The sequence below is a fragment of the Mesorhizobium sp. M0664 genome, assembly GCF_040320565.1.
Taxonomy (GTDB): Bacteria; Pseudomonadota; Alphaproteobacteria; order Rhizobiales; family Rhizobiaceae; genus Mesorhizobium.
Window position 1 is genome coordinate 569,589 of sequence record NZ_JAMYPW010000001.1, and the last position, 47,276, is coordinate 616,864.

Here is a 47,276-nt window from a genome sequence, read left to right on the forward strand (position 1 = left end):
CGACGGCCAGGATCTGCGCGGCATTCCGCCCTACCGGCGGCCGGTCAACATGATGTTCCAGTCCTACGCCTTGTTTCCGCACATGACGGTCGAGAACAATATCGCCTTCGGCCTCAAGCAGGAAGGCATGGCCAAGGCCGACATCGACAAGCGCGTCGCCGAGATGCTGAAGCTGGTCAAGCTCGAGCAGTTCGCCAAGCGCAAACCGCACCAATTGTCGGGCGGCCAGCGCCAGCGCGTCGCACTCGCGCGCTCGGTGGCAAAGCGGCCGAAAGTCCTGCTGCTCGACGAGCCGCTTGGCGCGCTGGACAAGAAGCTGCGCGAGGAGACCCAGTTCGAGCTGATGGACCTGCAGCAGAACCTCGGCCTCACCTTCGTCGTCGTCACCCATGATCAGGAAGAGGCGATGACGATGGCCGACCGCATCGCCATCATCGACAAGGGCGAGGTGATGCAGGTGGCGACGCCGGCCGAGGTCTACGAAGCGCCGGGTTCCCGCTTCGTCGCCGGCTTCGTCGGCAATGTGAATATGTTCGACGGCAAGATCGCGGCTGGCGAGGCCGGCAGCGCGAGCATCGATGCCGGCAACGGCATCACCATCCGGACCGAAAATGCCGGCAGTGCCGCCGCCGGAACATCCGTCACCTTCGCCATCAGGCCGGAGAAGATCAAGGTGTCCTCCACGAAGCCGGCCGGTGCCGTCAACGCCATCGAAGGCGAGGTCTACGACATAGCCTATCTCGGCGACATGACCGTCTATCACGTCAGGCTGGACGACGGTCAGGTGGTGCGGGCGAGCACCATGAACGCGGCACGCCTCACCGAGGACCCATTGACCTGGAACGACCGCGCCTGGGTTTCTTTCCGCCCCGACGCCGGCGTCGTCCTGACACGGTAGGGACTGATCATGTCCGCTGTCACCGCCGCAACAAGCTCTCCGGCAAGCGCTGCCGGCAAATCCGCCTTGGTCAGGCTGGGAGCCGCCTTCGTTAGCCAGCTCGTCATCATCATCCCCTACCTCTGGCTGCTGTTCTTCTTTCTCGTGCCTTTCATCATCGTCTTCAAGATTTCGCTGTCGCAGACTGCGATCGCCATGCCGCCCTACACGCCGGTGCTCGATTTCCGCAGCGGCATTTCCGGGTTTATCTCGGAATTCGGCGCGCTCAATTTCGACAACTATACCTGGCTGACGCAGGATGCGCTTTACTTCAATGCCTATGTGACGAGCGTCATCGTCGCCGCCATCTCGACGGTCCTGACATTGCTGGTCGGCTATCCCATAGCCTATGGCATGGCGCGCGCCCCAGCGACGATTCGCCCGACCTTGCTGATGCTGGTGATCCTGCCGTTCTGGACCTCGTTCCTGATCCGTGTCTACGCCTGGATCGGCATCCTTAAGCCCGAGGGCCTGCTCAACCAGCTGCTGCTCGCCACCGGCATCATCAGCCAACCGCTGATCATCCTCAACACCTATACGGCGATCTTCATCGGCATCGTCTACTCCTATCTGCCGTTCATGGTGCTGCCGCTCTATTCGTCCTTGGAGAAGATGGACCATTCTCTGATCGAGGCCGCCAAGGATCTCGGCTGTCCGCCGACCAGCGCCTTTTGGAAGATCACCTTCCCCCTGTCGCTGCCCGGCGTCATCGCTGGCTGCCTGCTGGTGTTCATTCCCGCCGTCGGCGAGTTCGTCATTCCCGACCTGCTCGGCGGCTCGCAGACGCTGATGATCGGCAGAACGCTGTGGAACGAGTTCTTCGCCAACCGTGACTGGCCGGTGTCGTCCGCGGTTGCCGTCATCTTGCTGCTGCTGCTGATCGTGCCGATCATGCTCTTCCAGCGAGCCCAGGCGCGCGCCCAGGAGCAGGACCAATGAACGCGACCTGGAGCCGCTTTAATATTACCTCGATCGTGCTCGGCTTTGCCTTTCTTTACCTGCCGATCGTCCTGCTCGTCGTGTTCTCGTTCAACGAATCGAAGCTGGTCACCGTCTGGGGTGGCTTCTCGACGAAATGGTACGTGTCGCTGTTCCACAACCGGGGTCTGATGGACGCCACCTGGGTGACGGCCCGCGTCGGCGTCATCTCGGCAAGCGTGGCGACCGTGCTCGGCACGCTGGCGGCGCTCACCTTGACACGCTACACGCGCTTTCGCGGCCGGCTTCTGTTTTCCGGCATGGTGTTTGCGCCGCTGGTCATGCCGGAAGTCATCACCGGCCTGTCGCTGCTGCTGCTCTTCGTCGCCGTCGGCCTCGACCGCGGCTTTCTGACGGTGACGCTTGCCCACACCACGCTGACCATGTGCTTCGTCGCGGTGGTGGTTCAGTCGCGCCTGATCACTTTCGATCGTTCGCTGGAAGAGGCCGCGATGGACCTCGGTGCGCCACCGGTGAAGACCTTCTTCCAGATCACGCTGCCGGTCATCATGCCGGCTATCGTCTCCGGCTGGATGCTGGCCTTCACGCTGTCGCTCGACGATTTGGTTATTGCCAGCTTCACCTCGGGACCCGGCGCCACGACGCTGCCGATGAAGATCTACAGCCAGGTCCGCCTTGGCGTGACGCCGGAAATCAACGCAGCCTGCACCATCTTGATCGCGGTCGTCGCAGTTGGCGTGATCATCGCTTCGCTCGCAAACAAACGCCGCGAGGTGCAGCGCCAGCGCGACGAGCAGGCCGCGCAGCGCGGTTGAAGCTGCTGCTGCTGCTTACTCTCCCGAAACGCCGCGGCTTATCGGCGAGATGAACGGCGTGCTCCACGTTCCGCCGACGAAGAAGGACGACTGATTGGGTCCCTGGCCGTTCGTCTGCGTGGCAGCCTGGCTCGGCTGGACGATGCCGCCGGACAGCGCCAGCCCGCGTCCGGCATAGGATGCGATGCCGGAAAGCCAGATCTTGTATTGCGCGGAATTCACCTCGGCCTTGTCGATGCGCGCCACGCCGTTCGAAATGCTCGCCTTGAGCTCGGCCCCGTCGATCGGCAGCGTTCCGTCCGAGACGTCGTCCAGCGCGAAGAATCCGCCCTGTTCGGTGTGCTTGAGGAACGCCGGCAGGTTAAGCCGGCTCAGCGCACCCGCGCCGAACGTCGCCGACAGCGAGCCATTGGCGTTTTCAAAAATCGAGTCCCAGGTTCTGCCAGGCCCCTTGAGGATGACCGAAACGGTTCCAGTGCCGATCGGCACCAGCCGTGTCATCCCGGCCGCGGTGCCGAAAGCGCCGCCGTCGATATCGGAAGCAAGCAGCCGGATCTCGACTTCCGTGCCGGCGGGCTTGCGGTCGAAACGGACGCTGCTCTGGACGTTGCCGCCAAAGGCGGATGCATCCGAGATGTCGAAGACGGCAAGGCCGTTCTTGACCTGGGCAGTGGCAGCGACGTCGGCAAGCTGGATGGCGCCGGCGGTGGCATGCGCCGCCGACAGCCTGAGATCGAGATTGATCCGGTCGGCGAAGCTCGTATCGATTTCGCCCGGGCCGGTGCCGCCGGCGGATGGTACCGGCGTAAAGGCGGAGAGAAATGATCTGAGGTCGAGCGTATCGAAGGCAAGTGTGCCGGAGATCACCGGCAGTGCCTCACCATAGGTGAAGTCCAGCGCACCCATTCCCGGGTTGTTGTCGAGGGTCAGGGCCGTGTTTTCAAATTTGACGCGCCCGGCCGTTGCCGTGATCTTGCTTGAAACCGAGATCGAGCCGATTGCGGCACCGGGCGCGATGCCGGCCTGCGACCATTCGAGCACGCGTCGGAGCGAAGGTGCGGCGAATTTCGCCTGGCCGTCGAAATAGCCGTTCTCCGACATGCTGGCGCGGCCGTCGAACGAAAAACTGGCCGGTGCCGCCTTGAAGGAAAATGTGGCCGGTGCTGTGCCGCCACCAAACAGCACGAGCGGGTTCGGCGATGCGGCGTCGATGGCAACGCTTTCGCCGCGCCATATCCCGGTCGCCGACAGCGTCGCATTGCTGTTCATCGCGGCCCAGTTCGCCTGGCCGCTCAGGCTGCTCAATATCTCCTGGTCCTTGCCGCCGATGGCAGCCACTACGCGGCCGTCCCTGAACTCGACTGTGCCGAACGGATCTGTCGGCAGCTTGCCGAGATCCGGCTTGGCGGGATTTGTGTTGATCACCGCGCGGGCAGCATCGATCGAACGCGTAATGCGCCCGCCGCTAGGAATCGCAGGTAGGAAAAACCCGCTCGCGGTACGCTGAACCCGGATCGTCGGTCGTACCAGCCGCGCCGTCGAAAACACCACATCGCCACGCAGCGCCGCCATCGCTGAGAGGTCGACCTCGACCCGTTCGGCCTCGACCACGGGCGGCGCATCCGTCTCTGTCCATTGCGACAGCGTCACGTCGCTCAGGATCGCCCGGAAATTCGGCCAGACCTCGATGCGCGGCGCGCCGTCGATGGTGACCCGGAAACCGCTCCAGGCGCTCATTTCCCACGCGATACGGTCGCGTACGATGCGGGTCGAGGCGATCAACGGCAAGGCTGCGACAACCAGCGCGATGACGATGACGGCTGCGCCGATCGCCCATATTCCGCGTCGGATCAAAGGTGATGGCATATCGCCCCGTATGCTTCCATTCCGACAAAATCGCCCGACGGGTGTAACCGACGGCTGACGCATTTCAAGTCTTTATGGCCCGGCGATGGCATTTGCGCACACCCTGACCGGCGCGGTCCAACAAAATCTTGCTCTGCTGCATCGCGATATGCATAAGCGATGCAGCCTACGGAGAAACAATGATGGCTGACGACGCACCGCTCTGGATCCCGACGCAAGAGCAGATCGACGCGGCGCCGATGACCGCCTTCATGAACGCCGCGGCGAACATGGCCGGCAAGGTTTTCTCCTCCTATGCCGACCTGCATCGCTGGTCGATCGATGATCGCGAGACCTTCTGGAGCCTGGTCTGGGACTTTTGTGGCATCGTCGGCGACAAGGGCGAACGCGTGCTGGTCGATGGCGACAAGATGCCCGGCGCGACCTTCTTCCCTGATGCGAAGCTGAACTTCGCCGAGAATCTCCTGAAGAAAACCGGGCTTGGCGACGCAATCGTCTTTCGCGGCGAGGACAAGGTCGAGCGGCGGCTGTCCTGGAACGAGCTGCATGCGCTGACCTCGCGCCTGCAGCAGCTTTTCCTGTCGCTCAAGGTGAAGAAGGGCGACCGCATCGCCGCGATGATGCCCAACATGCCGGAGACGGTTGCTGCAATGCTGGCGGCCGCCTCGATCGGCGCGGTCTGGTCGTCCTGCTCCCCAGATTTCGGCGAGCAGGGGGTTCTCGACCGGTTCGGCCAGATCGAGCCTGTCGTGTTCATCGCGCCGGACGGCTACTGGTACAATGGCAAGGCGATCGAAGTCGCCGACAAGATCGCGGCCGTGGCGGGCAAGCTCGCCACCGTCCGCAAAGTCCTCATTGTCGACTATCTCGGTACCTCGCTCGACGTCGCCGCGACCATCGGCAAGGCGGCTGCGCTGGAAGAGGCGCTGTCACCCTTTGGCGCAAGGCCTGTCGCCTACGAAAGGCTGCCGTTTTCGCATCCGCTGTACATCCTGTTTTCATCGGGCACGACCGGCATTCCCAAATGCATTGTCCATTCGGCCGGCGGAACGCTGATCCAGCACGTCAAGGAAGAACGGCTGCATGCCGGCCTGCTCGACGGCGACCGCTTCTTCTACTTCACCACCTGCGGCTGGATGATGTGGAACTGGCTGGTGTCGGGCCTGGCATCGGGCGCCACCTTGCTGCTCTACGACGGCTCGCCGTTCTACCCGGACGGCAATGCGCTGTTCGACTTCGCCGATGCCGAAAAGATGACCTATTTCGGCACCTCGGCCAAATTCATCGATTCCGTGCGCAAGGCCGGCCTGAAGCCGATCGGCACGCATGATCTTTCCAGCGTGCGCACCATCTCATCGACCGGCTCGCCGTTGTCGCCGGAAGATTTCCGCTTCGTCTATGAAGGCATCAAGAAGGACGTGCATCTGGCTTCGATTTCCGGCGGCACCGATATCGTCTCCTGCTTCGTGCTCGGCGTGCCGATCGAACCGGTATGGACCGGCGAGATCCAAGGGCCCGGGCTCGGCCTTGCCGTCGATGTCTGGGACGATGACGGCCGCCCGCTCCGTCAGGAGAAGGGCGAGCTCGTCTGCACCAAGGCGTTTCCGGCGATGCCGATCGGCTTCTGGAACGACCCTGACGGCAGGAAATACAAAGCCGCCTATTTCGAACGTTTCGACGATGTCTGGTGCCACGGCGATTTCGCCGAATGGACCGTCCATGGCGGCCTGATCATCCATGGCCGTTCCGACGCCACGCTCAATCCGGGCGGTGTCAGGATCGGCACGGCGGAGATCTACAATCAGGTCGAGCAGATGCCGGAAATCCTCGAAGCGCTGTGCATCGGCCAGGATTTCGACAATGACGTGCGTGTCGTGCTGTTCGTGCGGCTGGCGGCCGGCGTTGAGCTCGATGCCGAGCTGGAAAAACGCATCCGCGCGAAAATCCGCAGCGGGGCGAGCCCGCGCCACGTGCCGGCCAAGATCGTCGCCGTCAGCGATATTCCGCGCACCAAATCGGGCAAGATCACCGAGCTCGCGGTACGCGACATGGTGCATGGCCGCGCCATCAAGAACAAGGAAGCGCTCGCCAATCCCGAAGCGCTCGAGCTGTTCCGCAACCTGCCGCAGCTTGCCGACTGACCCCGGGATCCAAGGTAGGAGCTGTTTTGAGGTCTCCGGTATCGTTAACAAATTATCTCTTCGGAATTTACCTAGATTTCATGAGTGGTACACATTGGTAAATTTTCCGGCGTGCCGGTAAGGATTTGTTAAGGCCCGGCATCAATAGTCGTGCGTAACTTGAGGGAGAAATCCCGTTCCTCTTAGCCCCGAGAGGATCTGATTCGCTCAAGCCCCGTTGTGACAGCAATCCTATCATTCAAGGCGTCCTGTTGGACGCCTTTTTTCTTTGCGCAACCATAGCTAACCGGCGAGCACGCGGGTCGAGGGAAAGGCGACTTCGACCAAGGTTCCCTCGCCGGGCGTCGAGTTGATGGTGAACCGGGCCCGGTTCGCTTCGACCATCGCCTTGGTCAGCGGCAGCCCAAGACCCGTGCCGTCGCCACGGCCGCGCTTCAGCGCATTGATCTGCTTGAACGGCTTCAGCGCCTGCTCGATCTCGGACTGGCTCATGCCGATGCCGGTATCGCGCACGCGCATGACGACATCGCCGGAGATCTCGTAAGCCGTCGACACGATCACCTGGCCGCCAGCCTGCGTGTAGCGGACGGCGTTCGACAGGATGTTGAGCGCGATCTGCCGCACGCTGCGCAGATCGGCCACCACTTCCGGCAGCCGCGAGGCGAAGCTGGAGCGGATGATGACGCGTTCCCGGTTGGCCTGCGGCTGCATCATCGCCACGGTTTCGGCCAGCGTGTCGTTAAGCGACACCGCCTCATAGGCCATCTCCTGCTGGCCGGCCTCGATTTTCGAAATGTCGAGCAGGTCGTTGACCAGATCGAGCACGTGGTTGCCCGAACGGTTGATGTCGCGCAGATAGTCGCGATAGCGGTCATTGGCCACCGGCCCGAATTTCTCGTCGACCATCAGCTCGGAAAAGCCGATTATGGCGTTGAGCGGCGTGCGGATCTCGTGGCTGATGCGGGCCAGAAAATCGGTCTTCTGCGACGAGGCGCGTTCGGCGACCGCGCGCGCCTGGGTCAAGTCCTCTTCGGCCCGCTTCCACTGGGTGATATCGCGCACCACCGCACAGAAGCCGCTGTCGTTGGGCAGCCTGCCGATGGTCATGAACAGCGGAATGAAACGCCCCTGCGCCTCGCGCCCGATCACCTCGCGGCCATCGTTCATCACGCTTGCAACGCCGGGCTCCGACAACCCCTCGAGATAGTCACGCGCCGCGCGCTGGCTTTCGATCGCAAACAGCGAGACGAACGGTTTGCCGGTCACCTCGTCGCTGTCGAAGCCGAACAGCGCTTCCGCCGGACGGCTAATTGAACGGATCGTTCCGTTACGGCCGATCAGCACGACGCCGTCGGTGGCGGTGTCGATGATAGTGCGCATTTCGGCAATGCGTGCCTTGAGCTCGGAAACATCCGGCTGCGTTTGGTCTTCGGCGGCGCCATGTGGAATGGCTGCTGCCTCGTCGTCGCCGGAACGACGTACGACCAGCATCAGCGCCTTGCCGTTTCCCCAGGGCACGGAGCGTAAAATCGCATCGATCGGAAACTCCTGACCTTCGCGCGTTTTCAGCCGCAGAGCGCGGTCGCCGCCATCCGAACTGCCGTCGTCGGCATAAGGGTCGGCAAACAGCGCGCCGAGCCCGCCAGCCTCGTCCAGGGCATTGAGCGTCGCATAGCCGGTCAATCCGAGGAATTCGTCGTTCGCGTAATGCAGCTGGTCGCCGGAATGGATAAGCACCGGCACTGGCAGCTTGCCGAGGATCGAGGTATCCGGCCCCGTGTTGTCCTCTCCGGCAAACGCCGACGGCACGAAGCCGTCGAGTTTGAGCGGTGGTGCCTGCGGCCGCTCGACGGGCGGCACATGGCCGGCAGCGTCGGCTGCGGCTGCGCTGTCCTCGGACCAATCCTCGCTGTCCTCGGCGTCACGGAAGTCTTCGGCCGTCATGCTGTCGTCGTCGCCATCCCGCGGCGCTTCGGCGACGATCGTTCGACGGTTCGTGCTGGGCTCAACGCCTTCCTGCGCCTCATCTCTGGGTTCGCGGTCGGCATAGTCGAGCAGCGATCCGGAAACAGGGCGTGTGACGGGTTCGCCGGCTTGCGCCTCTGCTACCGCCTCATCCGGCTGCTCGCCGTCAAGTCGGGCGAGGTCCTTCTGGTCCTCGGCATCGGCCTCGGGCGGTTCGGCGGCAGCCGCCTCGCTTTCCGGACCTTGCGCCGGCATCTCACCCTTGTCCGTCGGGCCGGCTTCTTTCAGCTTTGGCTCGTCGGCCTTGCCGGCTGCCTCGACTTTCTCAACCGGCTTCTGCTTTCCGGCGCTGGGCTGTTCTTCGGCCGGGGTGCTGTCCTTCTTGAGACGCTCGCCAATCTCGCGAAACGCGCTGCGTTCCAGCGTCGACAGGCCCTTGTCGTTGGCCGGCTGCCGGTGCTCGGCCAGCCGGATCACCTTGTCGGCAAAGCGCCGCTCGGGTTTTGGCACGATGGTCAATGCCGGCACTTCGCCCCTGAACGGATCGGCGGGTTTAGGTATCTCGGAGAGAGGTTCGACGGCTTTCGGCCCGATGGTCGCGGCAGGTTTCTCCTCGGCGACAAGGGCCATGCCGACGGCATCCGGATCGACCACCGCATCGCCGCTCCTGGCCACGCCGAAACCGCGAAAACCTTCGAAAACGCGGCTGCGGCTGTAAACCGGGAGCGCCGCCAGATCGACGGGTATCTTCAGATCGGTGCCGGCGACCGGCCACAGCACGGAGCGGCCGGACCAGGTGTCGCGCCGTTCGAGCAGGCCGGCGATCTCGCCAGAAGCATCGAGGCCATAGGCGGCCGAAACATCCTCGAAGCGGCGGCCGATCACGTCGGCGGCAGGCTTGCCGACGAGTTCGGCAAATTCCGGCGACAGGGCGCTGAAATGGCCCTCCGCGTCGGTACGCCAGACGAAACGCATGGGCGCGGCGGTGCGATCGATCGCCGAAGCGCGGTGTTCGGCCGGCGAGGCGGCTTTGGTGGCTTTTGCGGCGCTTTCCGGCGAAGTATCCGGGCTGGCCTGCGAAGCGTCCGGGCTGGTCTCGACTTCGCTGGACGCAGCTGCGCCGGGCGGGACCTGCGCGTCGTCGCCGGCATTGAAGTACCAATGGTCATGCTGCGTCGGCGCGTTGCCAACCGTGCGGTGATCGTCGGCCGCGTCGGCAGGTTCGTGCTCCGCCGATGCCGAGGTGCCTTCCATCGCTGCAAGGTCGATCTCCGCCGCGCCGCTGCTGGCGATCGGCTGCTCGTTGTCCTGGTCCGTTGGTTGGGGAAGATCGCCACCGCTCGGTGCCGCTGCCGCCTCGGTTTCCCCGCCGGCGCGTTCGCCATCGGGAGCCTCGCCGTCAAGCCGGTCCTCGTCGATCACCACCAGCAGGTGCCGCTCTTCCGTCAGCCGGGCAAGGCCCGCGGGATAGGAGCTGGACCCACCCGGAACCAGGCGCTTGACGATGCGGTCGCTCTCGTTCGCCACGTCGGCGACAAGCGCGGCCAGCGTCTCAGGCCGGATGCCGAGCGCCGAAAAGCCGTCCGATGCGGCGTCGATATTGCCCTTGGCATCGACAAAGGCGATGTAGTGGCCGTCTTCCGTAAAGCCACCGATGGCGCGGTCGGCGATCTCGGCGGCGCTGCGCGAGCCGGTCTGCGCCGCCGGCAGCGCCAGCATGATTGCTTCCTCGCCATCGGGCATGGTCACCGCGCTGGCCAGGAAACCGACGGCGCGGCTGGTCAGGCCGGTCGCCAGCCGGACCGTGATGGCACGGTCGCGGCCGATCTGCGGAAAACCGCTGGTTGCCATGATCTGGCGCCGGGCGATCAGCGGCAACCCTGCCGAGGCGCCGATGATAGCGCCGATGTCCGGATAGCCGAATACCGCCGCGCCGGGCCCGTTGGCCCAGATCACCTGCTCGAGATCTGCCGACAGAATGGCGATCGCGTCGCCTGCGGCGAAGCGCAGGCGGACGGCGTCGAGCACGGCGACGTCAAGGAAGGAGTAGTTTTCAGCCGGCATGCGCTTGACGACCCTCACAGAGCGGGCAATTTGCGGTTAACGCTTTGTTAATAAAAGCCGACGGCGCGAAGGTCCACAAGTCATAGCGTGCAACCAGCGGAATCTCTAGGCGCGTGGTTAACGCCGCGAACCAAATATTTTATGGTGCGATGCAACAAACATGTTGCAATGCACAAAATTTGCCTTTATATTGCCATGATAGATGAACGAGACGGCATTTTGTCAAAGCCGCTGCCGCTGAAAAGGATGGAAAATGTCCAGGACCAAGACCGCTGAAACGATCGAAAACGTTGAATTCCCGAGCTTCGACGCTTCGAAGGCCACCGACCAGATCCGTGCCTTCGCCGAAAAGGGCGTTGAGCAGTCGAAAGAGGCCTACGCCAAGCTGAAGACCGGCGCCGAGGAGACCCAGAAGGCTCTGGAGTCGACCTACGAGACCGCCAAGTCCGTTTCCAGCGACCTGTCGCTCAAGACCATCGCCGCCCTGCGCGCCAATGCCGAAGCCGGCTTCTCGCATTTCGAAGCGCTGATCGGCGCCAAGTCGCTGTCGGAAGTCGTCGAGTTGCAGACCGCTTTCCTGCGCAAGCGCGTCGAAATGACCGTCGAGCAGGCTAAGGACTTCCAGGCGGTTGCTGCCAAGGCGGCCGAGGACGTCTCCAAGCCGATCAAGACCGCCTTCGAGAAGGCCGTGAAAGAAATCAAGATCGCCTAATATTTGCGCACAGTTTGACGATGCATCAAAAGGTCGCATTTCGTCAGACAAATAGATGTGCGATATAGTGGTTTAAGTGAATACCCGGCGGGTGGAACCTCCTCCCTCTGCCCACCGGGGTGACCAGCCAGCACCTCCTCCCGCTGGCTCGTAACAGGAAAAGGCCGGCACCTCCTCCCGCCGGCCTTTTCTTTTGTCCGGCGGAAAATGACTCGATGCCGGAGCGAGCTTTTGCCTTGCCAAAAGCCTTGAATTAAACTCCGATAGCCCGTATGGACGCATCGCCGAACGACAGAGCGGGTCCCGAACGTTTCATCTCGATCCCGCTCAGGCAAACGTGCCGTTGTAGCTCAGATGGTTAGAGCGCCGGATTGTGGATCCGGAGGTCGCTGGTTCGATCCCAGCCAACGGTACCATTCAGCTTTCAGCCAGGCTTCTGACCAATAGCGCAAGCGATCTCTACGATCCGGTTGCGGTTACCTGCGATCCCGCGCCTGGCGCGTGGCGCGCAGGTGGTCCACGAGGGCTCTCAGCTTCGGCGCGATATTTCGTCGGCTTGGGAAATAGAGATAGAAACCCGCAAACGGCGGAAGATAGCTGTCGAGGATTGGCACGAGCTCGCCGCGGTCGAGCCAGGGGCGGAATGTATCGGCCATGCCGAACGTGATTCCGGCGCCTGCAACGGCCAGCCGGATCATCAGCCACATGTCGTTGGTAGTGATCTCGGGCGCAACCGCCACGTCGAACTCGCGCCCGTCCTCGCCGAACTCCCAGCGATAGGGCGAAACTCCCGGCGCCGGCCGCCAGCCGATGCATCGATGTGCCACAAGCTCGCGCGGATGGGCGGGTGCTCCGAACTTTTCGAGATAGCGCGGAGCGCAGACGGCCATCTGTCGCTGATCGCCCGATACCGGCACGGCAATCATGTCCTGCTCGATCACTTCGCCGAGCCTCACTCCCGCATCATAGCCTTCGGCAACGATGTCGAATTCCTCGTCGGTGACCACAATATCCAGATGCACCTCGGGAAACTTTTCTGCAAAGGACGCCAGCAACGGTCCTGACAGAAAGGCCTCTGCGATAGACGAAACCGCGATCCGCAGGCGGCCGCGCGGGCGGTCCAGCAACTCCGTGGTGGCTTCGATTGCCGCGTTCACGTCGGCGATCGCCGGTGCGACGCTCGCCAGCAGGCGCTCGCCCGCTTCGGTCAGGTTGACGCTGCGTGTCGTGCGCTGCAGCAATGCGATGCCAAGGCGCTGTTCAAGCCTGAGGATGCTCTGGCTGACCGCTGAGCGCGTCACGCCTAGCCGGCCTGCCGCAGCACGAAAATTGCGTTCCTCGGCCACCGCGACGAAGACGGCAATTGCATTGAGATCGATATCCATTGGTTAGTCAAACTTACCATCGAGGTTAACGGCAGGCGGGTTATCGCGACAATGCCATGGCTCTATCTCTGTCGCAACGGCAAGAAGGCTTGATCCTCCCGATCCAAGCCGAAGCCGACCGACAAGGAGATATCCCATGACATCACTCCCTTCCTCCTGGGACCTGGATGGAAAAGTCGCCCTCGTGACCGGCGCGGCACGCGGAATCGGTCGTTGCACGGCGGAGCTGCTGCGTGCCCGCGGGGCCCGGATCGTGGCAAGCGATCTCAGCGACAGCGTACGCGAATTGGAAACCGAGGATGTGGCAACGCTGGTCGGCGATGTCGCCGACGAGGACCTGGCCAGACGCTCGGTCGAACTCGCCGCGAAGCGCTTCGGACGACTGGACATCGTCGTGAACAATGCCGGTCGCACGCTCAACAAACGACTGACTGAGACCTCGGTCGACGACTATGACCGCATCCTGCAGATCAACGCGCGCGGCAGCTTCGTCACTGCCCGTGCCGCTGTGGAACTGATGGCCGCCGGCGGTGGCGGCGCGATCGTCAATGTCTCATCGATCTCGGCGGTTGCGGCCTTCGAGACGCAGGCGGCCTATGCCTCGTCCAAGGCGGCTGTCGCACAGCTGACCAAGGTGATCGCGATCGAATACGGGCGCATGGGCATTCGCTGCAACGCCGTTGCCCCTGGCGTGATCGAAACCGACATCATGGAAGGCGTGGTGGAGAATGGCCGGGAGATGCTGCGCAGCTTCGGCGGCGCGCATCCAATCGGCCGGATCGGCCAGCCGCAAGAAGTTGCCGAGGCCATCGCCTTTCTTGCCTCGCCGGCATCCAGTTTCATCACCGGGGCCTTGTTTCTGGTCGATGGCGGCTACACCGCCCAGTGAGCCCCCAATAGGGCCGGCGCGCAGCGGGAGCTCACCCGCACCAAATCCCTTCACATCGTGAAAATAATCACAGACCAAAAGGATCGATGACCATGAACAGAGTTGTTCTGATCACCGGTGCCTCCAGCGGCATCGGCGCTGGCATTGCCCGCGAGCTTGGCGCGGCAGGTGCGAAGCTGATGCTCGGCGCACGCCGCACCGACCCCCTTGAAGCGCTTGCGGCCGAAATCGAGGCATCTGGTGGAACGGTTCGCGTGCGAGCGCTCGACGTCACCAGGAGGGCGGATGTCGCAGCATTCGCCGAGGCAGCCCGGGCCGAATGGGGCCAGGTCGATGTCATCGTCAACAATGCGGGCGTCATGCCGCTGTCGGCCATGGCAGCCATGAAGGTCGACGAGTGGGAGCTGATGGTGGACGTCAACATCAAGGGTGTTCTGTACGGCGTCGCGGCGGTTCTGCCCGAGATGACGGCACGCGGCTCCGGTCACATCATCAATATCGGTTCCATTGGCGCACTGGCCGTCTCGCCCACGGCTGCCGTCTATTGCGCAACGAAATACGCTGTCCGCGCGATTTCCGATGGGCTCCGCCAGGAGAGTGACGATATCCGCGTAACCTGCATTCATCCTGGCGTGGTGGAAAGCGAGCTGGCGAACACGATCTCCGACGAAGCCGCTGCCGCCGCCATGAAAAGCTGGCGTGCTATTGCACTGAAACCCGATGCCGTCGCCAGGGCAGTGCGCTATGCAATCGAACAGCCCGACGATGTCGACGTCAACGAGATAGTCGTGCGTCCGACGAAGGCGGCGCATTGATGCGATCCACTTTGGCCGCAGTGCTTACGGGTATTGCCGTTGCTGTAGCTCCAACCGGCCTGACCCTTCCTGCAACTCCAATCCTTGCGGAGGAACCAATGACGCACCAAGATCATCCCTATGTCGGAATGTGGGTCACCGAGGATCGCCATATCAGGCACGAACTCCTGCCGAACGGCCGTTATGACGAAGCGCGCGGTGACCGCGAAAGCGCCTACCGGGGACGCTATGACGTGCACGGCAACCACATAGAATACTGGGACGATGCGGGCTTCACCGCGGATGGTGAGTTCGTCGAAGGCGTCCTCTATCATGCCGGCATGATCCTTTACCGCCAGCGGTAGAGAGCCACCCTAGGCAAGCACTTCAGGGTTCCACAAGACGCTATTGCACGCCTTGCATGAGGCGCTCGGCAGCTTGCACGGCAAGGCCCGTCACACCACATATCTCCCAGCAAGCGCGGCGGAAAGAAGCAGGACCGCAAGCAGAGTCGACATTGCAAATGGTTATCACTATATAGCGGCGGCTTTGACGGCTCGCCTCTTACATGGTGCCGGCGAGAGCGCGGTAAATGTGCTAGTCATTGCGACATCTATTGTGATCTAAAACGGCTTGAAAACCGACAAAAAGCAAATAGAAACAATAGCGCGGGTCGAACGAGTTTCCTCGAGAGAATCAGTCCTCAAGAACTAGAACGTGCTCCTTGAACCCTCCATTCCCTTCGGCTCTGTGGACCTCGGACAAGTTCGGCTTGCCGGGCGAAGCCGACTCGGCTCGAATGGCAGCACGCATCTTTTCGAAGATGCCGACGTTTATGATTACCAACCGGCATAGCCGCTAGGGAAACAGCAGTATGAGTGAACACGCAATCGAGTTCTTGCGCGGGTGGATTGGCGAAAAAGTCCACTGCCAGCCCTCGCCAGCCAGGATCGAGAAGCAGGCCGAGACCCTCGCCAGGGAATGTGCGGCCAAGGCGGCCGAAGCCGGCATACCCCTGGAGGATATCCAGGAAGAGGTCGGCGACATTCAGGAGCTCATTGCTTCGAGGCTCGAAGAGGCGGCCGAGGCCGATCAGGACGAGCGGAATTCCAACAAGCCTGCCGGCTGACGGGACCGCCCCCCGGCAAAACCTGCCGGGCGAACATTGCCTGTCTGATGCAGTTGCGCGGTCTTATCGCCGCGCAGCTTTGCCAAATCTCTCCTCGAGCCATGCTTCCGGCAACGCCGGCACGAAATTGTCGTCGCGCCCGGTCATGTCTTCATTGGCGACCAGAGCATTGAGGATTGCCTCTTCCACGCTCTGAACGACGGCGTCGAAGAACGGGTTGATGTCGGCATCCGGTATATAGCCGGCGCTGACCAGCTTGCCGGCCGCGCCGCGCGCCGCGTCGGGATTGGCCGTGCTGAAGGCCAGAAAGATATCGCCGGACGAATTGTATCCATAGCCGCCGGTTAGCGCCACGCCGAGCGGCACGCGTTTCGCCAGCCGTTTCAACTGGTGCGGCATGAATGGCGCATCGGTGGCGACGATCGCGATGATGGAGCTCTTTTCCGCTCGCGGCGTGTTGTCCCGGGTCGCCGGTTCGGCGAGTTCCGCTCCGGCTCTGATGCCACGGATCACGAGGTTCCGCCGTGCACCGAAATTCGACTGGACGAAGCAGCCGATCGTGAAACGCTCTCCATTCCAGTCGACGCGGCGCGAGGATGTGCCGGACCCTGCCTTGAAGCCGAAGGTGATCATGCCTGCGCCGCCGCCGACGCTGCCCTCTTCGATCGGCCCGCTTTCAGCCGTTTCGAGCGCGGAAAACACGTGCTCGAAGCTGACATGGTGGCCGTTGATATCGTTCAGGAAGCCGTCGTAAGTCTCGCCCGCCACCGGCAGCGCCCAGGCGCTGTCGAGCGATTGCGGCAGCACCGCCTGCATCCAGCGCAACGTTGCGTCGCGGCTGACGCCGCAGGAATGCGTGTTGGTGATGGTGATGGGAAGATTGAACGCTCCAAGTTCCTCTATCAGATGCGAGCCGGTCAGTTCGCCATTGCCATTGGCGCTGAACATCCCGGCGAACGCCGGGACGGCCAACTCGCCTCTGGGCCGTGGCAGGATCGCGGTCACGCCGGTGCGTACCGGACCCTTGCCGACGAGGAGCGGCCCATCCCCTGAGATCAGCGTCGTATAGCCCACCGTCACGCCAGGCACATCGGTGATGGCGTTGAAGCGGCCCGGCGTTCCATCGAATGGGATCGCGAAGGCGCGGGCGCGCAGTTTGCCCGAGGGCGTCGCAAGGTGCGGGTCGGTCATTTCACCCTCAAAGAAGTCTTGGTCACCCTCAGAAAAGCGAACCTTGGCCGCCCGGCGCCTTGAGCTTGGCCGCGGGCTTGGCAACCGTCTTCGGCCGCGCCGTGCCACTGATGGCGACTGCATCGGCGGTGCCGTCGGCGAACTCCAGCGAAAGCGCCATCCCCGACACAACTTCTGCCGCGTGCTTGACCACGGCGCCGTCCACATCCTTGATCAGCGCAAAGCCTCGCGCCAGCACGGCCTTGTGCGAGAGCGTCGCCAGCAGCCGGTCGGCCTGCGTCAGTTTTCCACGCAGGCGGTCCAGCCGTCTTGAAATCGCCTGGTCCTGCCGCCGTGTCAGTGCCAGCAGTGCATCGCCTTGCAGTTTCTGCCGTCTGGCGATCGGCGCCGGTGACAGTCTGGTCGCCGTGCGTGAAAACCGCGCCCGACGCTCGCGCACGATGGCGAAGAACGCCGCTTGCGCTCGGGCGAGGTCGCGGCGGGTCAGAGTGCGGGCTTCGTTCATGCGCCGCGACAAGGTCGCTGGCGTCAGCCGCTGCCCCAGAAGCCTGGCTCGCTTGCGCTCGACGCTGACCGACAGCGCCCGGCCGAGCCGGCTCGTCGCCTCGTCGAAGCGCCGCCGCGGCAGCGCCAGCAACTGGTCGGGCGAGGGCAGCGCCCGGGCGGCCGCGCGTGCCGCCTGCCGCTTGCGTTCGAAATTGCGCGACAGTGCGGTCTTCAACCGCGCGCCAAGGCCGGCAAGCGTCGCTTCGAGGTCGACCTTGACCGGCACGGCGATCTCGGCGGCGCCTGTCGGCGTCGGCGCCCGCACATCCGCAGCCAGATCGATCAATGTCCAGTCGGTCTCGTGGCCGACCGCGGAAATCACCGGAATACCCGAAGCGGCGACGGCCCGGGCGAGCGCTTCGTCGTTGAAGCCCCACAGATCCTCCAGGCTGCCGCCGCCGCGTGCCACGATCAACAGATCGGGCCGCGCGATGGCGCCGTCCCATGGCAGTGCGTTGAAGCCGTTGACGGCAGCCGTCACTTCCGCACCCGCCGTCTCGCCCTGCACCCGCACCGGCCAGACGAGCACGTGCAGTGGAAACCGATCCTTGATGCGGTGGATGATGTCGCGGATGACGGCGCCTGTCGGCGAGGTGACGACGCCGATGACGCAGGGCATGAACGGCAGACGCCGCTTGCGCGACGCCTCGAACAGGCCTTCGGCCTGCAGCCGGCGCTTGCGCTCGTCCAGCAGCGCCATCAGCGCACCGGCACCGGCCGGCTCGAGATTGTCGATAACGATCTGGTAGTTCGACTTTCCGGGATAGGTGGTGAGCCGGCCGGTGGCGATCACCTCCATGCCTTCCTCCGGACGGAATTTCAGCCGGCTCATTGTGGTCTTCCACACCACGGCGTCGAGCCGCGCGCGATCGTCCTTCAGGCAGAAATAGGCATGGCCGGAGGAATGCGGTCCGCGATAGCCGGAAATCTCGCCGCGCACCCGTACATTGCCGAAGACGTCCTCGACCGTACGCTTCAGCGCGCCGGAAATCTCGCTCACCGTATATTCGGTAGCGTTGGTGCGTGATTCGGATGCTGCGTCGCTCATCGGCCGATTGGGGGACGGTTGCTGGCCGGCGTCAAGGCGGCCGTGTTCGATGTCCGCCCCAATCGCGCGATCACCAGCCCGGCAGGATTTGGTTCGGCTTGGTCCGCTTCATCTTGGCGAAGGCGAGGGCGGCGAAGTCGAACGTGCCGGTCTCCTCGCCGAGTGGCACGGAAATATTGTCGAGGCTCTCCGAAATGTGGCGCGCAAGCGCGTCGACGATCTCCGGCCGCGAGGTCTGACCGCGCATGATGCCGATGCGGCAATCGGGCAGGGCGCCGAAACCATCGGCCTCGCCCAGCACCCGCATGCCGGGCCGCAGGGCGCATTCCGGCAGCACCGAGATCGCCAGGCCGGAGAGCACCGCGGCGGCGATGACGGTGGCAGAGAAGCTGGTGAACAGGATGCGATAGTCGCGGCTCTGCTGATCGAGCACGTCGGCGGCGGCCCGCCGCCAGATGCAGTTCGGCCGGCCGAAGGCCATCGGCAGGATCGGCTGCTCATGCGTCGCATGGTTGGCCGAGGTAACCCACAGCAGCGGTTCGCGCCGCACCACTTCCGACTGGCCGCGCGCGTCGTTGTGCGTCACCAGCGCCAGGTCGAGATTGCCGCGCTTGATGTGTTCGACCAGTCCCGGCGTCGGTTCGCAGATAACGGTCAGTTCGACATGCGGGTTGGAACGGGCAAACCGCGCCATGATCTCTGGCAAGAAGCGATCGGCATAATCGTCCGGCGTGCCGATGCGGATGGTGCCTTCGAGCCGGCGGTCGTCGAAGGCGGCCAGTGTTTCCTTGTTGAGATAGAGCAGCCGCCTTGCGTAGGAGAGCAGTCTGTCGCCTTCCTCGGTCAGCCTGTTGGTGCGGCCGTCTTTTTCGAACAGCGGCTTGCCGATCCGTTCCTCCAGCCGCCGCATCTGCATCGACACCGCAGACTGGGTCCGATGCACCGCTTCCGCCGCGCGGGTAAAGCTGCCGGTGTCGACAATCGAGATGAAGGTCTGCAACTGATCGAGATCGAGCGGCGCTTTCATTGGCCTAATCCATCATTGATGCTGATGCTAAAGATTAGAAACATTCGTTGGATTAATCAATCGGGCCATGGCAAATTCCGATTGTCCACATGAAGCGAATGCATGTCGCCCAAAAGTGGGCACCGGTTTTGGGGCGACGACATGCATCATCTTAGATGAATCGAAGCCGGAACGGCCGCTGTCGCCAGCGCCCGATCGACCGGTTTTGTCCGTTCGAGTCTAAAGGAGACCGACATGGCTACGTTTGATTTCGCCACCGAGACCTCGCGCATCACCTCGCGTCCGGCCGTTGCGACGCGCGTGGCCAATGCGGCTGCCAGTATTTACCGCGCCTGGAAAAACCGCCGCGCCTTTTATCGCCTCGGCGAGATGTCGGATGCCGAGCTCGCCGACATCGGTCTGACGCGCGCCGACCTGCACGTCGCTGTCGGTGTACCCTTTGGCCGCGATCCGACAGAGAGGCTTCGCGTCATCGCCGTCGAGCGCGCCGAAACGATCGAGGATATTGCCCGCAAGGTCGTGTGATCGCGTGGTTTCGCCGTTCGGGCGCGTTGAACCTTTTTGAGGTACGACGCCACCAAGTTACGCAGGCTCCCCACTCCCTGCCGGATCCCCCCGGCCAGCCTGCGCGCTGCCCGGTCCTCCCAGGACCGGGCTTTCTTTTTTGGGCGGCACTGATGATTGGTTGCCGGTGTCTGGTCTAGCGCCGGCCCATGCCCTGCTTGAACTGGTCGAAGATCGACTCCATGCCTTTCTGGTAGTCGTCGCGCTGCTGGGCGCCTGTCTCGAACATCTTGCCGAACAGGTCGTCGAACGGATTTCTCGGCCTGCCGCTCGGATTGGCCTGCGGCTGCGGCGCCTGGGGCTGCTGCGGCGCCTGACGCGGCTGAGACTGCGGTGCGCCACCGCCGAACATGTCCTGCAGCACCTTGCCGAGCGGATTGTCAGCATAAGGGTTCTGTGTTTGCTGGGGTTGGTTCTGCGGCTGCTGCGGCTGTGGTGCACCGCCGCCGAACATGTCCTGCAGTACTTTGCCGAGCGGATTGTCACCATAAGGGTTCTGTGTCTGCTGCGGCTGGCTTTGCGGCTGCTGTCCGCCGCCGAACATGTCCTGCAGCACCTTGCCCAGCGGGTTGTCGCCGTAAGGGCTCTGCGTCTGTTGCGGCTGCTGTGCGCCGCCGAACATGTCCTGCAACACCTTGCCGAGCGGGTTATCCGTGGGGGCTGCAGGCTGAGGGGCCGGCGCCTGGCCGCCGCCGCCCGCCTGCCGCATCATCTGCTCGATGAGCTCGCCAAGCGGATTGCCGCCGCCTGCCGCATGCATCTGCCCGCCTAGCTGGTTGTTGGTCTGCTTGAACAGCCCGCCCATCATCATCGAGGCGATTGCCGGCAGCATCTGCTGCAACACCTGCTGGCTGACGCCGCTCGCCTGCGCGGCCTGGTTGGCGACGGCCCGCGACAGGTCCTTCGAGCCGAACAAATGGCCGAGAATGCCGTTGCCTTCATCGAGGCCCTGCGGCGAGAAGGCCCGGCTTGCATCCTCGAAATATTTGGCGTGCTGGCCGCTGGCCATCGCCGTCATGAAGGAGCCGAGCCCGTAAGGGTCCGCCGTGTTGCGCTTCAGCCCCTGCGAAAAGGCCGGCAGCAGCGCCGCGACCGCCGCCTGCGTCTGTTGCTGCGAAAGCCCGAACTGCTGGGCCAGCGCCTGCATGCCGTTGCCGTTCTGGGCCTGTGCCAGAATATCGAACAATGAAGGCATTGTTTTCTTCTCCGGGAAAATCCTCGTTGGAGAAGCCTAGTTCGTTTCCATCACCGATTGAAGCGAATTTGCCGGACCATCGGCCAAGCGGATAGCGAAGCGTTAATACGCGTATTCCATGAACACCGGCTCGATCGAGCCGCCCCAGCGTGTGTGGTAGGCCGACAGCATCTCTTCGGCGCTGGTGGTGCCGCGCGCGACGACCTCGTCCAGCGTGTTGAGGAACGACGTCTCGTCGTAGCCGTCGCGGTTCTTGCGGCCGCGGTTCTTCAGTCCCATGCGCGAGATGACGAGCACGTCTCGGGCGATCTCGCGCAATATCGTGTTGCGGAACGGCGCCGAAATGCCCTGTTCCGGCACCGCGTTGCGCATTGCCAGCACTTCGTGATAGCTCCAGCTCGAGGTCAGCGCCTCGGCGGCGTCGAGCGCAGCCGCATCATAGAGCAGCCCGACCCAGAAGGCCGGCAGCGCGCAGATGCGCCGCCACGGCCCGCCATCGGCGCCGCGCATTTCGAGAAAGCGCTTCAACCGCACGTCCGGGAACAGCGTCGACAGATGGTTCGCCCAGTCGCCCATCGTCGGCAGCCCGTCCGGCAGGTCGTTACGGGCAGCGCCCGCCATGAACTGGCGGAAGGTGATGTGCGTCATGTCGTGATACTGGCCGTCGCGGATGACGAAATACATCGGCACGTCGAGCGCCCATTCGACATAGTCGGCAAAGCCGAAATCGGGCGAGAAGCAGAACTCGAGCAGGCCGGAGCGCTGATTGTCGGTGTCGCGCCAGATCTCGCCGCGCCAGCTCTGCAAGCCGTTCGGCCGGCTTTCGGTGAAGGGCGAGTTGGCAAACAGCGCCGTCGACAGCGGCTGCAATTTCAGCGACACCTGCATCTTGCGGCGCATGTCGGCTTCGCTTTCGAAGTCGAGATTCACCTGGATCGTGCAGGTCCGGTACATCATGTCGAGGCCCTTGGTGCCGACCTTGGGCATGTAGCGGGTCATGATCTCGTAGCGCGATTTCGGCATCTTCGGCGTCTCGGCCAGTGACCATTTCGGGCTGCCGCCAAGGCCGAGAAAACGAATGCCCATCGGTTCGGCGATCTCGCGCACCTGCGCCAGATGCGCATTGCCTTCGCGGCAGGTCTGGTGGATCGTCTCCAGCGGCGCGCCGGACAGCTCGAATTGGCCGCCTGGCTCCAGCGAGATCGCGCCTTGGCCGGTCGGCTCGACCAGGCCGATGATGCGGCCGGCATCCATGATCGGGTCCCAGCCGAGTTTGTCCTGCATGCCTTCGAGGATGGCGCGGATGCCGCGCTCGCCGCCATAGGGCACCGGCGCATTGCCGTCGACATAGAACGGGAATTTCTCGTGCTCGGTGCCGATGCGCCATTTGTCGCGCGGCTTGTTGCCTTCGGCCAGATGCTCGACGAGTTCGTCGACGCTTTCTATCGGCCGGAAGTCGGTTGTATCGCGCGCCATAGGAGCCCTCCGCACATGACCCTGAAAATCGGCTTCGATTTTCGGAAGGGATCAGGTGCCCAATCAAATGCTACAGCGTCCTTTACGCGCCCGAAAGGACACGCGGCCACTGCCGGCGCTAGATGGACGAAATGTCAGTAGCCGATCAAGCGAAAAATCCTGAGCCAGCGGGTAATTGGAATTGATCACCAATCGCCGATTGTCGCCTGGATCAGCGCCAGTGCCGCCACCGCCGCCGTATCCGCTCGCAGGATGCGCGGCCCGAGCGGAATGGCGGTAACGAAGGGCAGCGCTCTCAGCATCTTGCGTTCCTCGTCGGAAAAGCCGCCCTCCGGTCCGACCAGCAGCCCGAGCTTTCTCTCCCGCACCGCCTGCAATGCCGGCAGGGGATTGTTGGTCGATGCATCCTCGTCGCAGAAGATCAGCCGCCGCTCGCGGTCCCAGCCCGCAAGCAGGCGCTCGAATTTTTCCGCTTCGCGCAGCTCTGGCACCGCCAATATGCCGCATTGCTCGGCCGCCTCGACGACATTGGCGCGCAGGCGCTCGATGCCGGGCTTTGCCACCTGCGTATGCTGGGTGATGACCGGCTGCAGGATGCCGGCGCCCATCTCCACCGCCTTTTGCACGAGGTAGTCGAGCCGCCCTTGCTTCAGCGGCGCGAAGCAATAGACGAGATCGGGCAACGGCGGCTGCGGCCGCTGCAATGCCAGCAACTTCAGGCGCAACGCCTTCTTCGACTTCGTGGCGATCGCCGCCGACCATTCGCCGTCGCGGCCGTTGAAGACCAGAATCTCGGCGCCTTCGCCGAGCCGCAGCACGTGCGAGAGATAATGGCTCTGCTGCGGGCCGATGTCGAACTCGATGTCCGGTCCAAGCCCGTCCGGCACGAACAGCCGCTGCATCTTGTAATTGGCGCGCATCGCCGAGGAATGCGGCAACGTCACCCTCGGCGTCAAGCCTCGGCGGAAGGATGCCAGACAGGCTCGTAGCCTTTCTGCAGCACCGAAACAGTTGTCGCCGGCGTGAGCATGCCGATTGGACTGTCGGTAAAACCGCCGAACCCCACCGGCTCGCCATAACCGCCGAAACTCCAGGGCAGCGCGGCGCCATCAAACAGGGCGTACGCCCTGTTTCCTGACGAGATCATCGTGCCGTCCGGCAAGTCCGCAAGCGCTTCCGATTCCAGTCTCGTCGCCCGCCCGCCCGATGCCAGCCGCTCCTTGTGCAGGCGCTTGTCGAGCTGCGGCGCGCGTGGCTCGGCAATGCCGAAGGCGTCGCCGAAACGCCGGACAAAATCCCTGGCCCGCTCGCGCCGGCAGAAGAAGCAGGGACGGTGGCCGGCGGCAAGCGCCGTCACCTCGTCGAGGAAAAACAGCTCGGTCCAGCCGGCCTTGCCGCCAGCCCGGTTGCGCCCCATCGGCTCGCGCCGCACGTTGCCGAATTCGCAGACGCAGATGATCCAGGCTTGCAGCGCCCAGCGCTTCTTCAACAGCGTTCTCGTCTCGGGATCGTGAATGATGCCGCGATTGCCCATGAACAGGCCGCGCTCCGGCACGGCATGGATGGCGCCGAACGGGTCGACCCGGTTTTGCAGTGGCATAGGCGTTCCCTGTTGGCTGCAATGCTGGCGCCATGATATCGCTCGTTGCATCAATTTCATGTCAGCAGGTTTCGATGCGGGTCTTGGTTGTCCAGAACTTCGACAATGAGGGCCTTGGCCAGATCGGCGCGGCCCTTGTCGAGGCGGGCGCCGATATCGACCTGCGCAGGCCCTATCGCGGCGACGCGCTGCCGCAAGACAGCGGCGGGCATGACGCCATGGTGGTGCTCGGCGGCGCCCAGAATGCGCTGGACGACGAGCTCTGTCCTTACTTTCCGGGCCTGCTCGACCTGACGCGCGACTTTGCCGAGAGGGATCGCGCGGTGCTCGGCATCTGTCTTGGCGGCCAATTGGTCGCGCGCGCCTTTGGCGGCGAGAACCAGATCGGCGCCGCATCGGAGTTCGGCTGGCACGAGGTCGCGCTCACCGCGGCGGCGCAGGCCGATCCGGTGCTCGCCGCCTTGCCCGAAAAATTCCCGATCTTCCAGTGGCACGACGACACCTTTGCCTTGCCCGAGACTGCCGTGCGGCTGGCCGGCAACGCCGTCGCCGAGAACCAGGCGTTCCGCATCGGCCGCGCCGTCTATGGCTTCCAGTTTCATTTCGAGGCCGACCGGCCGATGGTTCGCGACTGGAGCACGTCCTTTGCACCGTTGATCGCCGAACGCCATCCGGATTGGGCCGTCCGGCTCGACGACGAAATGGCCCGCAACGGACCCCCAGCCGATGCCGCCGGCCTGGCCATCGCCCGCGCCTGGGTGGCGACGATCTGACGGCCCATATAGTCAACGTATTTGGCGACGTTGCATATTTGGCACGCGGCGGCAAATCCGCCGGGGATAACGCGTTTCATCCTTGGCCTGTGTCTGTCCGCCAGCCTAAAAGGCGCGCGCTCTGCATCTTGCGTGCAACCGCGATGAACCTTTCCTGTGACCCGCGCGACACACCGCCGATACAGAACATGCCTAGAAGCGCGAAACCGTCCGACATTTGCGACGTATTTTGCGTTTCAACGCATTGGTAACCCGCTCGTGCATAGATGCAGGAAGCTCAACAAGAGATGACGTCCGTGAAAGCAGCCTTTTTGTCCTTTGTCATGTTGTCGGCTATCGTCTTGTGCGGCCTCGGCATTTATTCCGCCGACGCGGCCAACGACCACAATGCCGTTGACGGCTACGGCGTCACCGCCGCGCTTCGCTAGCCTCTCTGCTCATAATCCCACGCGTTTCCTACGCCCGCTCACCCGTCACTGTCAGGATATGCTTGTCCGCGCCGTCCACCACGAGCGCGGTGAGGTGTCCCGACTGCCAGGCGAGGGTGTCGACATTGACGCGGTTGCCGGTGATTTCGGCCTTGGGCACCGGCGTATGACCGTGCACCACGATCTTCGGATGAAGGCCGGTGTGGTCGTGGAAGACCTCGCGGATCCAGATCAGGTCCTGCCGGCTCTGGCTTTCCAGCGCAACGCCGGGCCGGATGCCGGCATGGCAGAAGAAGAAGTCGCCGAACGTCACTGAGAAGGGCAGCGAGCGCAGGAACTCGACATGGTTCTGCGGCACCGCCTCGACCAGTGCGGCGTGCCCTTGCCGCAGTGCCGCATCGGCGCGGCCAAACCAGGCGCTGCTCCCACCGAGCGACACGCCATAGGATAGCGCCGTCTGGATGCCGCCATAGCGCATGAACAGCCCGTCCGGATCGGGGACATCGAGAAAATCGAGAAAGCCGAGATCATGATTTCCGGCGAGCATCAGGTGACGCGGATCGCGTCTTTGCGCGTCGATCAGGAAATCGATGACGCCCCTGGAGTCCGGGCCGCGATCGACATAGTCGCCGAGATGGATCACGCGCCAATCGGCCGACGGCCTTTGACCGAGCTCCGCCTCGATCCGCCGGTGCATGGCGGTCAGCAAATCGAGCCGGCCGTGCACATCGCCGATCGCGTAAAGGCGCATGCCTTGCGGTCCGCGCGCCTCGTAGAAACTGATGCCGGGCTCCGTCAATGCCTGCGTCGCCTCCGTGGTCATGCCGTCACGGGACTTTAGCGCCGAAGCTGATCCTTGCCCATGTCGGTGACCAGGCGCTTTCCGCACAGAGCCAGCGTTATGTCCATCTCCTTGCGGATGATTTCCAGCGCCTTGGTAACCCCTTCCTTGCCGAGTGCGCCGAGGCCGTACAGGAAAGGCCGGCCGATATAGGTGCCCTTGGCGCCGAGGCACAGTGCCTTGAGCACGTCCTGGCCGGAACGGATGCCGCCGTCCATATGCACCTCGATCGCGTCGCCGACGGCGCCGGCGATCTCTTCGAGCGCCATGATCGACGACGAGGCGCCGTCGAGCTGGCGGCCGCCATGGTTGGAAACGATGATCGCGTCGGCGCCTGTCCTGGCCGCCATCAGCGCATCCTCCTTGTCGAGTATGCCTTTCAGGATCAGCTTGCCGCCCCAGCGCTCCTTGATCCAGGCGACGTCCTTCCACGACAGATGCGGATCGAACTGCTCCTTCGTCCACGACGACAGCGAGGCGAGGTCGCCGACGCCCTTGGCATGGCCGACGATGTTGCGGAAGCTCCGGCGCTTGGTCCCGGCCATGCCGACGCACCAGCGCGGCCTGGTCGCCATCTGCCACAGGTGCTTCGGCGTCATCCGCGGCGGCGCCGAAAGCCCGTTGCGGATATCCTTGTGGCGCTGACCGAGGATCTGCAGGTCGAGCGTCAGCACCAGCGCCGAACATTTCGCCGCCTTTGCGCGGTCGATCAAATCGAAGACGAAATCCTTGTCGCGCAGCACATAGAGCTGGAACCAGAACGGCTTCCTGGTCACCGACGCGACATCCTCGATCGAGCAGATGCTCATTGTCGACAGCGTGAACGGCACACCGAATTCTTCCGCCGCCTGGGCCGCCAGCATCTCGCCGTCCGGATGCTGCATGCCGGTCATGCCGGTCGGCGCCAGCGCCACCGGCATCGTCACCTTCTCGCCGATCATGGTCGACTCCAGCGAGCGGTTGTCCATGTCGACCAGCACGCGCTGGCGGAACTTGATCTTCTGGAAATCTTCCTCGTTGGCGCGGTAGGTGCTTTCGGTCCAGGCGCCGGAATCGGCATAGTCGAAGAACATCTTCGGCACGCGGCGGCGCGCCAGGTCCTTGAGGTCGGCGATGGTGAGAATGCTGCTCATGGATCTTTTTTCCGCTGGTTCTTCGCTGCTTCGTCGTTGAATTTTCTGGGCGGTGCCTACGGCTGTTTTCTTGCCGGCTCACCGCCACCGGGCTCGGAGCGCTGCCTGAGCCTCAGCCGCGATACGCGCTGCCAGTCGCCGCTGCGCTCGGCCTCGGCCATCGACCGTTCGACGTACGAGATGTGGTCCATCGCCGCCTGCCGCGCCGCAGCCGGATCGCCGGCCTTGACCGCGGTGTAGATCGCCCGGTGCTGCGAAAGCAGCGCCTCGCGCGCGCCCGGCACGTTGAACACCAGCCGCCGGTTCTGGAACACGCCTTCCGACAGCAGCCGATAACAGGAGCGCAGCGTGTGCAGCAGGATGATGTTGTGCGCGCATTCGCAGATCGCGTGATGGAACTCGACATCGATTTCCGCCTCGTCGTCGAAATTGCCGGTCCGGTGCGCCTCGTCCATACGTGCCATGATGCGGTCGAGCAGCGCCAGATCGTCCGATGTGGCACGCCGCGCCGCATATTCCGCCGCCACCGCCTCGATCTCGCGGCGGTACTCCAGATAGTCGGTCACCGCCTTGCGATGCATCGAGATCAGGTCGGTCACCGGCTTGGTGAACAGCTGGCCGATGACATCGGCGACATGGGTGCCGCCGCCTGGCCGTGTCGTCAACAGCCCGCGCCCTTCCAAGGCTTTCAAGGCATCGCGCAGGATCGGCCGCGACACCTCGAACTGGCGCGCCAGTTCGCGCTCGCCCGGCAGCCGGTCGCCGGTGCGCAGGACGCCTTCGAGGATCAGGCTCTCGATCTGCTGCACCACCTCGTCGGCGGTGCGCGAATGCTCGATCCGGGAGAAAATGTCGCTCAAACGGGATGCCTGGGGGTTGAACCGATGTCGCGCAAGATAAAGCCGGCGTCGCCAACTGGTCAAATTATTTATCCAATTCGCCGGAGCCGGGTCCGTTTCACAGCCGCGGCGTCATATCATCTTCAGCTAAATTGGGCGTTTGCGTCCCCTGGCGATTGCCTCTAGAGGGACATCATTGCCAAAGGGCTCACAGAAGCCCGGGGGACCAGCCGTGCCAGACGCCGACCCTTCCAACCTCGAATTCCAGCTGCGCGCCAAAGCCGTGGGCGGCACCGTCATGGGCTTTCCGGCGCATGAAGGTCGGCCGGGCGCGCTCGGCGAGGTCCACGCCCGGCCGCAGCCGCTGGTCGAAAAGCCGCGCGTGCTGGTGCAGCTTTCCTTCATGACCGAAGCTGGATCCGGGATCGATCAGGCCGTGCTTTCCGAATTGTCGCGACGCCTCGGCATCGCCGCGCCCGACCCTCACGCCCGCCACCACGCGATGAAATGGGGCAAGGGCTCGCTGCGCTGGGAACGCCATACGGAATTCTCGACCTATCTCTGGGAAGGCCCGCTCGGCGAAAACGGCAGGGGGCAAGAGGACACACCCTTCGGCAACGGGTTTTCGCCGCCGGGCACGGTGATTTCCGGCATCAGGCTGGAGATCCGCAAATGGACGCCGGCGAACGAAAAACTGATCGCCGGCTTCGACCCGACCAGCCTGTGCTATTCGCTGGTCGAGCGCGGCAACGCGGCCATCGTCACCGATTTCCGTCAGGATGGCGACGGCTTGACCCGCATGCTGGTGCTCGACCGCGGCCTGACCCCGGCGCGCACCGGGGCGCTGTCGCAGCGGCTGATCGACATCGAGACCTACCGCACGCTGGCCATGCTTGGGCTGCCGCTGGCCCTGACGCTGTCCGGTCGCGCGCGCCGCATCGAAGACAGGCTGGCCCAGACCACGTTGGAAATGAAGGTCGCCGAGACCCGCGACAGCCAGACGCTACTTGCCGACTTGACCGAACTGGCCGCCGAGCTGGAGGCCGATGCCGCCTCCAGCCTCTACCGCTTCGGCGCCAGCCGCGCCTATGACGGCATCGTGCGCGAACGGCTGGAGGCGCTCGACGAAGAGGCGGTGCCCGGCTACGACACCTGGGGCGGTTTTCTGCAGCGCCGCGTGGCGCCGGCGATGCGTACCTGCCGTTCGGTCGAGGAGCGCCAGGCCAACCTGTCGACGAAGCTCACCCGTGCCACCACACTGCTGCGCACCTGGGTCGACGTCGAGGTCGAGAAGCAGAACCGCGATCTTTTGGCGTCGATGAACAATCGCGCCCGCCTGCAATTGCGGCTGCAGCAGACGGTGGAGGGGCTCTCGGTCGCCGCGGTTTCCTATTATGTCGTCGGCCTCATCGGCTACGTCGCCAAGGGCGCCTCGATCTTCGGCCATGCCTTCGCGCCGGAAATGGTCACCGCCGCCTCGGTGCCGCTCGCCGTCGTGCTCGTCTGGTGGGGCGTGCGCCGCGTCCGCCGCATGCACTCCGAACCAGGCAAGCAGCCGGGCGAGTAATGTGGGGCGCAGCGGCAGATTGCCGCTGCGGAAGGCTGTCTCGGCCATAGGCCTCTCATCCCGGCCAACGCGGCATTTGCAAGCGACCACTGTCGCTGGTAAATGATTTTTACCAGTCGATCGAAGGAGGCTGTCGATGTCCGGCCTTGCCATGCCGAAACCAGACGACGCCACGATGCGCCGGCGCGACGAGATCGTCGCCGATATGCGCATCATGGTGCCGGGCGAGGGCGTCGTCGACGCCGCCAATGCCATGCGCGCCTTCGAGAGCGACGGGCTCACCGCCTACCGGCAATTGCCGCTCGTCGTTGTACTGCCGCAAACCGTGGCCCAGGTGTCGCGGGTGCTGAAATATTGCAGCGACCGCAACATCCGCGTCGTGCCGCGCGGCTCCGGCACCTCGCTCTCCGGCGGTGCGCTGCCGCTCGAAGACGCGGTGCTGCTGGTGATGAGCCGCTTCAACCGCATCCTCGAGATCGATTTTCAGAACCGCGTCGTCGTCGCCCAGCCCGGCGTCACCAATCTCGGCATCACCACCGCCGTCGAGCAGGAGGGCTTCTATTACGCCCCCGATCCATCCTCCCAGATCGCCTGCTCGATCGGCGGCAATGTCGCGGAAAATTCCGGCGGTGTGCACTGCCTGAAATACGGTCTCACCGCCAACAATGTGCTCGGCATCGAGATGGTGCTGATGAATGGCGAGGTGGTGCGCCTCGGCGGCAGCCATCTCGACGCGGAAGGCTACGACCTGCTCGGCGTCATGACCGGCTCCGAAGGACTGCTCGGCGTCGTAACCGAGGTCACCGTACGCATCCTGAAGAAGCCGGAGACGGCGCGTGCCCTGCTGATCGGTTTCCCGACCAGCGAGCAGGCCGGCCAATGCGTTGCCGACATCATCGGCGCCGGCATCATTCCGGGCGGCATGGAGATGATGGACCGCCCGGCCATCCACGCCGCCGAGGATTTCGTCCAGGCCGGCTATCCGCTCGATGTCGAGGCGCTGCTGATCGTCGAGCTGGACGGGCCGGGTGTCGAGGTCGATCACCTGATCGGCCTGGTCGAAGTCATCGCTTTTAGGAGCGGCTCGACCACATGCCGCATTTCGCAGTCGGAACAGGAGCGGCTGAGCTTCTGGGCCGGCCGCAAGGCGGCCTTCCCGGCGGTTGGCCGCATCTCGCCCGACTACTACTGCATGGACGGCACCATCCCGCGCAAGGAACTGCCGCGCGTGCTCGCCGGCATGCGCGAGCTGTCGCAGAAATACGGGCTCGGCGTCGCCAATGTCTTCCACGCCGGCGACGGCAATCTGCACCCGCTCATCCTCTATGACGCCAACGTGCCGGGCGAACTCGACAAGGCGGAGAGTTTCGGCGCCGACATATTGCGGCTCTGCGTCAAGGTCGGTGGCGTGCTGACCGGAGAGCACGGGGTCGGCATCGAGAAGCGCGACCTGATGCCGGAAATGTTCAACCAGATCGACCTCGACCAGCAGATGCGCGTCAAATGCGCCTTCGACCCCAACCATCTTTTGAATCCCGGCAAGGTCTTCCCGCAATTGAGGCGATGCGCCGAGCTCGGGCGGATGCACGTGCATCGCGGGAAAGTGGCGTTTCCGGACATTCCGAGGTTTTGAGCGCGTATGTTAGCGCTTGAACACCCCCCTCTGTCCTGCCGGACTTCTCCCCCTCAAGGGGGGAGATTGGCAGCTTCGGCGCCTCGCCCTCCTGTTAACGCTGGAGATTGGCGAAGCCCGACGCAGCATCCGATCTCCCCCCTTGAGGGGGAGATGTCCGGCAGGACAGAGGGGGGCGCGAAGGAACGCGACGTTCCCGCATTTGCAAATGCCGCGTCCGTCCCATGACCACCTTCACCCCGTCAACCGCCGCGGAAACTCTCTCCACAATCGCCTGGGCAGCCGCAGAGGAATCCCCGCTCGAAATCCTCGGCCACGGCTCCAAGCGCGGTATCGGCCGGCCGCAGCAGAGCGAGCATACGCTCGACCTTTCCAGACTCTCCGGCGTCATGCTTTACGAGCCGGCCGAACTGGTGCTGTCGGCAAAAGCCGGCACGCCGTTGGCCGAAATCGAAAGCCTGCTTGACGAAAACGGCCAGCAACTTGCCTTCGAACCGATGGATTACGGCCCGCTGCTCGGCGGTGAGCCAGCGCGAGGCACGATCGGCGGCGCACTCGCCGCGAACCTTTCCGGCCCGCGCCGGCTGAAGGTGGGTGCTGCGCGCGACCATATCCTCGGCATAGCGGCCGTTTCCGGGCGCGGCGAGGCCTTCAAGTCGGGCGGCCGCGTCGTCAAGAACGTCACCGGCTATGATCTGTCCAAGCTGATGGCCAACAGCTGGGGCACGCTGGCGGTGCTCACCGACGTCACCTTCAAGGTGCTGCCTGCCGCCGAGACCGAAGTCACGCTTGCCATCCGCGGCCTGCTCGACGATCACGCCGCCGCCGCCATGGCGCTGGCGCTGGGTTCCAGCGCCGAAGTGTCGAGTGCTGCCCATCTTCCCGAACGGGTCGCAGCTAGGGTCGCCGGCGGCAGTCTCGGCAGCGATGCCGCGACGCTGCTGCGCATCGAGGGCTTCGGCCCGTCGGTCGCTTACCGCATTGCCGCGCTGAGAGACCTGCTGAAAAACGCTGGGCCGCTGCAGGAGATTTCCGGTTCGGTCTCGTACTCGGTCTGGCGCGATGTCCGCGACTGCGCGCCGTTCGCCGATGGCAGCGAAAGGCCGGTGTGGCGCGTCTCGATGGCGCCGTCGCGGGGCCACCAGATGGTGCTGGCGCTGCGCATGCAGGCCCCGGTCGATGCCTTTTACGATTGGCAGGGCGGGCTGATCTGGCTGCGCATGCAGCAGGACGATCCCGAGGCTGGCCTGTTGCGCGGCTTGATCAGAAGACATGGCGGCGGCCATGCGACGCTGGTGCGCGCAACCCCTTCGCACCGCGCCGCCGTACCGGTGTTCGAACCGCAAGCGCCGCAACTGGCAGCACTGTCGGCGCGGCTGAAGGCCGAATTCGACCCGAAGAATATCCTCAATCCCGGCCGTATGGCGCCGGGCGCAAGCTCTGCTACTCTCGCGCCGGCAACCGAGGGAGGAGCACAATGAGCGATCCAGGCCAAAACGGTACGTCACGCCAGACCGACCGCTGGCTGGAGCCCGGCCCGACCAACGCGCTGGTCATCTACATCCTCTATCTCGCCGGTCTGGCCATCGGCGTCAGCGGCATTGTCGGCATCGTCCTGGCCTATATCAATCGCGGCAAGGCCGGCGGCTTCGTCGAAAGCCATTACACATTCCTGATCCGCACCTTCTGGATCGGCCTGCTCTATGCACTGATCTCGGCGCTGCTGATGATCGTGGTCATCGGTGTCGTGCTGATGGTTGCCGTTGCCGTCTGGTTCATCGCCCGCTGCATTCTCGGCCTGCAGGCGCTGCAGCGCGGCGAGGCGGTCAAGAACCCGGAAAGCTGGCTTCTGGGATTATGAGCATGATCCCCAAAACTGGGTACCGGTTTTGGGAAAGGATCATGCTCAAACGGTAGGGATTCGTTTACGTGCAGACCAATTTCTCAGCTGCCCAGCTCGCCGATCCGCATGTCGCGGAATCGGAGAAGATCCTGCGCAAATGCGTGCATTGCGGCTTCTGCACCGCCACCTGCCCGACCTATGTGACGCTCGGCAACGAACTGGATTCGCCGCGCGGCCGGATTTATCTGATCAAGGACATGCTGGAAAACGGACGGCCGGCCGACAAGCAGATCGTCACCCATATCGACCGCTGCCTGTCCTGCCTCGCCTGCATGACCACCTGCCCGTCGGGCGTCAACTACATGCATCTGGTCGACCACGCCCGCGTCCATATCGAGGAGACCTACAAGCGTCCGCTGGCCGATCGCCTGACACGCGCCATGCTGGCCTTCGTGCTGCCCTACCCCTCGCGTTTCCGCGCGGCGCTCAAGCTGGCGAAGCTCGGCCAGCCATTCGCCGGCCTGTTTGAGAAAATCCAGGCATTGAAGCCTTTGGGCGCGATGTTGAAGCTGGCCCCGGCGTCGGTCCCGGCAGTCTCGCCGATGGCCTCGCCGGGCGTCCATGCCGGGCAGGGCGCGAAGAAAAATGGCCGCGTCGCCATCCTCACCGGCTGCGCGCAATCCGTGCTCGATCCCGGCATCAACGACACGACGATTTCGCTGCTAACCCGGCTTGGCGTTGAGGTCGTGGTGGCCGAGGGCGAGGGCTGCTGCGGCGCGCTGGTGCATCATATGGGGCGCGAGGACGCTGCCTTGGCGTCGGCCCGACGGAACGTCGACGCCTGGACGCGCGCCATCGAGCAGGGCGGACTCGACGCCATCGTCATCACCGCATCCGGGTGCGGCACCACCATCAAGGATTACGGCTTCATGCTGCGCCTCGATCCGGCCTATGCCGACAAGGCTGCGCGGGTCTCGGCGCTGGCCAGGGACATCACCGAATATCTGGGAAGCCTCGACCTGCCCGAGCCGGTCCGCAAGCCGGGCACCATCGTCGCCTATCACTCAGCCTGCTCGATGCAGCACGGCCAGAAGATCACCCGCCAGCCGAAGGAGCTTCTGGCCAGAGCCGGCTTCGTCGTGCGCGAGCCGCGCGAAGGGCATTTGTGCTGCGGTTCGGCCGGCACCTACAACATCCTGCAGCCCGAGATTTCGGCGACGTTGCGCGACCGCAAGGTCAGGAATATCGAGGCGACCGGTGCTGAAATCGTCGCCACCGGCAATATCGGCTGCATCACCCAGATCGCTTCCGCCGCCAAGCTGCCGGTGGTGCATACGATAAAGCTGCTCGACTGGGCCTATGGCGGCGAGCCGCCAAAATTGGTTTGATTGCTGCGCACCTGCCGATGAGACTGCCGAGATGCCCAACCCAAAGTCCGAAGAGATTGGAACCGTCGTTCGGCTGCTGTCGGACAGATCGCCGGCGACGTTCCAGGCCAGCTATGGCGAATGCCAGACAATCATCGCTCGTCATCTCAAGGATGGGTCCGAATTCCTGTTTGCGCTCATAAAGGCAGCGGTAGAAGCCGACGTCCAGCAAGACAATCTGATTATCGACGCCGTTTCGTTTCTCGACGACGCGCATTTGGCTCGTCTGGCATTTTTCCTGCAAGAGGAAGTGAAACGCGGAATAGACGTGGAGGATCTGCTGGCTCACGTCGCCTTGCAGGCGCCGGAATTGTTTCCAGACAGTACCTTGGGCGACATTCCCGATTTCGCAGACTGGCTGACGCATGATGATCCTCGTTCGCCGCCGGCATGTCATCATTTCAGCTTTGAGGAAGGCGCTCCGAGCGACATGTCTTTTCCGACGCATCGCCATCATCCTACCTGGCATCTGCCGGCGACTGGCAGGCCACTTACGGTCGGCGGCGAAGGATCGGCAGTGTGCCCGACCTGTCGAGAGCGACTGATACATCTGATTACGCTGGACGATCTTGGGAATGAGCTGACGATGCCTCTTCCCAGACTCCGTATCGAGACCTGTACGAATTCTCTCGAACCGACCTATTATTCCCACGACGCTGCCGGTGTGCCGACGCCGATCGCGCCTCTGCATTCGCCCTACATTGAGAGGCCTGCAAAAGCCGCCGAGAAAAGAACTGTTCGGTTGGCACCGACGCCTAAACGGTGGCTCAGGCAGTCGTACGGGATAAGCAATTCAAGGCAAAACCTGTTTCGGCTTGGTGGGCTGCCGTCATGGATTCAGGGACCGCAGTTTCCAGTCGTTCCCGGAACGGACCGGGAAATGAAATTTCTTCTTCAGTTCGATTCACTCGCCGGTTTCTTCTGGGGCAGCGGCGGCGTGCTCTACGTCTTCTGGGATGACGAGTCCCGGATCACCTGCCATGTGCCGCAATGCACGTGACGAAGGCGCCTACTCCGCCGCCAGCCGGTCTGCCGTGCCGTAGGTTGCCTGATAGCGGGCACGCTGCCGGCTGAGGGCCACCATCGTGTTGCGCAGCAGGATCGCCACCGTGATCGGGCCGACGCCGCCCGGCACCGGCGTGATCCACGACGCGACATGCCTGACGCTCTCGGCATCGACGTCGCCGACGATGCGGCTCTCGCCGTCCGGCCCGATTTCCGAATTGATGCCGATATCGATGACGGCGGCGCCCGGCTTGACCATGTCGGCCTTGATCAGCCGCGGTTTGCCGACCGCGACGAACAGTGCGTCGGCGCGGCGTGCGTGTGCCGCCACCGAACGCGTCATGTGGTGACAGACGGTCACCGTCGCGCCTTCGCTCATCAAGAGGAACGCGATCGGCTTGCCGACGATCTCGGAATGGCCGACGACCACCACCTCGAGCCCCTTGAGGTCGAGGCCGGTTTCCCTGAGCAGTTCGACCGAAGCGGCGGCGGTGCAGGGCGCCAGGTCGAGCTGGTTGTAGACGATGTTGCCGATCGAGGCCGGATGCATGCCCTCGACATCCTTGAGCGGATGCACCGCCGCCTGCAGCGTCTTGATCGGAATGTGCACCGCCACCGGCCGCTGGATGATGATGCCGGTGACGCGCGGGTCGGCGTTAAGCCCGTGGATTGCCGCTTCCAGCTCGCCGGCGGTGATGTCGGCGCGAAAGCGCCTTTCCTCGAAGCCGATGCCGGCCAACCCGGCCTTGGCGCGCTGGTTGCGGACATAGACGTCGACCGCGGCGGTATCGCCGACGGTGACCGACACCAGCTTCGGCGGAAAGCCTTCGGCGGTGGCGATCGCCGCCTCCTCGCGCACGCCGGCGATGATGCGTTGGGCAACCGGGCCGCCTCTGAGATAGCGGCTGTCATCGGAAAGGGACATCGGGATGGGGCCTTTATCTGGATTTTAGCCGCCACATAGCAAAGCAACCGCGAAAGGGCAGCGCGAAAAGCGAACCGCCATGCCGGTCGCGCGACGTGCCGGCAAAATCTTCCCGCCAATTCCTGCTGGCGGAAACAAAAAGGGCAGCACGGCTTGCCGCGCTGCCCTTTCGTGACTGGCCGCATCCCCACACGGCCCGTCCCCCGTTATTCAATGCTCCCGAGGCTTCTGAGCAGAATCATCGATGAGGTCAACCGCAGATTACATGACTACAACCGTCGTGCCAACATTGACCCGCTCGTAAAGCTCGACCACGTCCTCGTTGCGCATGCGGATGCAGCCCGACGACACCGCGCCGCCGATCGTCCAGGGCTGATTGGTGCCGTGGATACGGTACTCGGTCGAGCCGAGATAGAGCGCGCGTGCGCCGAGCGGGTTTTCCATGCCGCCGGCGAGATAGGTCGGCAGATAACGGCCCTTGGCGGCTTCGCGGGCGATCATCACCGCCGGCGGCCGCCAATCCGGCCAGACGCGCTTGTTGGTGATCTTGTGGGTGCCGGACCATTCGAAGCCCGGCTTGCCGGTGCCGACGCCATAACGCCGCGCCTTACCGTTCTTCCCGACCAGATAGAGGAAATTCTCTCGCGTATCGATGACGATCGTGCCCGGCTTCTGCGGGCCGTCATAGGCGACTTCCTGCGGCAGATAGATCGGGTCGATCTGCGGCCGCATCACCATGCGCTTGGCCGGCGCCTGCACCGCTGCGGTGCGCAGCTGATCGGGTTCGGCCAGCCGCCGGTAGCGCCGTTGCGGCTGCGCCTCTTGCCGGCTCTGCCGCACGATGCCCGGGGCATGGCCGAGCTGCAGCACCCAGGGTGCCGAAAGATCCGGGCTGACCACCACCGGCGGCCTCTCCGCATAGCGGTCGTTGGCATTGGCGGCGCCGGCAGCAAGTACGGCCGCGGCGCCGAACAGTGGGAACAAGAATGTCTTCATCGCAACGCACCTTGATCGTCGAACATGCCGGGGTGCAAAGCCTCCCCGATTTCGCCGACATTGGGCGCGAAGCGGCAACCGAAACATGAATCGGAATGCGTAAAATGCCGATCTGTCAGTAAAGCTTTTGGTGTGGTTACCGCCCGGTTCAGGAATCTGGTAAAGCCGCGGTAAAGGCCGCGTCAAAACGCGTCAACGCCAAGACACGAACGGAATTCCGCCATGGATGAAAAGACAGGTCTGCTTGCCGGTCCCGACGGCATCGCCCGCTGCTTCTGGCACGGCAACCTGCCGGATTATCTGCACTACCACGACCACGAATGGGGCCGGCCGGTCGCCGACGACCGCCGCCTGTTCGAGAAGATCTGCCTCGAAGGTTTTCAGTCGGGCCTGTCCTGGCTGACCATATTGCGCAAGCGCGACAATTTCCGCGAGGCGTTTGCCGGCTTCGATGTCGACAAGATCGCGGCTTTCACCGACGCCGATGTCGATCGCCTGCTCGGCAATGCCGGCATCATCCGCCATCGCGGCAAGATCGTCTCGACCATCAACAACGCCAAGCGCGCCCGCGAACTCATCGACGAGGCCGGCTCGCTGGCCGCCTGGTTCTGGAAGTTCGAGCCCGGCCCGCACGAGCGGCCCGAGATCGTCGACCTCGCGCATTTGCGCGCCAATCCGACGACGGCCGTCTCGGTCCGCATTTCGAAAGAGCTGAAGAAGCGCGGCTGGAGCTTTGTCGGCCCGACCACCGTCTACGCCTTCATGCAGGCGATGGGGCTGGTCAACGACCATCTCGAGGGCTGCGTCTGCCGCGAACCGGTCGAGGCGGAACGGAAAGCGTTCAAGCGGCCGAAATAGCGGCTCAGGCGCCGCCGGCGCCGGCGAGGAAAAACCCGGCAAGGATGGCCGCCAGCGCGGCGAACACCGGATAGATCACCAGCAGTCCGGTCATCAGCACGTCGCGCATCGTCGGTCCGCTGCGCTGTTGCGCCGCGATCTCGAACGGTCCGGCGATTTGCTTCGTATTCGGCGCATAACCATCGGCCGGCCGCAGCCGGACCGAGGCGTCGCGTGCGCCGCTATCGATGATGTCGAACTTCTGTAGCGTGGCCATGGCCCCGAACCCCTTGTTTCGGCGCGCGTATCGGCCCGGATTGTGTCGGCACGATGCCGCGCGCATGGCGCAATTGTTTCAGCTTCTTTTTCGCCTTTCCTTCTCCCCTTGTGGGAGAAGGTGGCTCGGCGCGCAGCGCCGAGACGGTTGAGGGGTGTTGGAAGAAATGAGGCGTCGGCGTTCCCTGGAACACCCCTCATCCGACCGAGCTTCGCTCGGCCACCTTCTCCCACAAGGGGAGAAGGAGAGCCGCAAACCCTTGCCTTCTCCGGGCTGCATCGGTAGGACACGCCGACCCGAAATAAGTCACCGATTACTTAGCAAAGTACCCATCCCATGGCCGACAAATCCGAAAAGATGAAAGCGCGGCTGCCGCGCGGCTTTGTCGACCGCGGCGCCGACGATCTGCGCACCGTCGAGAAGATGATGGCGACGATCCGCTCGGTCTTTGAGCTCTACGGTTTCGAGCCGGTCGACCAGCCGCTGATCGAATACACCGATGCGCTCGGCAAATTCTTGCCCGACCAGGACCGGCCGAACGAGGGCGTGTTCTCGTTCCAGGACGATGACGACCAGTGGCTGTCGCTGCGCTACGACCTGACCGCGCCGATGGCGCGCTTTGTCGCCGAGAATTTCGAGCGCCTGCCGAAACCCTATCGCAGCTATCGCTCCGGCTGGGTGTTCCGCAACGAGAAGCCCGGTCCCGGCCGCTTCCGCCAGTTCATGCAGTTCGACGCCGACACGGTAGGCACGCCGGGTGTCGCGGCCGATGCCGAGATGGCGATGATGATGGCCGACGTGATGGAGGCGCTCGGCATCAAGCGCGGTGATTACGTCGTCCGCGTCAACAACCGCAAAGTGCTCGACGGTGTGCTCGAGGCGATCGGCCTCGGCGGCGACGAGAACGCTGGCCGCCGGCTGCAGGTGCTGCGGGCGATCGACAAGCTGGACAAGCTGGGCGTCGAGGGCGTGCGCCTGCTTTTGGGCGCCGGGCGCAAGGACGAGAGCGGTGATTTTACCAAGGGCGCCGGGCTGGGTAACGCTCAAATCGATGTTGTGATCAGCTATTTCACGGTCATGGCGCAGCATGATCCCGAACAAGTTGTCCAGACACTGGGATCTATCACCCCAGGGCTCAGCAATCTTGTCGAGGAAAGAAAACTCGAACATCTCGGCATCACGAACGCCTCGTTTGTCGAGGGTCTTGCAGAGTTGGAGCAGATAAGAAGCATGGTCGCGCAAAGCGGCTACGGTGAGGATCGCATTCGCATCGATCCCTCCGTTGTGCGTGGCCTCGAATATTACACCGGCCCGGTCTACGAGGCCGAGCTGCTGGCCGAAATCCCCAACGAGGACGGCCAGATCGTGCGCTTCGGCTCGGTTGGCGGCGGCGGACGTTATGACGGCCTCGTCTCGCGCTTTCGTGGCGAGCCGGTGCCGGCGACCGGTTTTTCCATCGGCGTCTCGCGCCTGATGACGGCGCTGAAGAACCTCGGCAAGCTCGATACTTCCGATGTCATCGCGCCGGTCGTCGTGCTGACCATGGACAAGGATACGGAAAGCCTCGGCCGCTACCAGAAGATGGTGGCCGAGCTGCGCGCCGCCGGCATCCGCTCGGAAATGTATCTCGGCGGCGCCGGCATGAAGGCGCAGCTGAAATATGCCGACCGCCGCGGCAGCCCGGTCGCCGTCATCCAGGGCGGCGACGAGCGCGCCAAGGGCGAGGTGCAGATCAAGGACCTGATCGAAGGCGCGAAAATGTCGGCCGAGATCGCCGACAACGCCGAATGGCGCGCCGCGCGACCGGCGCAGGTGACCGTGTCGCAAGGCGATCTGGTCGCCGAGGTGAAGAAGATACTGGCGGCGCAGGCGGCCGACCGAGCGAAGGGTGGCGCGTGAGCACCCCCCTCTGGCCTGCCGGCCATCTCCCCCTCAGGGGGGGAGATTGGATATCGCGCCTGCTTTCGCCAATCTCAAGCGTTGGAGAAGAGACACCGAGGCCGAAGCTGCCGATCTCCCCCCTTGAGGGGGAGATGGCCGGTAGGCCAGAGGGGGGTGCCTCGCGCTCCACATTCCCATGACCTCGCGCCCCGCCATCGCATCCGACATCACCAGCCTCTTCGCCGCGCGAAATACGCATGCGGTCGAAGTCGCTGTGCTGCAGCCGGCCGATCCGTTCCTCGACATGGCCGGCGAGGATTTGCGGCGCCGCATCTTTCTCACCGAAAGCGAGACCGGGCAGACGCTTTGCCTGCGGCCGGAATTCACCATTCCGGTCTGCCTCGACCACATCGCCAGCCAGGCCGGCACGCCGCGCCGCTATTCCTATCTCGGCGAGGTGTTTCGCCAGCGCCGCGAGGGCGGCAACGAGTTCTTCCAGGCCGGCATCGAGGATCTCGGCGACCGCGACACGGCGGCCGCCGACGCCCGTTCGCTGGCCGATGCGCATGCGCTGCTGTCGCTGGTGCTGCCCGGCCGGGAGCTGGCGGTGACGCTCGGCGACCAGACCATCTTCGAGGCGGTGCTGGCAGCACTTGGCCTGCCGCGCGGCTGGCGCATGCGGCTGGCCCGTGCCTTCGGCTCGGCGCCGATGCTGGAGGCAGCACTTGCCGACCTCGCCAATCCACCGCGCAACAGCCAGCTTGCCGGCCCGGTCGCCGCCCTTGTCCTCGACGGCGATCTCGACGGTCTTTCGGCGCATGTCGCCGGCGGCATGGAAGAGGCCGGGCTGTCGGCAACGGCCGGGCGTTCGCCGTCCGAGATTGCGCGGCGCCTGATCGAGAAGGCCGAACTGCGCAGCGTGCGGCTGTCGAACGAGGCGTTTGCGGCGCTGAAGAGCTTCCTGGCAATCGACGTGCCGCTCGACAGCGCCGCCGGAGCGCTCGAACGTTTTGCAGCCGATGCCGGGCTTTCACTGGGGGCTGCGCTGGAGAATTTCGCAGCCCGCGCCGCGGCCATCGCAAGCCTCGGCCTGCCGACGTCTGAAATCAGCTACGACGCCGCCTTCGGCCGGCCGCTCGATTACTACACCGGCCTGGTCTTCGAGATCGCGGCGCAGGATGGCGACCGGCCGCTCGCCGGTGGTGGCCGCTACGACCGGCTGCTGACGCTGCTCGGCGCCAAAACGCCGATCCCCGGCGTCGGTTTTTCCGTCTGGCTCGACCGCATCGAGGCGCTGCGGGAGACGGCGCCATGATCACGCTGGCGATCCCGTCGAAAGGCCGGCTCAAGGAGCAGGCGCTGGAGGTGCTGGCCAAGGCCGGGCTTGCCGTCAGCCTGCCCGGTGATGAACGCAAATATCGCGCCCGCATCGACGGCCTTGACGGCGTCGAGATAGCGTTCCTGTCGGCCTCGGAGATATCAGGCGAAATCGGCCAGGGGTCGGTCGATCTCGGCATCACCGGCGAGGACCTTTTGCGCGAAAACCTCGCCGATTGCGAGACGCGCGCCGAAATCATCGCCCGCCTCGGTTTCGGCAATGCCGATGTCGTCGTCGCCGTGCCCGACATCTGGCTCGATGTCGACACCATGGCCGACCTCGACGACGTCGCCGCCGACTTCCGCCAGCGCCACGGCCGCCGGCTCAGGATCGCCACCAAATACTGGCGCCTGACCCAGCAGTTCTTTTCGCAGAAGCACGGCATCCAGGTCTACCGCATCGTCGAAAGCCTTGGCGCCACCGAAGGCGCGCCGGCGGCCGGATTGGCCGATATCGTCGTCGACATCACCACGTCAGGCGCGACGCTGCGCGCCAACCATCTCAAGGTGCTGGCCGACGGCCTCATCCTGCGCTCGCAGGCCTGCCTCGTGGCGTCGAGGAAGATGCGTTCGGCGACGGACGAGGCCGTGTTGCGCGATATTGCGGGCAGGATGGCATCGGTGAACGCAGGCTGACGACCAGCCGATCTCCCCCCTTGAGGGGGAGATGTCGCCGAAGGCGACAGAGGGGGTCGGTACGTCTTGACGCGACTCTCCTAACGGCAGAGAGACGACCCCCTCTGGCCTGCCGGCCATCTCCCCCTCAAGAAGGGAGATTGGCAGCTTGGCCGCAGTGCCAACCTGAAGCGATTTTCTTGACGTACAGCAATTTTGTTCTTGCTTTGTGCCGGCAGCTATGCTACTAATCTCACTATGGTGCCAATTGGCCCCGAAGACCCGCCCGCCGAGGCGGGTTTTTTATTTTCGGCCCTGACAGGCGAGTTCCCACCCAGCCCCACCATGGACGGGATTTCCACCACCCCGCCGGGCTGATAGGCTCGGCTGGTCTGCGGAGGACACGGCGATGCCGATCAATCTCGACGAGTTGAAGAATGCCACCAGCCTGCGCGGCAAGCGCGATGGCGGCTCGTTCATTGCGCCGGTCGACGGCACGGCGCACGTCTCGGGCGAGCGCAGCGTGCCGCTGCTCAACCTGACCATCCCGGCGCTGTTTGCCGATACGGTCGGCAAATACGGCACGCTCGATGCCGCCGTCTTCGTCGAGCAGGACAAGCGCTTTACCTGGGACGAACTGTCGGAGACCGTCGATGCACTGGCCGCCGGTTTCCTGGCGCTCGGCCTCGAGAAAGGCGATCGCGTCGGCATCTGGTCGCCGAACCGCTGGGAATGGCTGGTGACGCAATTCGCCACCGCCCGCATCGGCCTGGTCCTGGTCAACATCAACCCGGCCTACCGGCTGGTCGAGCTGGAATATGCCTTGAACAAGGTCGGCTGCAAGGCGCTGGTCACCGCCGCCACATTCAAGAGTTCCGACTATCTCGGCATGATCGAAACGCTGGCGCCGGAGATCGCCAACGCTGCGCCGGGCAAGCTCGACGCCAACAAGCTGCCGGCACTGAAGATCGTCATCCGCATGGACGAGGAGAATTCTGCGGGCATGTTCAATTTCGCCGACGTCCTGGCGATGGCCGGGCGCGACGAGCATGACAAGCTCGACCGGATTTCAGCGGGGCTGAAACCGGACGACGCCATCAACATCCAGTTCACCAGCGGCACGACAGGTGCGCCCAAGGGCGCGACCCTGACCCACAACAACATCGTCAACAACGGCAATTTCGTCACTTCGGCGATCCGGCTCACCGTCGACGACCTGCTGTGCATCCCGGTGCCGCTCTACCACTGCTTCGGCATGTCGATGGGCACGATGGGCTGCGTCACCAAGGGCGCGACCATGGTTTTCCCCAGCGAGGGCTTCGATGCCGGCGCCACCCTGAAGGCGGTGGCAACGGAACGCTGCACCGCGCTCTACGGCGTGCCGACCATGTTCGTCGGCCTGCTTGATCATCCGGAGTTCGCCTCCTTCGATCTCACCAGCCTGCGCACCGGCATCATGGCCGGCTCGCCATGCCCGATCGAGGTGATGAAGAAGGTGGTGTCGCTGATGCATATGGCTGAGGTGACCATCGCCTACGGCATGACCGAGACCAGCCCGGTGTCGTTCCAGAGCAGCGTCGACGATCCCCTGGAAAAGCGCGTCTCGACCGTCGGCCGCGTCCATCCGCATGTCGAGGTCAAGGCCATCGACGCCGAAGGTGCCACCGTCGCGGTCGGCGCGCCGGGCGAGCTCTGCACGCGCGGTTATTCCGTGATGAAGGGCTATTGGGACGATGAGCAGAAGACCCGCGAAGCCATCGACGCCGACGGCTGGATGCACACCGGCGACCTCGCCACTATCGATGCCGAGGGCTATTGCAACATCGTCGGCCGGGTCAAGGACATGGTCATCCGCGGCGGCGAGAACGTCTATCCGCGCGAGGTCGAGGAGTTTCTCTATCGCCACCCCAAGGTCAAGGAGGTGCAGGTGTTCGGCATTCCCGACCCGAAATATGGCGAGGAGCTGTGCGCCTGGATCGTGCTGAAGCCCGGCCAGATCACCACGGAGCAGGAGATCAAGGCCTTCTGCGCCGGCCAGATCGCCCATTTCAAGATCCCGCGCTACATCCGCTTCCGCACCGAATTGCCGATGACGGTGACCGGCAAGCCGCAGAAATTCCTGATGCGCCAGGCGATGGTCGACGAGCTGGGATTGGTGACGCAGAAGACGGCGTGAAAAGGCTTCCGTTTGTGCCTACGCGTGACGGAGGCGTTGTTTGGGCAACATATTTGAGGGGTGTTCCATGCGGATTGGGTTAGGCGTGCTTTTCCTGGCAACTCAGCTGGCAGCCACCGCGGTGCTGGCGCAGACGGCGGCCGAGCGTGAGGCCTGCCAAGCAGATTACCAGAGATTGTGCAAGGGCGTGTTGCCGGGCGGTGGCCGCGTCGTAAAATGCCTGGCCGGTCACATGAGCGAGCTGACGCCCGAATGCAAGAAGGTCGTCAAGGCCAACACGCCCGGCTAGCGCGCGAGCTTCCTGCGGGTGACATGATGTTTCGAGGTGTGCGGGGGCAGGAGGCAGCGCAATCGCGGCGGATTCTTGCGAAGAGGACCCCCACCCCTAACCCCTCCCCCCAAGGGGGAGGGGGACTTTCGGTGGCGCCGACCTCGGCAAATTGCCTGCCTTTCGGCGCCAAAGGGAAAGCAAGGGCGCGCGGCAGCTTTCCCTCCCCCTTGTGGGGAGTCTTAGGGTGCGGGTCCTCTTCGCAAGAATGCGTACGCGATTGCGCTGCCCTTGTGGGGAGGGGCTAGGGCTGGGGTACGCTGCGATGGCGTCATGACCTGTCATATGCGATTTCTCTGGATGGTCGCGGTGCGCAACAGTGGTTGCAAATCGCCCTTCCACGGGATTTGCGGGAAGGCAAGAAGGTGACAATGAGTGGTCTCGCAAGATCGGCGATTTCCTACGGCATGCCGTTGGCCGCGCTGGCGATGGCTGTCGCGGTCAGGGCCAGCGGGGTGTCGGTCGACGAAGGGTCGCTGGGCACCAGGATATTTATCGGCGCGCTGTCGAGCGCGATCATGTTCACCACCATTTTCGTGGTGCTCGACCACGCCGAGGCGGTGGCCCGGCGGGTGGGCGAGCCGTACGGCACGTTGGTGCTGACCATCGCCGTGACGGCAATCGAAGTGTCGATCATCGTTTCCATCATGCTGCACGGCGCCAACAACCCGACGCTTGCGCGCGAATCCGTGTTCTCGACGGTGATGATCACCTCCACCGGCGTCGTCGGCATGTGCCTGACGTTTGGCGGCTGGCGCCATCGCAAGCAGGCAATCGTCCGCCAAGGGACCAGCGCCTATCTGGCGGTGCTGGTCGCGCTGAGCGTCATGACGCTCATTCTGCCGACCTACACGCGAACCACCGATCCCGGCACGTTCTCGGCGGCGCAACTTGGCTTCGTCAGCGTGCTTTCGGTGCTGCTTTATGCCGGTTTTCTGTTCGCGCAGACTGTCCGCCACCGCGACGATTTCATCGACGGGCAGGCACATGGCGCCACGGTGCGAGCCGACGCTCACGAAGGCGTCGCCGCCGGCGCTGTTCTCCTGCTGATCGGGCTGATCGGCATCGTCATGCTCGCCGAGCAGGTCGCTGCAAGCGTCGAGGACGCGCTCGTCGCCTATCAGGTGCCGCAGGCCGACGCCATTGTCGGCGCAATGATCGCCGGGTTGGTTCTGATGCCGGAGGCGATCTCGGCGGTTCGCGCCGCGCTCAGCAACGAGCTGCAGCGCGGCCTGAACGTCGCCATGGGCTCGGCCTGCGCGACAATCGGCCTGACAATACCCGGCATAGCCGCCGCCAGCCTGCTGACCGGAAGAGGCCTGACCCTGGGCCTGCCGGCGACCGACATGGTGCTTTTGGTCCTGGCGCTTTTCATCTGCAATGTGAGCTTCAGCACGGAGAGGACGACGTTCCTGACCGGCTTGGTGCACCTCGTGGTATTTTTTACCTGGGTGTTTTTGATATTTGTGCCGTGAGGGTTGGGGGGCGAGGTGGCGATCAGAGGCGGCCCGGCCATGAAACCACTATCGACCCGTTTTCGAACGAGCGGTTATCCGTTTCCGCACGAGTCGCGAAGTAAGCAAGCCGCAGAAGTTCCCGATGAGGCGATGGTCGAGAGGTGGTGACGACAAAGACGGCTTGAGGGGCGGGCGCTCCGATTTGTGTCCTTTGCGCCGTGGGCGGACGCTTAGCGTCAAGGCCTTGAACGTCTCGATCGGGTCACGATTGCGGACTGACGGCTTCTGGCGCTAGAAAGGTGAGAGCGGACGTTCAAGTCCCAAGGATCTGGCTATTTCGGTTCGAGGTCGAGCCATACGGCGTTCTTTGCGCCGAGCGCTTCGATCATCGTTTTCAGCTCGCCGCGATCGCCAAATTGACCGTTCGGCACTTCGGCGATCGCCCAACTCGCACTCGAATACTCGTTCGAATAGCTTGTCGACACCGAAGCTGGGCGAACTTTGCTTCGGCACATGCCAACGGTTAGCCAACATCGATGCATGGGGCCGAAGAACGAACATGAAGTAATCGCGGAAGCGGTGGCCACCTGAGATGTGGCGGCGATGTTCGAACATCTGGCCGGCTGGCTGTCCTC

42 protein-coding genes and 1 tRNA gene (1 of these 43 only partly in view) are annotated in these 47,276 nt (G+C 63.9%); 26 read left to right on the plus strand and 17 right to left on the minus strand.

Annotated features, from left to right (window positions below):
- The 3 genes in view from NKI39_RS02580 to NKI39_RS02590 are tightly spaced (at most 9 nt apart) and all read left to right on the plus strand, a layout consistent with a single transcriptional unit that may run on beyond the window.
- Positions 1-898, plus strand: partial view of an ABC transporter ATP-binding protein gene (locus tag NKI39_RS02580; RefSeq protein WP_023677452.1) — the 3' portion only. 242 nt of this gene lie to the left of the window's left edge; 898 of the gene's 1,140 nt are visible here — the last part of the coding sequence; its start codon lies beyond the left edge, outside the window; its stop codon occupies positions 896-898.
- Between the two features lie 9 nt (positions 899-907).
- Complete coding sequence (locus NKI39_RS02585; protein ID WP_352502073.1) at positions 908-1,876, plus strand: ABC transporter permease subunit; 969 nt, start codon at positions 908-910, stop codon at positions 1,874-1,876.
- A complete protein-coding gene (locus NKI39_RS02590; protein WP_352773952.1) occupies positions 1,873-2,691 on the plus strand; it encodes an ABC transporter permease in 819 nt (272 codons plus the stop codon). The genes NKI39_RS02585 and NKI39_RS02590 overlap by 4 nt, the downstream gene beginning before the upstream one ends.
- A 15-nt stretch (positions 2,692-2,706) precedes the next feature.
- Here the strand turns inward: NKI39_RS02590 and NKI39_RS02595 are convergent, their stop codons facing one another.
- Entirely contained in the window at positions 2,707-4,557 is a 1,851-nt protein-coding gene (locus tag NKI39_RS02595) for an AsmA family protein (RefSeq protein ID WP_352472706.1), read from the minus strand.
- A gap of 182 nt (positions 4,558-4,739) precedes the next feature.
- Here NKI39_RS02595 and NKI39_RS02600 point away from each other — a divergent pair, with 182 nt between their 5' ends.
- Complete coding sequence (locus NKI39_RS02600) at positions 4,740-6,698, plus strand: acetoacetate--CoA ligase (protein ID WP_352502212.1); 1,959 nt, start codon at positions 4,740-4,742, stop codon at positions 6,696-6,698.
- Positions 6,699-6,980: 282 nt separating this feature from the next.
- Here NKI39_RS02600 and NKI39_RS02605 read toward each other — a convergent pair whose 3' ends face one another.
- Entirely contained in the window at positions 6,981-10,727 is a 3,747-nt protein-coding gene (locus NKI39_RS02605; protein ID WP_352830558.1) for a PAS domain S-box protein, read from the minus strand.
- Between the two features lie 253 nt (positions 10,728-10,980).
- On the opposite strand from NKI39_RS02605, the gene NKI39_RS02610 reads away from it, so the two are divergent.
- Both NKI39_RS02610 and NKI39_RS02615 read left to right on the plus strand, forming a co-directional pair.
- Positions 10,981-11,439, plus strand: coding sequence for a phasin (locus NKI39_RS02610; protein ID WP_254819298.1), 459 nt, complete (start codon positions 10,981-10,983; stop codon positions 11,437-11,439).
- 339 nt (positions 11,440-11,778) lie between these two features.
- Positions 11,779-11,855: transfer RNA gene (locus tag NKI39_RS02615), tRNA-His, on the plus strand.
- 60 nt (positions 11,856-11,915) lie between these two features.
- Here NKI39_RS02615 and NKI39_RS02620 read toward each other — a convergent pair.
- On the minus strand, positions 11,916-12,824 hold the full coding sequence (locus tag NKI39_RS02620; protein WP_352502077.1) for a LysR family transcriptional regulator: 909 nt from the start codon (positions 12,822-12,824) through the stop codon (positions 11,916-11,918).
- Between the two features lie 136 nt (positions 12,825-12,960).
- Between NKI39_RS02620 and NKI39_RS02625 the strand changes: the two genes are divergently transcribed.
- From NKI39_RS02625 to NKI39_RS02640, 4 genes are all read left to right on the plus strand, one after another.
- Entirely contained in the window at positions 12,961-13,713 is a 753-nt protein-coding gene (locus NKI39_RS02625; protein ID WP_352472702.1) for an SDR family NAD(P)-dependent oxidoreductase, read from the plus strand.
- An 86-nt stretch (positions 13,714-13,799) separates the two neighbouring features.
- A complete protein-coding gene (locus NKI39_RS02630; RefSeq protein ID WP_352502078.1) occupies positions 13,800-14,528 on the plus strand; it encodes an SDR family oxidoreductase in 729 nt (242 codons plus the stop codon).
- Positions 14,528-14,872 carry an Atu4866 domain-containing protein gene (locus NKI39_RS02635; RefSeq protein WP_352502079.1) on the plus strand — a complete coding sequence of 115 codons (345 nt, stop codon included), beginning with the start codon at positions 14,528-14,530 and terminating at the stop codon, positions 14,870-14,872. Before NKI39_RS02630 ends, NKI39_RS02635 begins: the two co-directional genes overlap by 1 nt.
- 509 nt (positions 14,873-15,381) lie before the next feature.
- Positions 15,382-15,636, plus strand: a complete 255-nt coding sequence (locus NKI39_RS02640; protein WP_023677464.1) for a DUF768 domain-containing protein — start codon at positions 15,382-15,384, stop codon at positions 15,634-15,636.
- Positions 15,637-15,699: 63 nt separating this feature from the next.
- On the opposite strand, the gene NKI39_RS02645 is transcribed toward NKI39_RS02640, so the two are convergent.
- The 3 genes from NKI39_RS02645 to NKI39_RS02655 form a co-directional block, all read right to left on the minus strand.
- Positions 15,700-16,827: a DmpA family aminopeptidase gene (locus NKI39_RS02645; protein WP_352502080.1), complete on the minus strand. Its 1,128-nt coding sequence runs from the start codon at positions 16,825-16,827 to the stop codon at positions 15,700-15,702.
- Between the two features lie 28 nt (positions 16,828-16,855).
- Complete coding sequence (gene xseA / locus NKI39_RS02650) at positions 16,856-18,421, minus strand: exodeoxyribonuclease VII large subunit (protein ID WP_352830564.1); 1,566 nt, start codon at positions 18,419-18,421, stop codon at positions 16,856-16,858.
- 70 nt (positions 18,422-18,491) lie between these two features.
- Positions 18,492-19,448 (minus strand): LysR substrate-binding domain-containing protein, encoded by a 957-nt coding sequence (locus NKI39_RS02655; protein WP_023680469.1) that lies wholly within the window; start codon positions 19,446-19,448, stop codon positions 18,492-18,494.
- A gap of 234 nt (positions 19,449-19,682) precedes the next feature.
- Between NKI39_RS02655 and NKI39_RS02660 the strand changes: the two genes are divergently transcribed.
- Entirely contained in the window at positions 19,683-19,973 is a 291-nt protein-coding gene (locus tag NKI39_RS02660; RefSeq protein WP_352502082.1) for a DUF1127 domain-containing protein, read from the plus strand.
- Between the two features lie 175 nt (positions 19,974-20,148).
- Here NKI39_RS02660 and NKI39_RS02665 read toward each other — a convergent pair whose 3' ends face one another.
- From NKI39_RS02665 to NKI39_RS02680, 4 genes are all read right to left on the minus strand, one after another.
- Positions 20,149-21,207, minus strand: coding sequence for a DUF937 domain-containing protein (locus tag NKI39_RS02665; RefSeq protein WP_352502083.1), 1,059 nt, complete (start codon positions 21,205-21,207; stop codon positions 20,149-20,151).
- A 102-nt stretch (positions 21,208-21,309) separates the two neighbouring features.
- Positions 21,310-22,683: a glutamate--cysteine ligase gene (locus NKI39_RS02670; RefSeq protein WP_352502084.1), complete on the minus strand. Its 1,374-nt coding sequence runs from the start codon at positions 22,681-22,683 to the stop codon at positions 21,310-21,312.
- A gap of 185 nt (positions 22,684-22,868) precedes the next feature.
- Positions 22,869-23,603, minus strand: coding sequence for a 16S rRNA (uracil(1498)-N(3))-methyltransferase (locus NKI39_RS02675; protein WP_352502213.1), 735 nt, complete (start codon positions 23,601-23,603; stop codon positions 22,869-22,871).
- Positions 23,604-23,635: 32 nt separating this feature from the next.
- Positions 23,636-24,283 (minus strand): hypothetical protein, encoded by a 648-nt coding sequence (locus NKI39_RS02680; protein ID WP_352502085.1) that lies wholly within the window; start codon positions 24,281-24,283, stop codon positions 23,636-23,638.
- Between the two features lie 74 nt (positions 24,284-24,357).
- Here NKI39_RS02680 and NKI39_RS02685 point away from each other — a divergent pair, with 74 nt between their 5' ends.
- Positions 24,358-25,056, plus strand: coding sequence for a type 1 glutamine amidotransferase (locus NKI39_RS02685; RefSeq protein WP_352502086.1), 699 nt, complete (start codon positions 24,358-24,360; stop codon positions 25,054-25,056).
- 287 nt (positions 25,057-25,343) lie between these two features.
- Positions 25,344-25,484, plus strand: coding sequence for a hypothetical protein (locus NKI39_RS02690; RefSeq protein ID WP_292664785.1), 141 nt, complete (start codon positions 25,344-25,346; stop codon positions 25,482-25,484).
- Positions 25,485-25,512: 28 nt separating this feature from the next.
- Here the strand turns inward: NKI39_RS02690 and NKI39_RS02695 are convergent, their stop codons facing one another.
- The 3 genes from NKI39_RS02695 to NKI39_RS02705 are packed head-to-tail and all read right to left on the minus strand — an operon-like array spanning position 25,513 to position 28,318.
- Positions 25,513-26,283, minus strand: a complete 771-nt coding sequence (locus tag NKI39_RS02695; protein ID WP_352502214.1) for a metallophosphoesterase — start codon at positions 26,281-26,283, stop codon at positions 25,513-25,515.
- Positions 26,284-26,321: 38 nt separating this feature from the next.
- Positions 26,322-27,458, minus strand: a complete 1,137-nt coding sequence (locus tag NKI39_RS02700; RefSeq protein WP_352502087.1) for an alpha-hydroxy acid oxidase — start codon at positions 27,456-27,458, stop codon at positions 26,322-26,324.
- Between the two features lie 56 nt (positions 27,459-27,514).
- Positions 27,515-28,318, minus strand: a complete 804-nt coding sequence (locus NKI39_RS02705; RefSeq protein ID WP_352502088.1) for a FadR/GntR family transcriptional regulator — start codon at positions 28,316-28,318, stop codon at positions 27,515-27,517.
- 211 nt (positions 28,319-28,529) lie between these two features.
- Between NKI39_RS02705 and NKI39_RS02710 the strand changes: the two genes are divergently transcribed.
- The 6 genes from NKI39_RS02710 to NKI39_RS02735 all read left to right on the plus strand — a co-directional run bounded on the left by NKI39_RS02710 (position 28,530) and on the right by NKI39_RS02735 (position 35,767).
- Entirely contained in the window at positions 28,530-29,864 is a 1,335-nt protein-coding gene (locus NKI39_RS02710; RefSeq protein WP_352830571.1) for a DUF3422 family protein, read from the plus strand.
- Positions 29,865-30,000: 136 nt separating this feature from the next.
- The gene (locus NKI39_RS02715) at positions 30,001-31,497 is read left to right on the plus strand and encodes an FAD-linked oxidase C-terminal domain-containing protein (protein ID WP_352502090.1); all 1,497 of its coding nucleotides are present in this window, start codon (positions 30,001-30,003) and stop codon (positions 31,495-31,497) included.
- 224 nt (positions 31,498-31,721) lie between these two features.
- Positions 31,722-32,978, plus strand: coding sequence for an FAD-binding protein (locus NKI39_RS02720; protein WP_352502091.1), 1,257 nt, complete (start codon positions 31,722-31,724; stop codon positions 32,976-32,978).
- Positions 32,975-33,358 (plus strand): DUF4870 family protein, encoded by a 384-nt coding sequence (locus NKI39_RS02725; protein ID WP_352502092.1) that lies wholly within the window; start codon positions 32,975-32,977, stop codon positions 33,356-33,358. Before NKI39_RS02720 ends, NKI39_RS02725 begins: the two co-directional genes overlap by 4 nt.
- Before the next feature lie 68 nt (positions 33,359-33,426).
- Positions 33,427-34,728 (plus strand): glycolate oxidase subunit GlcF, encoded by a 1,302-nt coding sequence (gene glcF, locus NKI39_RS02730; RefSeq protein ID WP_352502093.1) that lies wholly within the window; start codon positions 33,427-33,429, stop codon positions 34,726-34,728.
- Between the two features lie 31 nt (positions 34,729-34,759).
- Positions 34,760-35,767 carry a hypothetical protein gene (locus NKI39_RS02735; protein ID WP_352680849.1) on the plus strand — a complete coding sequence of 336 codons (1,008 nt, stop codon included), beginning with the start codon at positions 34,760-34,762 and terminating at the stop codon, positions 35,765-35,767.
- A 9-nt stretch (positions 35,768-35,776) separates the two neighbouring features.
- Here NKI39_RS02735 and NKI39_RS02740 read toward each other — a convergent pair whose 3' ends face one another.
- Together NKI39_RS02740 and NKI39_RS02745 are read right to left on the minus strand one after the other, a co-directional pair.
- Positions 35,777-36,697 carry a bifunctional 5,10-methylenetetrahydrofolate dehydrogenase/5,10-methenyltetrahydrofolate cyclohydrolase gene (locus NKI39_RS02740; RefSeq protein ID WP_352502095.1) on the minus strand — a complete coding sequence of 307 codons (921 nt, stop codon included), beginning with the start codon at positions 36,695-36,697 and terminating at the stop codon, positions 35,777-35,779.
- Between the two features lie 261 nt (positions 36,698-36,958).
- Positions 36,959-37,693 (minus strand): L,D-transpeptidase, encoded by a 735-nt coding sequence (locus NKI39_RS02745; protein ID WP_352830574.1) that lies wholly within the window; start codon positions 37,691-37,693, stop codon positions 36,959-36,961.
- A gap of 222 nt (positions 37,694-37,915) precedes the next feature.
- Here NKI39_RS02745 and NKI39_RS02750 point away from each other — a divergent pair, with 222 nt between their 5' ends.
- The gene (locus NKI39_RS02750) at positions 37,916-38,551 is read left to right on the plus strand and encodes a DNA-3-methyladenine glycosylase I (RefSeq protein WP_352472682.1); all 636 of its coding nucleotides are present in this window, start codon (positions 37,916-37,918) and stop codon (positions 38,549-38,551) included.
- A gap of 4 nt (positions 38,552-38,555) precedes the next feature.
- On the opposite strand, the gene NKI39_RS02755 is transcribed toward NKI39_RS02750, so the two are convergent.
- Complete coding sequence (locus NKI39_RS02755; RefSeq protein ID WP_352502096.1) at positions 38,556-38,807, minus strand: hypothetical protein; 252 nt, start codon at positions 38,805-38,807, stop codon at positions 38,556-38,558.
- A gap of 336 nt (positions 38,808-39,143) precedes the next feature.
- On the opposite strand from NKI39_RS02755, the gene hisS reads away from it, so the two are divergent.
- The 6 genes from hisS to NKI39_RS02785 all read left to right on the plus strand — a co-directional run bounded on the left by hisS (position 39,144) and on the right by NKI39_RS02785 (position 46,659).
- A complete protein-coding gene (gene hisS / locus NKI39_RS02760; protein ID WP_352502097.1) occupies positions 39,144-40,706 on the plus strand; it encodes a histidine--tRNA ligase in 1,563 nt (520 codons plus the stop codon).
- A 178-nt stretch (positions 40,707-40,884) separates the two neighbouring features.
- Positions 40,885-42,003, plus strand: a complete 1,119-nt coding sequence (locus tag NKI39_RS02765) for an ATP phosphoribosyltransferase regulatory subunit (RefSeq protein WP_352502098.1) — start codon at positions 40,885-40,887, stop codon at positions 42,001-42,003.
- A complete protein-coding gene (gene hisG, locus NKI39_RS02770) occupies positions 42,000-42,701 on the plus strand; it encodes an ATP phosphoribosyltransferase (RefSeq protein WP_352502099.1) in 702 nt (233 codons plus the stop codon). The genes NKI39_RS02765 and hisG overlap by 4 nt, the downstream gene beginning before the upstream one ends.
- Before the next feature lie 388 nt (positions 42,702-43,089).
- Positions 43,090-44,856, plus strand: a complete 1,767-nt coding sequence (locus NKI39_RS02775) for an AMP-binding protein (RefSeq protein WP_352502100.1) — start codon at positions 43,090-43,092, stop codon at positions 44,854-44,856.
- Positions 44,857-44,923: 67 nt separating this feature from the next.
- Positions 44,924-45,145 (plus strand): cysteine rich repeat-containing protein, encoded by a 222-nt coding sequence (locus tag NKI39_RS02780; RefSeq protein ID WP_352450969.1) that lies wholly within the window; start codon positions 44,924-44,926, stop codon positions 45,143-45,145.
- A gap of 410 nt (positions 45,146-45,555) precedes the next feature.
- Positions 45,556-46,659: a calcium:cation antiporter gene (locus NKI39_RS02785; RefSeq protein ID WP_352502101.1), complete on the plus strand. Its 1,104-nt coding sequence runs from the start codon at positions 45,556-45,558 to the stop codon at positions 46,657-46,659.
- A 314-nt stretch (positions 46,660-46,973) separates the two neighbouring features.
- Here the strand turns inward: NKI39_RS02785 and NKI39_RS02790 are convergent.
- Positions 46,974-47,276 (minus strand): hypothetical protein (locus tag NKI39_RS02790; RefSeq protein WP_352830579.1); only part of this gene is annotated, 303 nt, incomplete at its 5' end.

Bases quoted from the DNA above. Each gene is read 5' to 3' on its own strand.
- NKI39_RS02585 (WP_352502073.1), top strand. From the start codon at position 908: ATGTCCGCTGTCACCGCCGCAACAAGCTCTCCGGCAAGCGCTGCCGGC.
- NKI39_RS02590 (WP_352773952.1), top strand. From the start codon at position 1,873: ATGAACGCGACCTGGAGCCGCTTTAATATTACCTCGATCGTGCTCGGC.
- NKI39_RS02595 (WP_352472706.1), bottom strand. From the start codon at position 4,557: ATGCCATCACCTTTGATCCGACGCGGAATATGGGCGATCGGCGCAGCC.
- NKI39_RS02600 (WP_352502212.1), top strand. From the start codon at position 4,740: ATGGCTGACGACGCACCGCTCTGGATCCCGACGCAAGAGCAGATCGAC.
- NKI39_RS02605 (WP_352830558.1), bottom strand. From the start codon at position 10,727: ATGCCGGCTGAAAACTACTCCTTCCTTGACGTCGCCGTGCTCGACGCC.
- NKI39_RS02610 (WP_254819298.1), top strand. From the start codon at position 10,981: ATGTCCAGGACCAAGACCGCTGAAACGATCGAAAACGTTGAATTCCCG.
- NKI39_RS02620 (WP_352502077.1), bottom strand. From the start codon at position 12,824: ATGGATATCGATCTCAATGCAATTGCCGTCTTCGTCGCGGTGGCCGAG.
- NKI39_RS02625 (WP_352472702.1), top strand. From the start codon at position 12,961: ATGACATCACTCCCTTCCTCCTGGGACCTGGATGGAAAAGTCGCCCTC.
- NKI39_RS02630 (WP_352502078.1), top strand. From the start codon at position 13,800: ATGACCATGAACAGAGTTGTTCTGATCACCGGTGCCTCCAGCGGCATC.
- NKI39_RS02635 (WP_352502079.1), top strand. From the start codon at position 14,528: ATGCGATCCACTTTGGCCGCAGTGCTTACGGGTATTGCCGTTGCTGTA.
- NKI39_RS02640 (WP_023677464.1), top strand. From the start codon at position 15,382: ATGAGTGAACACGCAATCGAGTTCTTGCGCGGGTGGATTGGCGAAAAA.
- NKI39_RS02645 (WP_352502080.1), bottom strand. From the start codon at position 16,827: ATGACCGACCCGCACCTTGCGACGCCCTCGGGCAAACTGCGCGCCCGC.
- xseA (WP_352830564.1), bottom strand. From the start codon at position 18,421: ATGAGCGACGCAGCATCCGAATCACGCACCAACGCTACCGAATATACG.
- NKI39_RS02655 (WP_023680469.1), bottom strand. From the start codon at position 19,448: ATGAAAGCGCCGCTCGATCTCGATCAGTTGCAGACCTTCATCTCGATT.
- NKI39_RS02660 (WP_352502082.1), top strand. From the start codon at position 19,683: ATGGCTACGTTTGATTTCGCCACCGAGACCTCGCGCATCACCTCGCGT.
- NKI39_RS02665 (WP_352502083.1), bottom strand. From the start codon at position 21,207: ATGCCTTCATTGTTCGATATTCTGGCACAGGCCCAGAACGGCAACGGC.
- NKI39_RS02670 (WP_352502084.1), bottom strand. From the start codon at position 22,683: ATGGCGCGCGATACAACCGACTTCCGGCCGATAGAAAGCGTCGACGAA.
- NKI39_RS02675 (WP_352502213.1), bottom strand. From the start codon at position 23,603: ATGCGCGCCAATTACAAGATGCAGCGGCTGTTCGTGCCGGACGGGCTT.
- NKI39_RS02680 (WP_352502085.1), bottom strand. From the start codon at position 24,283: ATGCCACTGCAAAACCGGGTCGACCCGTTCGGCGCCATCCATGCCGTG.
- NKI39_RS02685 (WP_352502086.1), top strand. From the start codon at position 24,358: ATGCGGGTCTTGGTTGTCCAGAACTTCGACAATGAGGGCCTTGGCCAG.
- NKI39_RS02690 (WP_292664785.1), top strand. From the start codon at position 25,344: ATGACGTCCGTGAAAGCAGCCTTTTTGTCCTTTGTCATGTTGTCGGCT.
- NKI39_RS02700 (WP_352502087.1), bottom strand. From the start codon at position 27,458: ATGAGCAGCATTCTCACCATCGCCGACCTCAAGGACCTGGCGCGCCGC.
- NKI39_RS02715 (WP_352502090.1), top strand. From the start codon at position 30,001: ATGTCCGGCCTTGCCATGCCGAAACCAGACGACGCCACGATGCGCCGG.
- NKI39_RS02720 (WP_352502091.1), top strand. From the start codon at position 31,722: ATGACCACCTTCACCCCGTCAACCGCCGCGGAAACTCTCTCCACAATC.
- NKI39_RS02725 (WP_352502092.1), top strand. From the start codon at position 32,975: ATGAGCGATCCAGGCCAAAACGGTACGTCACGCCAGACCGACCGCTGG.
- NKI39_RS02735 (WP_352680849.1), top strand. From the start codon at position 34,760: ATGCCCAACCCAAAGTCCGAAGAGATTGGAACCGTCGTTCGGCTGCTG.
- NKI39_RS02740 (WP_352502095.1), bottom strand. From the start codon at position 36,697: ATGTCCCTTTCCGATGACAGCCGCTATCTCAGAGGCGGCCCGGTTGCC.
- NKI39_RS02745 (WP_352830574.1), bottom strand. From the start codon at position 37,693: ATGAAGACATTCTTGTTCCCACTGTTCGGCGCCGCGGCCGTACTTGCT.
- NKI39_RS02750 (WP_352472682.1), top strand. From the start codon at position 37,916: ATGGATGAAAAGACAGGTCTGCTTGCCGGTCCCGACGGCATCGCCCGC.
- NKI39_RS02755 (WP_352502096.1), bottom strand. From the start codon at position 38,807: ATGGCCACGCTACAGAAGTTCGACATCATCGATAGCGGCGCACGCGAC.
- hisS (WP_352502097.1), top strand. From the start codon at position 39,144: ATGGCCGACAAATCCGAAAAGATGAAAGCGCGGCTGCCGCGCGGCTTT.
- NKI39_RS02765 (WP_352502098.1), top strand. From the start codon at position 40,885: ATGACCTCGCGCCCCGCCATCGCATCCGACATCACCAGCCTCTTCGCC.
- hisG (WP_352502099.1), top strand. From the start codon at position 42,000: ATGATCACGCTGGCGATCCCGTCGAAAGGCCGGCTCAAGGAGCAGGCG.
- NKI39_RS02775 (WP_352502100.1), top strand. From the start codon at position 43,090: ATGCCGATCAATCTCGACGAGTTGAAGAATGCCACCAGCCTGCGCGGC.
- NKI39_RS02780 (WP_352450969.1), top strand. From the start codon at position 44,924: ATGCGGATTGGGTTAGGCGTGCTTTTCCTGGCAACTCAGCTGGCAGCC.
- NKI39_RS02785 (WP_352502101.1), top strand. From the start codon at position 45,556: ATGAGTGGTCTCGCAAGATCGGCGATTTCCTACGGCATGCCGTTGGCC.